The 52985-nt window shown below is 46.4% G+C and carries 42 protein-coding genes and 1 pseudogene; 25 read left to right on the top strand and 18 right to left on the bottom strand.

Features of this window, described 5'->3' with window-relative positions; translation table 11 throughout:
• Positions 1-458 precede the first annotated feature (458 nt).
• Positions 459-842 (bottom strand): transposase, encoded by a 384-nt coding sequence (locus GGR07_RS12420; RefSeq protein WP_021646228.1) that lies wholly within the window; start codon positions 840-842, stop codon positions 459-461.
• A 79-nt stretch (positions 843-921) separates the two neighbouring features.
• A complete protein-coding gene (locus tag GGR07_RS13955) occupies positions 922-1155 on the bottom strand; it encodes a transposase (protein WP_021646227.1) in 234 nt (77 codons plus the stop codon).
• 654 nt (positions 1156-1809) lie between these two features.
• Here GGR07_RS13955 and GGR07_RS12410 point away from each other — a divergent pair.
• From GGR07_RS12410 to der, 5 genes are all read left to right on the top strand, one after another.
• Positions 1810-2388 carry a YceD family protein gene (locus GGR07_RS12410; RefSeq protein WP_021646225.1) on the top strand — a complete coding sequence of 193 codons (579 nt, stop codon included), beginning with the start codon at positions 1810-1812 and terminating at the stop codon, positions 2386-2388.
• 13 nt (positions 2389-2401) lie between these two features.
• Positions 2402-2587 carry a 50S ribosomal protein L32 gene (rpmF, locus tag GGR07_RS12405; protein WP_021646224.1) on the top strand — a complete coding sequence of 62 codons (186 nt, stop codon included), beginning with the start codon at positions 2402-2404 and terminating at the stop codon, positions 2585-2587.
• Positions 2588-2676: 89 nt separating this feature from the next.
• Positions 2677-3681, top strand: coding sequence for a beta-ketoacyl-ACP synthase III (locus GGR07_RS12400; protein ID WP_021646223.1), 1005 nt, complete (start codon positions 2677-2679; stop codon positions 3679-3681).
• 92 nt (positions 3682-3773) lie between these two features.
• Complete coding sequence (gene era, locus GGR07_RS12395; protein ID WP_034543561.1) at positions 3774-4655, top strand: GTPase Era; 882 nt, start codon at positions 3774-3776, stop codon at positions 4653-4655.
• 51 nt (positions 4656-4706) lie between these two features.
• Positions 4707-6020, top strand: a complete 1314-nt coding sequence (der, locus tag GGR07_RS12390; protein ID WP_027324177.1) for a ribosome biogenesis GTPase Der — start codon at positions 4707-4709, stop codon at positions 6018-6020.
• Positions 6021-6350: 330 nt separating this feature from the next.
• On the opposite strand, the gene lptB is transcribed toward der, so the two are convergent.
• A complete protein-coding gene (lptB, locus tag GGR07_RS12385; protein ID WP_034543560.1) occupies positions 6351-7130 on the bottom strand; it encodes an LPS export ABC transporter ATP-binding protein in 780 nt (259 codons plus the stop codon).
• Between the two features lie 76 nt (positions 7131-7206).
• Between lptB and GGR07_RS12380 the strand changes: the two genes are divergently transcribed.
• Complete coding sequence (locus GGR07_RS12380) at positions 7207-7950, top strand: MlaE family ABC transporter permease (protein WP_027324179.1); 744 nt, start codon at positions 7207-7209, stop codon at positions 7948-7950.
• Positions 7947-8717, top strand: a complete 771-nt coding sequence (locus GGR07_RS12375; RefSeq protein ID WP_034543559.1) for an ABC transporter ATP-binding protein — start codon at positions 7947-7949, stop codon at positions 8715-8717. Before GGR07_RS12380 ends, GGR07_RS12375 begins: the two co-directional genes overlap by 4 nt.
• A 342-nt stretch (positions 8718-9059) precedes the next feature.
• On the opposite strand, the gene GGR07_RS12370 is transcribed toward GGR07_RS12375, so the two are convergent.
• Positions 9060-9305, bottom strand: coding sequence for an RNA recognition motif domain-containing protein (locus GGR07_RS12370; protein WP_021646217.1), 246 nt, complete (start codon positions 9303-9305; stop codon positions 9060-9062).
• 492 nt (positions 9306-9797) lie between these two features.
• Positions 9798-10262: a DUF6078 family protein gene (locus GGR07_RS12365; protein WP_051322511.1), complete on the bottom strand. Its 465-nt coding sequence runs from the start codon at positions 10260-10262 to the stop codon at positions 9798-9800.
• 157 nt (positions 10263-10419) lie between these two features.
• On the opposite strand from GGR07_RS12365, the gene cobJ reads away from it, so the two are divergent.
• The 7 genes from cobJ (at position 10420) to cbiB (ending at position 19532) form a co-directional block, all read left to right on the top strand.
• A complete protein-coding gene (cobJ, locus tag GGR07_RS12360; RefSeq protein ID WP_034543572.1) occupies positions 10420-11826 on the top strand; it encodes a precorrin-3B C(17)-methyltransferase in 1407 nt (468 codons plus the stop codon).
• Positions 11827-11864: 38 nt separating this feature from the next.
• Positions 11865-13052, top strand: coding sequence for a bifunctional cobalt-precorrin-7 (C(5))-methyltransferase/cobalt-precorrin-6B (C(15))-methyltransferase (locus GGR07_RS12355; RefSeq protein ID WP_034543558.1), 1188 nt, complete (start codon positions 11865-11867; stop codon positions 13050-13052).
• Entirely contained in the window at positions 13049-14704 is a 1656-nt protein-coding gene (locus GGR07_RS12350) for a cobyrinate a,c-diamide synthase (protein WP_122056382.1), read from the top strand. Before GGR07_RS12355 ends, GGR07_RS12350 begins: the two co-directional genes overlap by 4 nt.
• Positions 14701-15309 (top strand): cob(I)yrinic acid a,c-diamide adenosyltransferase, encoded by a 609-nt coding sequence (locus GGR07_RS12345; RefSeq protein ID WP_034543568.1) that lies wholly within the window; start codon positions 14701-14703, stop codon positions 15307-15309. The genes GGR07_RS12350 and GGR07_RS12345 overlap by 4 nt, the downstream gene beginning before the upstream one ends.
• A 553-nt stretch (positions 15310-15862) precedes the next feature.
• Positions 15863-17350 (top strand): cobyric acid synthase, encoded by a 1488-nt coding sequence (locus GGR07_RS12340; RefSeq protein WP_034537057.1) that lies wholly within the window; start codon positions 15863-15865, stop codon positions 17348-17350.
• Positions 17347-18360, top strand: coding sequence for a threonine-phosphate decarboxylase (locus GGR07_RS12335; RefSeq protein WP_034543557.1), 1014 nt, complete (start codon positions 17347-17349; stop codon positions 18358-18360). The genes GGR07_RS12340 and GGR07_RS12335 overlap by 4 nt, the downstream gene beginning before the upstream one ends.
• Before the next feature lie 218 nt (positions 18361-18578).
• The gene (gene cbiB, locus GGR07_RS12330; RefSeq protein ID WP_034543556.1) at positions 18579-19532 is read left to right on the top strand and encodes an adenosylcobinamide-phosphate synthase CbiB; all 954 of its coding nucleotides are present in this window, start codon (positions 18579-18581) and stop codon (positions 19530-19532) included.
• A 140-nt stretch (positions 19533-19672) separates the two neighbouring features.
• Here the strand turns inward: cbiB and cobC are convergent, their stop codons facing one another.
• The 7 genes from cobC to rsmA all read right to left on the bottom strand — a co-directional run bounded on the left by cobC (position 19673) and on the right by rsmA (position 26915).
• A complete protein-coding gene (cobC, locus tag GGR07_RS12325; RefSeq protein WP_021646201.1) occupies positions 19673-20200 on the bottom strand; it encodes an alpha-ribazole phosphatase in 528 nt (175 codons plus the stop codon).
• Between the two features lie 3 nt (positions 20201-20203).
• Complete coding sequence (locus GGR07_RS12320; protein ID WP_021646200.1) at positions 20204-20953, bottom strand: adenosylcobinamide-GDP ribazoletransferase; 750 nt, start codon at positions 20951-20953, stop codon at positions 20204-20206.
• 23 nt (positions 20954-20976) lie between these two features.
• Positions 20977-22014, bottom strand: a complete 1038-nt coding sequence (gene cobT / locus GGR07_RS12315) for a nicotinate-nucleotide--dimethylbenzimidazole phosphoribosyltransferase (RefSeq protein ID WP_021646199.1) — start codon at positions 22012-22014, stop codon at positions 20977-20979.
• A gap of 37 nt (positions 22015-22051) precedes the next feature.
• Positions 22052-22570, bottom strand: a complete 519-nt coding sequence (gene cobU, locus GGR07_RS12310; RefSeq protein WP_021646198.1) for a bifunctional adenosylcobinamide kinase/adenosylcobinamide-phosphate guanylyltransferase — start codon at positions 22568-22570, stop codon at positions 22052-22054.
• Between the two features lie 274 nt (positions 22571-22844).
• Entirely contained in the window at positions 22845-24695 is a 1851-nt protein-coding gene (locus tag GGR07_RS12305) for a DUF349 domain-containing protein (protein WP_021646197.1), read from the bottom strand.
• Between the two features lie 84 nt (positions 24696-24779).
• Positions 24780-26123: a magnesium transporter gene (gene mgtE / locus GGR07_RS12300; RefSeq protein WP_021646196.1), complete on the bottom strand. Its 1344-nt coding sequence runs from the start codon at positions 26121-26123 to the stop codon at positions 24780-24782.
• A gap of 6 nt (positions 26124-26129) precedes the next feature.
• The gene (gene rsmA, locus GGR07_RS12295; protein WP_021646195.1) at positions 26130-26915 is read right to left on the bottom strand and encodes a 16S rRNA (adenine(1518)-N(6)/adenine(1519)-N(6))-dimethyltransferase RsmA; all 786 of its coding nucleotides are present in this window, start codon (positions 26913-26915) and stop codon (positions 26130-26132) included.
• 70 nt (positions 26916-26985) lie between these two features.
• On the opposite strand from rsmA, the gene GGR07_RS12290 reads away from it, so the two are divergent.
• Positions 26986-27963: a lysylphosphatidylglycerol synthase transmembrane domain-containing protein gene (locus GGR07_RS12290; RefSeq protein ID WP_021646194.1), complete on the top strand. Its 978-nt coding sequence runs from the start codon at positions 26986-26988 to the stop codon at positions 27961-27963.
• 6 nt (positions 27964-27969) lie between these two features.
• Positions 27970-29427: an aminoacyl-histidine dipeptidase gene (locus GGR07_RS12285; protein ID WP_021646193.1), complete on the top strand. Its 1458-nt coding sequence runs from the start codon at positions 27970-27972 to the stop codon at positions 29425-29427.
• Positions 29428-29676: 249 nt separating this feature from the next.
• On the opposite strand, the gene GGR07_RS12280 is transcribed toward GGR07_RS12285, so the two are convergent.
• The 4 genes from GGR07_RS12280 to GGR07_RS12265 form a co-directional block, all read right to left on the bottom strand.
• Positions 29677-30801 (bottom strand): LOG family protein, encoded by a 1125-nt coding sequence (locus GGR07_RS12280; protein WP_021646192.1) that lies wholly within the window; start codon positions 30799-30801, stop codon positions 29677-29679.
• Positions 30802-31041: 240 nt separating this feature from the next.
• Positions 31042-33369 (bottom strand): TonB-dependent receptor plug domain-containing protein, encoded by a 2328-nt coding sequence (locus GGR07_RS12275; RefSeq protein WP_034543555.1) that lies wholly within the window; start codon positions 33367-33369, stop codon positions 31042-31044.
• Position 33370: 1 nt separating this feature from the next.
• Positions 33371-34240 carry a DUF4249 family protein gene (locus GGR07_RS12270; RefSeq protein ID WP_021646190.1) on the bottom strand — a complete coding sequence of 290 codons (870 nt, stop codon included), beginning with the start codon at positions 34238-34240 and terminating at the stop codon, positions 33371-33373.
• Positions 34241-34270: 30 nt separating this feature from the next.
• On the bottom strand, positions 34271-35092 hold the full coding sequence (locus GGR07_RS12265; RefSeq protein WP_021646189.1) for a hypothetical protein: 822 nt from the start codon (positions 35090-35092) through the stop codon (positions 34271-34273).
• A 368-nt stretch (positions 35093-35460) separates the two neighbouring features.
• Here GGR07_RS12265 and GGR07_RS12260 point away from each other — a divergent pair, with 368 nt between their 5' ends.
• The 3 genes from GGR07_RS12260 to GGR07_RS12250 all read left to right on the top strand — a co-directional run bounded on the left by GGR07_RS12260 (position 35461) and on the right by GGR07_RS12250 (position 37934).
• Positions 35461-35778 carry a helix-turn-helix domain-containing protein gene (locus GGR07_RS12260; RefSeq protein ID WP_021646188.1) on the top strand — a complete coding sequence of 106 codons (318 nt, stop codon included), beginning with the start codon at positions 35461-35463 and terminating at the stop codon, positions 35776-35778.
• Positions 35771-36850, top strand: coding sequence for a type II toxin-antitoxin system HipA family toxin (locus GGR07_RS12255; RefSeq protein WP_021646187.1), 1080 nt, complete (start codon positions 35771-35773; stop codon positions 36848-36850). Before GGR07_RS12260 ends, GGR07_RS12255 begins: the two co-directional genes overlap by 8 nt.
• Before the next feature lie 313 nt (positions 36851-37163).
• Positions 37164-37934 carry a HesA/MoeB/ThiF family protein gene (locus tag GGR07_RS12250; RefSeq protein WP_021646185.1) on the top strand — a complete coding sequence of 257 codons (771 nt, stop codon included), beginning with the start codon at positions 37164-37166 and terminating at the stop codon, positions 37932-37934.
• 35 nt (positions 37935-37969) lie between these two features.
• Here the strand turns inward: GGR07_RS12250 and GGR07_RS12245 are convergent, their stop codons facing one another.
• Positions 37970-38731 carry a response regulator transcription factor gene (locus tag GGR07_RS12245; protein ID WP_021646184.1) on the bottom strand — a complete coding sequence of 254 codons (762 nt, stop codon included), beginning with the start codon at positions 38729-38731 and terminating at the stop codon, positions 37970-37972.
• A 627-nt stretch (positions 38732-39358) separates the two neighbouring features.
• Between GGR07_RS12245 and GGR07_RS12240 the strand changes: the two genes are divergently transcribed.
• Together GGR07_RS12240 and GGR07_RS12235 are read left to right on the top strand one after the other, a co-directional pair.
• The gene (locus GGR07_RS12240) at positions 39359-41650 is read left to right on the top strand and encodes a TonB-dependent receptor (protein ID WP_021646182.1); all 2292 of its coding nucleotides are present in this window, start codon (positions 39359-39361) and stop codon (positions 41648-41650) included.
• Positions 41651-41787: 137 nt separating this feature from the next.
• A pseudogene (locus GGR07_RS12235) lies at positions 41788-42683 on the top strand (IS5 family transposase).
• A gap of 237 nt (positions 42684-42920) precedes the next feature.
• On the opposite strand, the gene GGR07_RS12230 reads toward GGR07_RS12235, so the two are convergent.
• Complete coding sequence (locus tag GGR07_RS12230) at positions 42921-43673, bottom strand: retropepsin-like aspartic protease (protein ID WP_231381874.1); 753 nt, start codon at positions 43671-43673, stop codon at positions 42921-42923.
• Between the two features lie 268 nt (positions 43674-43941).
• On the opposite strand from GGR07_RS12230, the gene GGR07_RS12225 reads away from it, so the two are divergent.
• The 4 genes from GGR07_RS12225 to GGR07_RS12210 all read left to right on the top strand — a co-directional run bounded on the left by GGR07_RS12225 (position 43942) and on the right by GGR07_RS12210 (position 52857).
• Positions 43942-44220: a transposase gene (locus tag GGR07_RS12225; RefSeq protein ID WP_021645908.1), complete on the top strand. Its 279-nt coding sequence runs from the start codon at positions 43942-43944 to the stop codon at positions 44218-44220.
• Between the two features lie 131 nt (positions 44221-44351).
• A complete protein-coding gene (locus GGR07_RS12220) occupies positions 44352-45059 on the top strand; it encodes an IS3 family transposase (RefSeq protein ID WP_122056379.1) in 708 nt (235 codons plus the stop codon).
• A gap of 46 nt (positions 45060-45105) precedes the next feature.
• On the top strand, positions 45106-45510 hold the full coding sequence (locus GGR07_RS12215) for a hypothetical protein (RefSeq protein ID WP_147298107.1): 405 nt from the start codon (positions 45106-45108) through the stop codon (positions 45508-45510).
• 1635 nt (positions 45511-47145) lie between these two features.
• Positions 47146-52857 (top strand): alpha-2-macroglobulin family protein, encoded by a 5712-nt coding sequence (locus GGR07_RS12210; protein ID WP_122056378.1) that lies wholly within the window; start codon positions 47146-47148, stop codon positions 52855-52857.
• Positions 52858-52985: the final 128 nt, after the last annotated feature.

The following is a 52985-nucleotide window of genomic DNA, read 5'->3' as shown; positions in this document are numbered from 1 at the left end:
GTACTGCGTCACAGTGGGAGAGTAGGTCGCCGCCTTTTTTTGCTTGTATTCCCCTCTTTTCCCTTCAAAAGGAAGAGAGGGGAATCTTGTTTTTTGGGGGGTACCTTTTTCTTTTGGGACCTTTTTGGAACCTTTCCTTTCTGCTTTGTTCAAGTACGGATTCTTTGGAAGGCTGCGCTCTTTTCCTTTTCCGGGAACTCCTGTATGTATTGAGTGCCTTTGAGTTAAGAGCGATAGGGATTTAGGACACTATCGAATTTTACTGGAGATGGACATATGTCTTCTTCTGAATTTCGGATAGAAAGGATCTCTTGTTAGCTATTCCTCAATTGGGCCTCTCAATAACGGCGAGTTACCGGGTCACCAGTAAACTCAAGTGTGCTATGCGTATAATTAAGTCAGCCTGTACAATAAGAATGGTATATCCACGGCTCCTCTCAGTTGTGCCCTGAATTGTTCTATTTTGACATTAAAAGACTCTGCAGGTGCATTGATGCCCTATTGGTATAGAAGTTTAAAGTTTCATCGTTTCGGTCGTACAAAGTAACCGCTATTGTATTGAAAGAGTCAAATCCTGATTCCTCGACAGCCTGATACCACTTAGCCAAGTTGGTTTCGGCCCCGGCTTTTGTGGAGTATTTATTAAACATTATTTGCAGAGAATGGCTTAGTGAATACGCCCGTTTGATATCCGGATACTCCCTGAATAATATTCTGGCTCTGAGTTTCTGTGATTCAGTCGATTTCTCAGCCGATTTGAAAAGCAGATATCGGTTTCCGGCTAATAATTCCCTGCGTGTATCATCATTTTCAAAGATAGAACGAGTGTATTTCCTTTTCAATCCTTTATCTTAGTCATGTACTGTTCGCCGAAGATGTCGCCGAATGTTGGTTTATTTACTTTTCAATTCTTTATCTTAGTCATGGCGCCGCATAGTGTATCGTAGGGAATATTGTAGAAGAGATGTATTTCCTTTTCAATCCTATAGTTTTCTCTCCGGTATTTGTTTCTTGCTGTATCGCTTCCCAACAGTGTCGGATTCTAATTTTCTGCACGGCGTCACCAGCCGGCATCTGTATATGGAAACAGTCGATTACTCGCTTGGCGTTAGATAAATTTTCTTTATGGAATTTGTTCGGGAGGGGGGGATCCATTGATAAATATTTTTGTTTTTTCAACTATTAGAAATGAAGAAATGAGAAAAACCATAATTTTCTATTCATTTTAGAGCCTATTTACTGATAGCTCTAGAGTTTTTTTAAAATTTTCCTTGTGATATGCAAAAAGTTTAAATAGAAAAATGCTGCTGTCTCGATTTAGGCATAATCATTAAAATAGATTTTTATACGGAGTAGGAACAGGAGCGGGTAATGCGAGTTTTGTGAGAGATAAACAGGTAAAACAATTTGTAATTCAACACCTTAAGAATGGTGGTATTTCAGTTGGTGTGTCCGGAGTAAGTCTTCAGATTTCTTAGTTTTGTAAATATATTAATTATTCTTTATGTATATGAGGCATTGATATTCCGTTTTAATTGCATTGCCCCTTGTGAATAGCGTTAAGGATGGCTTTTATCATTGAGTCCTATGTGCTTTTTGGGGGGTATGAACCTCTTTACCTTTCATTTCAATTATATTTAAAAAATATTCCATTCTCCACTTTTTTTATTTCTATATTACGTAATGAAGATATTTATTTGTATCTTTGTCGCCCGAATTATGTCTATTCGTTTTGAACGCCATGTTTTTTATAGGAAGAATGAGGGACATGTGTTCGGTCTTTTGCAATGATTAAAAAGAAAAGATACTTTGGGGAAGTTTGATATATACAAAATAGATTTAAGAGGTATGCAGGCAGACTCTATGAAATATGAGTTTGTGTTGGATAATCTTTATTTTGCTCACATTGATGGTCCTGAAGTGCAAAAAGGAAAAGTCAATGTGGTGTTGACAGTAAAGCGAACTGCTCGGGCTTTCGAGTTGCACTTTCAGACAGAAGGTGTGGTGAGCGTTTCATGCGATCGTTGTTTGGATGACATGGATATTTCGATAGCCTCGTCCGATAAACTGTTGGTTAAGTTCGGGCAAGAATACGCCGAAGAAGGGGATAACTTGATTGTAATTCCTGAGTCTGAAGGTGGGATTAACGTTGCGTGGTTTATGTATGAGTTTATTGCACTTGCCTTGCCAATGAAGCATGTACATGCTCCGGGAAAGTGTAATAAGGCTGTGACCAGCAAACTGAGCAAGCATCTGAAGACGGATGGTGACGATCATGGCAGTGATGATGAAACCTTTGATGTGGAAGACGATATTGCTATAGAAGAAACAGGAGACTCAATCGATCCCCGTTGGAATGAATTAAAAAAAATATTAGATAATAATTAAAGTTTAAAGAAAAATGGCACATCCTAAGAGAAGACAATCAAAAACAAGAACAGCGAAGAGAAGAACTCACGATAAGGCAGTAGCTCCTACATTGGCAATCTGCCCGAATTGTGGCGAGTGGCATGTTTATCATACTGTATGCAACGCTTGCGGTTATTACAGAGGTAAACTTGCTATTGCGAAAGAAGCAGCTGTATGATAATTAGTACAGTTATACTCAAAACAGCCTGAGAGCATACCTCTCCGGCTGCTTTCGGTATTTAATATTACTAATTTAAATTAGGTTTGATGGATAAAATTAATGCAGTAATCACAGGAGTCGGCGGGTATGTACCGGATTATATTCTGAGCAATGATGAACTATCTAAGATGGTGGATACTACCGATGAATGGATTATGACCCGTATCGGAGTAAAAGAAAGGCATATTCTGAATGAAGAAGGATTAGGTTGTTCGTACATGGCGCGTAAGGCGGCTAAGGATTTATTAAGAAAAACCGGTGCGCATCCCGATGATATAGATTTGGTTGTTGTTGCTACTACTACTCCTGATTATCACTTTCCTTCTACGGCTTCTATCCTTTGTGACAAGCTCGGTTTGAAAAACGCTTTTGCATTCGATCTGCAAGCGGCCTGTTCCGGCTTCTTGTACCTGATGGAAGTTGCCGCTAACTTTATTCGTTCAGGGAGATATAAGAAAGTTATCATTGTCGGCGCAGATAAAATGTCGTCGATGGTCGATTATACCGATCGTGCCACTTGCCCGATTTTCGGCGACGGAGCTGCTGCTTTTATGGTAGAACCCACTACGGAAGACTATGGCATCATGGATGCGATACTGAGAACCGATGGTAAAGGTTTGCCATTTCTGCATATGAAAGCAGGCGGTTCGGTTTGTCCTGCCTCTTATTTCACGGTAGACAATAAAATGCATTATCTGCATCAGGAAGGAAGGACTGTTTTTAAATATGCAGTTTCAAGCATGTCCGACGTGACGGCTGCTATTGCTGAGAGAAACAATCTGGATAAAGATTGCATCGACTGGATTGTCCCTCATCAGGCTAATATACGTATTCTCGAGGCTGTGGCTCATCGCATGGAAGTTTCGATGGATAAAGTGCTGGTAAACATTCAGCATTACGGGAATACCAGTGCGGGCACACTTCCATTGTGTATATGGGATTATGAGCACAAGCTGAGGAAAGGCGACAATATCATCTTCACAGCATTCGGCGCCGGGTTTACATGGGGTGCTGTTTATGTGAAATGGGGATATGACGGAAAGAAAGAGTAACACTTGATTTGATGAATAAATAATTAGAAAGAAACGCATCCTATTTCGATTCGATGCGTTTTTTTGTCTCAACCCATAAAAAAGAGAAGAAAATGCATAAAGCCGGTTTTGTTAATATTGTAGGTAATCCGAATGTCGGGAAGTCGACACTGATGAATGCGCTGGTAGGCGAACGTATTTCGATTGCCACTTTTAAGGCGCAGACTACGCGTCACCGTATTATGGGAATTTATAATACGGACGAGATACAAATCGTTTTTTCGGATACTCCCGGAGTGTTGAAGCCTAATTATAAGCTTCAGGAGTCGATGTTGAACTTTTCGACTTCGGCATTGACGGATGCCGACATATTGCTTTATGTGACCGATGTGGTGGAGACACCCGACAAGAATGACGAGTTTATAGAGAAAGTGCGCCGGATGGAAGTTCCTATCTTATTGCTTATCAATAAAATCGACCTTACCGATCAGGAGAAGTTGGTTCGGTTGGTAGAATCGTGGAAGGAATTTCTTCCTCAGGCGGAAATTATTCCGATTTCCGCAGCATCGAAGTTTAATGTGGATTATGTGATGAAGCGTATTAAAGAGCTTCTTCCGGATTCGCCTCCGTATTTCGGCAAAGACCAGTGGACGGATAAGCCTGCCCGTTTCTTTGTGAATGAGATTATCCGCGAGAAAATATTGTTGTATTATGACAAAGAGATTCCCTATTCGGTGGAAGTGGTGGTAGAGGAATTTAAAGAAGAAGCCAAGAAGATCCACATTCATGCTGTGATTTATGTAGAACGTGATTCGCAGAAGGGAATTATCATCGGCAAGCAGGGAAAGGCTTTGAAAAAAGTAGCTACCGAAGCGCGCCGGGAGTTGGAACGTTTTTTCGGAAAAACGATATTTCTGGAGACGTATGTGAAGGTTGACAAGGATTGGCGCAGCTCAGACAAGGAACTGCGCAACTTTGGTTATCAATTGGATTAAGAAAAGTATTCATGCGACTGTGACAGTCGTGCAAAAACAAGGAATGGAACTATGGGAAATTTGGTTGCAATTGTAGGGCGCCCCAATGTGGGCAAGTCTACCTTATTTAACCGTCTGACCAAAACACGTCAGGCTATTGTGAACGAAGAAGCGGGAACGACTCGCGACAGGCAGTATGGCAAGTCTGAATGGTTGGGCCGTGAGTTCTCTGTGGTAGATACAGGAGGATGGGTGGTCAACTCCGACGATATCTTTGAAGAAGAGATTCGTAAGCAGGTCTTATTGGCTGTAGAAGAAGCCGATGTGATTCTGTTTGTTGTGGATGTAATGAATGGGCTGACAGATCTGGATATGCAGGTAGCCGCTATTCTGCGTCGTTCCAATCGTCCGGTAATTGTGGTAGCCAATAAAACAGACAATCATGAGTTGCGATACAATGCTCCTGAATTTTATAAACTGGGATTGGGCGATCCGCATTGCATCTCTGCCGTGTCCGGAAGCGGCACGGGCGACTTGATGGATGTGATTGTCGGTGAGTTCAAAAAAGAAACTTCAGAAATTCTGGACGACGATATTCCCCGCTTTGCGGTAGTGGGTCGTCCGAACGCGGGTAAGTCTTCTCTCATCAACGCTTTTATAGGCGAAGACCGCAACATTGTGACCGAAATAGCCGGAACTACCCGCGATTCTATCTATACCCGTTACACGAAGTTCGGATTCGATTTTTATCTGGTCGATACGGCGGGAATCCGTAAAAAGAGTAAAGTGAGCGAAGACCTCGAATACTATTCGGTAGTCCGCTCCATCCGCTCCATCGAAGGGTCGGATGTTTGTATTCTGATGCTGGATGCTACCCGCGGGATTGAAAGTCAGGATTTGAATATTTTCTCTCTGATACAGAGAAATCAGAAAGGACTGGTTGTGGTGATCAACAAGTGGGATTTGGTGGAGGACAAGACCGTAAAGGTGATGAAAACATTCGAAGATGCTGTCCGCTCTCGTCTGGCGCCTTTTGTCGATTTTCCCATTATCTTTGCTTCGGCGCTGACCAAACAGCGCATCTTGCGGGTGCTGGAAGAAGCACGTAATGTGTACGAAAATCGCATGACTCGCATACCGACCGCTCGTCTGAATGAAGAGATGCTGCCGTTGATCGAAGCATATCCGCCCCCTTCCAACAAAGGAAAGTACATAAAGATTAAGTATGTGACGCAGCTGCCCAATACGCAAGTGCCTTCGTTTGTGTTTTTTGCCAACTTGCCTCAGTATGTGAAAGAACCGTACAGGCGATTCCTCGAAAATAAAATGCGAGAGAAATGGAACTTGACGGGTACACCGATCAATATTTTCATCCGCCAGAAGTAGGCGTTCGCATAATTCGGTAAACCATCGGAGTCTTACCAAGCAAATGTTTTTTCCCGATTTCAGAATATTTGCTTGGTAAGGCTCCGATGGTTTGCTACATTCGGGATTTTCGCTATTTCATTTTTTAGGATTCACTGCTTTTGAATGCAGATTGGAAAAGAATGAATAAAAAACGCGTTTGCCGAAAAAAACTCGCTTAGGCAAACGCGAAAACCTTCTCAGGCAGAGGAGATGTCCCTCTGTCATTTTTGTATCGTATATTTTATCGGGTCGTTGTCCTTACGCAGGGATGTCGATGTCTTCCCTGTAATTTTTGTATGGTATAATATTTCATTGATTACTGCCGGGTTGGTTGTCCAACTGGAAATCTTTGCGGCGTAGCACAAAGCTGTTGCTCAGATACTTTTCGCGTACAATTTTGTTCTCGGCCAGCTCCTCCGGTGTGCCTTGAAACAGAATTTTTCCTTCGAACAGCAGGTACGCGCGGTCGGTGATGCTCAGCGTTTCCTGCACGTTGTGGTCGGTAATGAGGATGCCGATGTTTTTATCTTTCAGCTTCCATACAATCTGTTGGATATCTTCTACGGCGATGGGGTCTACTCCCGCAAAAGGTTCGTCAAGCATGATGAACTTCGGGTCGATAGCCAGACAGCGGGCTATTTCCGTACGGCGGCGTTCGCCTCCCGATAGCTGGTTCCCTTTGTTCTTGCGTACCTTCTGCAGGCGGAACTCCGCAATCAGACTTTCAAGCTTTTCTTTCTGATATTCTTTCGGCTTGTTGGTCATTTCAAGCACGGAAGCAATATTATCTTCCACGCTCATCTGGCGAAATACGGAAGCCTCTTGCGCAAGATAACCGATTCCCGTTTGCGCGCGTTTGTATACGGGAAAGTTGGTGATCTCCAGATCATCGAGAAAGATGCGCCCTTCGTTGGGAGTAATCAGTCCTACGGTCATGTAGAACGAGGTCGTCTTGCCGGCTCCGTTCGGTCCCAGCAATCCGACAATTTCTCCTTGCTTCACGTCGATAGACACATGGCTTACCACCGTCCGCTTACCATACTTTTTGACCAGATTTTCCGTGCGAAGCACCATTTTGCCTTCTTCCATATTCGCTTTATTTTGCGGCAAATGTAGTAAAAATAAGCTGAAATGATGTACATTTGCAGGCAAATAGTTGTGAGATATGATAAAAGCTTTAAGAACTGTCGGGCGGTATATCATGCTGATGGGGCGCGTCTTTTCGCGTCCTGAGCGTATGCGTGTGTTTTTCCGGCAGTACCTTCACGAAATGGAGCAACTGGGGGTGAACTCTATTGGTATCGTGTTGCTGATTTCGTTCTTTATAGGCGCTGTTATTACCATCCAAATCAAACTGAACATCGAGAGCGCGTGGATGCCGCGTTGGACGGTGGGCTATGTGACGCGCGAAATCATGTTGCTGGAGTTCTCTTCTTCCATCATGTGTTTGATATTGGCCGGGAAAGTGGGGTCGAACATTGCTTCCGAGCTTGGTACGATGCGGGTTACGCAACAGATCGACGCGCTCGAAATCATGGGAGTCAACTCTGCAAGCTTTCTGATTCTGCCGAAAATAGCGGCCATGGTCACCGTCATTCCCGTGTTGGTCACATTCAGCATATTCGCCGGTATTATCGGAGCCTTCTGTACTTGTTGGTTTATCGGCATCATGAATGCCGTAGATCTGGAATACGGATTGCAATATATGTTTGTAGAGTGGTTTGTCTGGGCGGGAGTCATCAAATCGCTTTTCTTCGCGTTTATCATTGCCAGCGTGTCCGCTTTTTTCGGATATACGGTAGAAGGAGGCTCAATTGCCGTAGGGAAGGCTTCGACCGACGCTGTGGTATCCAGCAGTGTGTTGGTGTTGTTTGCCGATTTGATATTAACTAAGCTTTTGATGGGATGATTGAGGTTAAAGGACTATATAAATCTTTTGAAGATAAGAGCGTGTTGGAAGCGATCGACGCTACTTTCGAGAACGGGAAAACCAATTTGATTATCGGTCAAAGCGGGTCGGGAAAAACGGTTTTGATGAAATGTATTGTCGGTTTGCTGGTCCCTGAAAAAGGGCAGGTTTTGTATGACGGACGCGACCTTGTGCTGATGGGCAAAAAAGAGAAGAAAATACTTCGACGCGAAATGGGTATGATTTTTCAGAGTGCGGCCCTGTTCGACTCTATGTCTGTGTTGGAGAACGTGATGTTTCCGCTCAATGTGTTCAGCAACGACACGCTTCGCGAACGTACGAAGCGCGCGATGTTTTGTCTCGATCGCGTGAACCTGAGGGACGCCAAAAGTAAATTCCCCGGCGAGATAAGCGGCGGAATGCAGAAGCGCGTGGCCATTGCCCGGGCTATCGCGCTGAATCCTCAATATCTGTTTTGCGATGAGCCCAATTCGGGCTTGGATCCGAAGACTTCGCTGGTGATAGACGCTTTGATTCGCGACATTACCCAAGAATACAACATGACTACCATTATCAACACCCACGACATGAACTCCGTGATGGGCATAGGCGACAAAGTGGTTTATATCTATGAGGGACGGAAGGAGTGGGAAGGAACAAAAGATGACGTCTTCACGTCGAGCAACGAGCGATTGAACAATTTTATTTTCGCATCCGACCTGCTGCGCAAAGTGAAAGATGTGGAAATACAGGGATTGGAAGGCTGAAGGAAAAGATAAATAAAAAAACAGTTTTGACAGCTTGCGATTAACGGTCCCGTTCCGGTCCGAAGCCTCTCGCCCGCGTTTCCGTCTGCCCTGCAAGCTTGTGGTGGAGGATCTGTGCCGAACTGAAGTGAATCCGCCCTTTCAGGCAGTCGGTTTGAATCTGCAATACATAAAACCTCACGTCGGTGCAAACACGACAGGCGTGGCTGTCATGCTCCGTTTGAATCTGTAATAAATAAAATTTCACCCCTACTGCAAACTGCTGCGGCAGGGGTGAAGTTTATTTTCGGGCGGGGAACTCATCGAGGCATCCCCGCTGTTTGCTATATCGGTATCTTGAGATTATTCTCTCGGTCTGGCTTCTTTAACTACCATGGTACGTCCCATGTATTCTGCTCCGTTCAACTCTGAGATAGCTTTAGAAGCTGCTGCCTCATCTTCCATTTCAACGAATGCAAATCCTTTCGATTTGCCGGTTTCGCGGTCCATAATAACTTTAACGGAGGATACTGCTCCGTAATCTTCCATAACTTGTTGCAGATCTCCCTCCTTAACACGGTAGTTAAGGTTTCCAACATAAATGTTCATAATGAAAATGATAAAAAAATAAATAAATGAATAAAACTCTCCGGATTGGCGGCTACTAATAAGAAGATTAAAACAACAGAGAGTTTACAAATCCATATTGAAACAGAAGTAAAAACTTGTAATCGCAATCGAAAAACTAATGTTCCGTCAATCCGCGACAAAGAAAAGCATAATTTTTGGATTCACCGCCTTTTTGCAGATTTAATTTGCAGAAAATGAGGGAAAAATATGCTTTTCTGCTATCCCGCCCGTAAAAACCTCCCGTGATCCGGAGGCTGCATGCCTTTATCTCGAACGATGCCCATACTTGCACCGGCTGTGGTATATACAGCGTTCGTTTAGTTTCCCACCGTTGAAACAAAAGTTTCCCACTGGGGAAACTTTATTTTCCCAAGCGGGAAACTTTTGTTTCCCCAGTGGGAAACTACCGTAGGTATATATAGACCCTTCTCCGGCTGTTCATCGACCGGCTTTACGGTGTCGACCGCCCGGTCATTCGTACTTGTTCCTTATGCGGGGCGGACACAGATAATCTTCGTGGTAGCTCTCGTAACAGGGCTCTTCGGCGATGCCGCAGGCCTCGAACAGCTCTTTGATGTATCGTTGCTCTTCGGGAGAAATGAACTGGTCGCCGCGGTAGAAGCGGTAGTAACGTGTCTTTCCGAAGCGGCGTAGCATGCCGTTTTTGATTTGCTCGGCTTGCTTGGTGGGCAGATTGTCGTAGATGTGCCGCATCCCTTTGGCAAAGCGTTGCTTCTCGTAAGGGATGAAATAATTGCACGCGCTTCCGTATGCGGAGGCGATGTGTCGGGGGTTCAGCACCGAGAGGAAAGGCTTTTGCCCATCGGTCAGGAGCCATGCCTGATGCCGCAGGCAACGGTTGCTGCGTTCGCAGTCGCCGGTCATGCAAAAGCCGAAATCATGGGGCAATTGCAGGGAGGTCATGTTTTGTTCCATACTATCAAGAATTTCTAAGGTTGTTTTTTAAAAGTCGGGCAAAAGTAGCCAAACTGTGTTTCCCTTCCAAAAGTTTAGGCAGAAAAAATAAGCCGTATCGGCGAAATATCCGTATCTTTGGGACGCTATACAATGAACGGATATGACAGAAAACAATATGAATAAGGCTCATATCATCGTGGCGGGCATCGGACCGGGCGGTGAAGAAGATATTACGCCGGCGGTGGTGCAGGCGTTGAAGGCGTCGGACGTGGTGATCGGCTACAAATATTATTTCCGGTTCATCACTCCACTGCTCGCCGAGGGAACGGAATGTGTGGACACGGGCATGAAGCGTGAGAAAGCGCGTGCCCAACTGGCATTCGAATATGCGGAGAAGGGACGGCGCGTCTGCGTCATCAGTTCGGGCGACGCCGGGATTTACGGAATGGCTCCGCTGATTTACGAGATGAAGCGCGAGCGGGGCAGTGAGGTCGGGGTGACGGTGCTTCCCGGCATCAGCGCGTTTCAGAAGGCGGCGGCTTTGCTTGGCGCGCCCATCGGTCACGACTTCTGCGTCGTTTCATTGTCCGACCTGATGACTTCGTGGGAAATTATAGAGAAAAGGATTGAAGCGGCGGCAGCGGCGGACTTCGTGACGGCGGTGTACAATCCCAAGAGCGAGGGACGCTACTGGCAGTTGCACCGGCTGAAAGAGATCTTTCTCCGGTCGCGTTCTGCCGAAACTCCGGTGGGCTATGTCCGTCAGGCAGGACGGGAAGAAGAACGGGTGACGGTGACTACGCTGGAAGCGTTCGACCCCGAAGAGGTGGATATGTTTACGGTGATTCTCATCGGCAATTCGCAGACGTACCGTTTCGACACGAAGATGGTTACTCCGCGCGGTTACTATCGCGAGCAGTCGCAGGCGGGAGTGGGGAAAGGGCAGGAGATCATGACGGACTCCTTCCGCCGCATCGAGTCGGAAATGCGGAACAAAGCGATCGACCTCGACCGTAAGTGGGCCTTGTTTCACGCCATTCACACCACGGCGGACTTTGCGATGGAGGATTTGCTCTACACCGACAAGGGAGTGGTGGAGCGTCTGCACGAAGAGATTGCGGCAGGAAAGATACGCACCATCGTGACGGATGTGACGATGGCGGCGGCAGGCATACGCAAGGGAGCGTTGCAACGGCTCGGCGTGGAGGTGAAATGCTATCTTTCGGACGAGCGTGTGGCGGAACTCTCGCGCAAGCACGGCACTACCCGCACGCAAGAGGCGATTCGGCTGGCGGTGGAAGAGCATCCCGACGCGCTGTACGTTTTCGGAAACGCACCTACGGCTCTGATGGAGCTTTGCGACCGGATACGTAAAGGAAAAGCGCGTCCGGCAGGAGTGATTGCCGCTCCGGTGGGATTCGTGCATGTGAAGGAGTCGAAATACATGATCAAGACGTTTGCCGATGTACCTAAAATCATTGTCGAAGGCAGGAGGGGAGGAAGCAATCTGGCGGCTACGCTGGTCAACGCGATACTTTGTTTCGACGATGCCCGTTCGCTTCGTCCGGGCAGAGACGTGTAAGGAATAGAAAATCCCCAAAGTGACAGGAAGAACCATCGATGCAGAAATTTCATATCATAGGAATAACGGACAGCCGGGAGGTTTTCTTCGGCAAAGAGATAGAAAGGCTGATTGCCCGCTCGCGTGTGTTTTCGGGCGGCAAGCGGCATTATGAGATAGTGGGCGGATTGTTGCCCGAAGGGGCGGTGTGGATAGACATAACCGTTCCGCTCGACGATGTGTTTCGCCGCTATGCGGGCTACGAAGAGGTGGTGGTGTTCGCTTCGGGCGACCCGTTGTTTTTCGGATTTGCCAATACGGTGATGCGTAAACTTCCCGAAGCGGAGGTGAAAGTGTATCCTGCTTTCAACTCATTGCAACTCTTGGCTCACCGTTCGCTGCTGGCTTATCACGATATGCGCGCCATCTCGCTTACGGGACGGCCGTGGAAGGCTTTGGACGAAGCGTTGATTTCGGGCGAAGCGCTTATCGGTTCGCTTACCGACCGGGAGAAGACGCCCGCCGCTATCGCTTCGCGGATGAAGGAGTACGGATACGATAATTACCGGATCATCGTGGGCGAATGCTTGGGCAACGAGAACGAGCGGGTGGCGGAGTATTCCGTAGAGGAGGCTGCGGCAGGTTCGTTTGCGATGCCCAATTGCGTGATTCTGCGTCGCACGTCGGTTCGCGAGCGTCCTTTCGGCATTCCCGAAGAACGCTTCGAACTGCTCGACAGGCGGTCGAAGATGATTACCAAGATGCCCGTCCGTCTGCTGTCGTTGAGCCTGTTGGACTTGCGGGAGAAGCGCGTGATGTGGGACGTGGGTTTCTGTACCGGTTCGGTTTCGATTGAAGCGAAATTGCAATTCCCCCGTCTGGAAGTGGTTTCTTTCGAGAAGCGCGAGGCGGGGAAGCGGTTGATGGAGATAAACAGCCGTCGGTTCGGCTGTCCCGGTATCGGTGTCGTAATCGGCGACTTCATGGAAATGCCGCTGACGGAGTATCCTGTTCCCGATGCCGTCTTCATCGGAGGGCATGGCGGAAGGCTCGAAGAGATGATGGAAAAGATAGATACGGTATTGCCTGCGGGAGGAACCATTGTGTTCAACTCCGTCTCGGCGGAGAGCCGCGCGGCTTTCGAACGGGGAGCGTCGGCTTGCCGCATGCGGTTGGCCGAATTGGTTCGGCTGACGGTGGACGACCATAACCCCATCGATACATTGAAAGCGATAAAGGAAAGATGAGACGGATTCCTCAAATACTGATAGGCGCCTCAGCTTCGGGAGGAGGCAAGACGACCTTTACGACGGGACTGCTGCGTCTGCTGCGCGACAGGGGGCTGACCGTGCAGCCTTATAAATGCGGCCCCGATTACATCGATACGAAATATCACGAGATGGCTTCGGGCAGAGTGTCGGTCAATCTCGACAGCTGGCTGGCTTCCGAAGAACATCTGAAGCAAATCTACGCGAAGTATGCGTCGGATGCGGATGTGTGTGTGACGGAGGGCGTCATGGGCCTGTTCGACGGGTTCGAAGGCATGCGCGGAAGCAGCGCGTCCATCGCGGCTTTGCTCGGCATCCCTGTGGTGCTGATGGTCGACGCCCGCTCCACAGCTTACACCGTAGCCGCCATTCTGTACGGATTCAAGCATTTCTATCCGGCTATACGCATTGCCGGAGCCGTGTTCAACCAAGTGGCTTCCGAGCGTCACTTCTCTTTCCTTTGCCAAGCGTGCGAGGATGTGGGAGTGGAATGCTTCGGTTATCTCCCCCGCCTGAAAGAGTTGGAAGTACCTTCCCGCCATTTGGGGCTGACGCTGGACGCGACATACCGGTTCGACGAGTTTGCCGGGAAGGTGGCGGCGGCCATTGGGCAGAGCGTGGATGTAGACCGGCTGTTGCGGTCGTGTTCTTCGTTTGCAGATTCTGTGACGGAACGGCTAAAGGCGGAAACTATCTCCTCGACCTCTGTGGAGGAAGGGCAAAAGGTGGAAGCTATCGCCTCGGCTTCTGTGTGGGAACAGTCAAAGTCGGGAAGTATGGCAGTGCCCTCTGTGGCGAAACAATCAAATTCGGAAACTATCTCAGCGACTTCTGTGGTGGAACGGCAAAAGGTGGGAAGTATGACAGTACCCTCTGTGGGGGAACAATCAAAGTCGGAAACTATCGCCTTGGCTTCTGTGGAGGAACAGCTAAAGGCGGGAAGTATGGCAGTGCTGCCCTCTGTGGGAGAACTGTCAAATTTGGAAACTATCGCCTCGGCTTCTGTGAAGGAAGTTCCAAACGAAGAAGCCCATTGCCCGAAAGCGGGGAGAATGCGTATTGCCGTAGCCCGCGACGCGGCGTTTAACTTCATCTATCGCGAGAATCTGGCGCGTCTGGAAGAGTGGGGAACGGTGACTTTCTTCAGTCCCATGGCAGACGAGGCGTCGCCTGAAGCCGACTTTGTCTACTTGCCGGGCGGCTATCCCGAATTCTTTCTGGAGAGTCTGGCAAACAACGAATCGCTGAAGAGGGGGCTGCGGGCGTATGTGGAAGCGGGCGGGCGCATGCTAGCGGAGTGCGGCGGGATGATGTATCTTTGCGACAGCATTCGCGGCATGGACGGAAAAGATTACCCGATGGTCGGCTTGCTGCATCAGCAGGCCACGATGGAGAATATGAAGCTGCGGCTGGGATACCGTACCATTCGCGCAGGCGGACAGATATGGAAAGGACATGAGTTTCATTACTCTTCCGTATCGCCCGGACAACCGCCCGCTTCGATTGCCGTGGCGACCGACGCGAGGGGAAATACGGTGGACACGCCGCTTTACCGGTATAAGAACCTGATTGCCGGTTATACGCATCTTTATTGGGGAGAGTCGGACTTAATGAAACTTTGGGAAGTATGAAAAAGATATATACCCGGACGGGAGATGCCGGGAAAACAGGAATCTTCGGTGGCGAACGGGTGGATAAAGACGATGTACGGATTGAAGCCAACGGTACGCTGGATGAGTTGAATACGGAGATCGGGGTGGTTCGCTCGCTCCTTCCCGCAGAACACGAATGGCACGAGCTGCTTTATGAAATACAGATGGAGCTCATGGCGATGATGAGCCTCGTGGCTACGCCTTCCGCCGAAAGGGGCCGGAACCCGAACACGCTCCGTCCCGGTCTGGTGACGGACTTCGAACGAGCGATGGACGGGATGAACGCGAGCATGGAAGACAACGGTTATTTTATTCTGCCCGGAGGAACACAGGTTTCCGCACACTTGCAGGTGGCGCGTGTCACGGCTCGGCGTGCCGAACGGCGGCTCTGCACTCTCCATCGGAACGATCCGTTGCCGCCGTTGGTGTTGAGCTTTGTCAACCGCCTTTCCGATCTGTTTTTCGTTATGGCGCGTTACGAAATGTATAGCCGCCAATGGCCGGAAGAGAAATGGCGGCGTTTCGGCTATAAGCGGAAAGGGCTGTCGGACAAATCGGGTTGTGCCGGAAAAGAAGAGGGTTGATGGGAAACTCTTTTCGCAGAGGGTTCGAAAGGTAGCCGGGGCTTGGCGGAGAAAGAAACAGATTGAAGGGAAGCACTACACGCTATGACGAGCGATGCTTCTTTCGATGGGCGGAAAAAGAAACAGGTTGCCCCGAAACTCTTCTTGCAGAAGGTTCGAAGGGTAGTCGGCTCTTGGCGAAGAAAGCGGAAAGCTGACCGAAAACTCTTTCCGCAGAAGGTTCGAAAGGTAGTCGCGTCTTGGTAGGGAAAGAAGCAGGCTCCCCCGAACCGAATGCCGGAAAGCGGGAGCGGAGAAGCTGAAGTTCGCCGATCATACGGAAACGCCGTAAACCGGATGAGGCGTCGGCGACTGAGAATGCAACTTATGAACCTTTAATGAAAGGCCGCAGTTGATCGCTTGCTGCACGGTCGGCGACTGAGAATGCAGCTTATGAACCTTTAATGAAAGGCCGCAGTTGATCGCTTGCTGCACGGCTGACGATTGAGAATGCAACTTATGAATCGGGGAATGTATTTCGTTGCCTCCCCGCATGATAAAAGGAAAAGATAAAATGAAGAATAAAAAACTCAGGCCCGTGATGCTGGCAGGAACGGGAAGCGATGTGGGAAAAAGCGTTTTGGCGACGGCTCTCTGCCGAATCTTCAAGCAAGACGGCTATCATCCCGCACCTTTCAAGGCACAGAACATGGCGCTCAATTCATACGCCACGCCCGAAGGACTGGAGATCGGCAGGGCGCAGGCGGTACAGGCCGAAGCGGCGGGCATTCCTTGCCATACGGACATGAATCCGTTGCTGCTGAAGCCCAGTTCGGAACATACGTCGCAGGTGGTGCTGTGCGGAAAACCCATCGGCGACCGCAACGCTTACGAGTATTTCCGCCGCGAAGGGCGCGAAGAGTTGAGGAAAACAGTGCATCAGGCTTACGATCGGTTGGCGGCACGCTATAATCCCATTGTGATGGAAGGGGCGGGAAGCGTTTCCGAAATCAATCTTCGCGAGAGCGATCTGGTGAATCTGCCTATGGCACGGTATGCCGGCGCCGATGTGATTCTGGTGGCGGACATCGACCGTGGAGGGGTTTTCGCCAGCGTTTACGGCTCCGTCATGCTTCAGACGCCCGAAGACAGGAAGCTCATCAAGGGAATAATCATCAACAAATTCAGGGGGGACATCCGTCTGTTCGAGTCGGGCGTACGGATGATGGAGGAGCTTTGCGGAGTGCCGGTGCTGGGCGTGATACCTTATTATAAAGGAATCAGCATCGAAGACGAAGACTCGGTGGTGCTGGAGCAGAAGAACAGGGAAGCGCTGGCAGGAAAGATCAACGTGGCGGTGGTGCTGCTGAGGCATGTTTCCAACTTTACCGATTTCAACGTGCTGGAGCGCGACGAGCGGGTGCATCTGTACTATACCAACAATGTGAGCGAGCTCTCCAAAGCCGACATCATCATTCTGCCGGGAAGCAAGAATACGCTCGACGACCTGTACGAACTGCGGCGTAACGGTGTGGCTCAGGCTGTTTTGAAAGCTCATCGCGAAGGAGTGACGGTGTTGGGGATTTGCGGAGGCTATCAGATGATGGGATTGGAAGTCGCCGATCCCGACGGAGTGGAGGGGAGTTTCGCCCGGCTTCCGGGTTTGGGGTTGCTGCCCGTAGTCACCGTCATGCACGGAGAAAAGGTCACTCGTCAGGTAGAGTTCGGTTTCGACGGCCGTTCAGCGGTTTGCCGGGGGTACGAAATACATATGGGACGGACGGAACCTGCCGCAGGATTTCCCGCATCGCCGCTCAATATCCTTTCCGACGGACGGGAAGACGGCTATCGTGCCGGCCGGAAATGTATGGGAACCTATATTCACGGCATCCTCGATAACAGGGAGTTTATCGACTTTCTGCTCGAACCTTATGCCGGAAAGCTCGATCGTCCGGCATTCGACTACCGGACATTCAAGGAAGAACAGTATGATAAACTGGCGGAGCACGTGCGCAGTCACCTCGATTTGCGCCGGCTTTACGAAATATTGCAGCAACCATGATTCAGGGACACGGAGACGATTTGTATAAATATGCCGGGCGGATTGTAAGCAACTTCAGTTCTAATGTGTACAACCGGGTAGATCATTCGGGGCTTTACCGCCGCCTGTCGGAGCGGTTGGAGGTGACGACCGCTTATCCCGAACCGGAACCGTACTCGCTCGAAGAGAAGATTGCCCGGAAGTACGGGCTTTCGGCTGCGGAGGTTTGCGTCACCAACGGGGCGACGGAAGCCATTTACCTGATTGCCCAGACTTTCCGTTCGCAGACGTCGGCAGTGCTTATGCCCACATTCAGCGAATACGCCGATGCCTGCCGCCTGCACGGACACAGGGTGAAACCTTTCTTTTCGCCGGAGGCTTTGCCCGATGAGGCGGGGCTGGTATGGATTTGCAATCCCAACAATCCCACCGGCGAGGTTCGCAGGAAAAGGCTACTGGAAGAGCTCATCCTGTCGCGTCCCGACTGCTTGTTCGTTATCGACCAGTCGTACGAATACTTCACCCTCGAACCGTTGTTTACCATGAAAGAGGCGGCGACAATGCCGAATGTGGTGTTGATTCATTCGATGACGAAGAAGTTTGCCGTTCCGGGACTGCGGATAGGATACTTCACCACCAGCGAATCGCTTGTCGTTCGGATACGCAGCCATCGCATGCCTTGGTCGGTCAATGCTCTGGCAATTGAGGCGGGGCATTTCCTGCTCGACGAAGGAGACCGGATCGCTGCCGACGTCCCGGCTCTGCTGGACGAAAGCAAACGTCTGGCGGAACGGCTCGCCGCCACCGGGCTGGTGGAAGTATGGCCCACCGACACGCATTACATGTTGCTGCGGTTGCGTATCGGGAAGGCGTCCGCCTTGAAAGAGTATCTTGCCGGAGAACACGGCATGCTCATCCGCGACGCGTCGAACTTCGAAGGGCTCGACGAACGTTTCTTCCGGATAGCGGCGCAGACGCCCAAAGAGAACGACCGTCTGGTGGAGGCCGTCGGGCAATGGGGAAGGATGTGAGGCGGACGGAGCGGACGAATAAATAGAGGAGTATGAATATTGTCCGGCAAGCTTGCGGGGGTGCGGGGCGAACGGATGCTGAGGAGTGTAAGAACAGAGGCTCTGTTCGGGTAAAACAAAGGCTCTGTTCGGGTGGAACAAAAGCTCTGTTTGAGTAAAGTAGAGCCTCTGTTTGAATGAAACAGAACCTCTTTGGGGATTGAAAAACAGTTCAAAAAATGATACATATAACGGCTTTATATAGCGTGGCAGGCACTCTTTTGCCTGCGTGGTTGCTCGACCGCCTGCTGGGAGACCCGTCTTCTTTGCCTCATCCGGTGGTTGGGTTCGGCAAGATGATCGCTGCGGGAGAGAAACTTCTGAATAAGGGGCGCCACCGGATGCTGAAGGGTGGACTGATGGCTGCAACGTTTATCCTTTTGGTCTACTTCGCCGTTTGGGGAGCGGAGCGACTGCTTTTCTCCTCTTCGCTTGCTCCTTTGGGGTATTTGTTCGATATCTTTTGTTTGTTCTTCTGTCTGGCAGGGACTACGCTGGCAAAGGAAGTGCGGATGGTTTTCGAGGCAGTCGACCGTTCGCCGGAGGAGGGACGCGTACAGGTTGCGCGTATCGTGGGGCGCGATACATCCCGACTTTCGGCGCAGGAAGTGCGTGCCGCCGCTCTTGAAACGTTGGCGGAGAACCTGAGCGACGGTGTCATCGCTCCGCTGTTCTGGTTTCTGCTTTTGGGAGTTCCCGGTGCGATGGCATACAAGATGGTCAACACGCTCGACTCTATGATAGGCTATCACAGCGAACGCTATCTGCTGTTCGGGCGGATTGCCGCGCGCATCGACGATGCCGCCAATTACATTCCCGCCCGCCTCACCGCTTTTCTGATGATTCTTTCCGTCGGAAGGCTCTCGTTGCTGCCGTTTGTAAAAAGGTACGGAAAGGAACATGCAAGTCCGAATTCGGGTTATCCCGAAGCGGCTTTGGCGGGCATACTCGACTGTCGCTTCGGCGGACCTCACCATTATTTCGGCGAATTGTTTGAGAAACCTTATATCGGAACGAACGACCGCCTGCTTACGACCGCCGATATGCGCACGGGCATTGCCGTCAACTTCCGTTCGGAAGTGTTGATGGTGGTGTTGACGCTTTTTCTCAGAACACTCATAACGGCGATATGATGGTGGGGCAAGCATAAAGGACGGGCATCGGGAAAGGGCTGCCTGTGGCTTTGCTGTGTATGTAGACAAGAAGTAGCGGATGTCGGGTGAAGGAGCGCGCGAACCTTGCCTTCACCTTTAATTTTGCAGGATGTCGTTTCTTAAAATTCCAACCTGACCATTCCTCCATACGGGGTAATCTCGTTGAAGGCTTCTTCCGGACGCACCATTCCGGCATAAATCTGGGCGCATTTCAGCACTCCCCCGTGGGCGAAGACAACGGTATTCCTTTCTTCCCGATGGCGGACTTCCTGCAAAAAAGCCGATACGCGCCTGTATTGGTCGGCAAACGATTCGCCGTTGGTCGCCCTCACGTTCACATAATCGCCGTACCACCGCTGAAGATTCGGGTCGTCGATTTCGTCGAAAAGCTTCATCTCCCAGTCTCCGAAGTCGATTTCCATGGCGCGCGGTTCGCGGATGGCATCGGCGAAACCGCAATATTCGGCAAGTCTCGTGCATCGGGAGAGCGGACTGGTGTACGCGCGGTCGAAAGCGATGGAGGCGATACCGGCTTTCACCGCCGCCGCTTCTTCCTCAAACGTGGAGCGCAGCGGTACGTCGGACTGTCCGTAACACATTCCTTTCGGCACATCTACCGAAGTATGTCTGATGAGATAGATATTCATAAGCTATATTTGTGAGTAATAAATGAAAACGATTCCCAGCCAGAAGCTGAGTTCGCAGAGCAGAAACGTCGCTCCGCAGCAGTCGCCGGTATACCCTTGCAGCTTTTTCCGGAACAACGTCACAAGAAACGAGAAGGTGAGAACCGGAAGCAGGCACGCCACCCAATAAAGCGGCGGGAGAAGCAACAAAGGCAAGACTCCGCCGGCGGCGGACAAAGCAATCTCCCGGACACTCATCCGCGTATATACGGTTTTGTTTTTGCTCTCTTCTTCTTTGCGAGCGTAAGGCAGGAAGTTGATCAGCTGCGAAGCGGTGAACTTGCTCCAGGCGTCGCCGCCGAGCAATATCCACGGCGTCATGCTTGCGGGTAAGGTCGTCAGCAGATTGCAGGCAAGCAGGAAGTAAACGATGAGGCCCAGCACGCCGTAGCTGCCTGTGTGCGAGTCTTTCATAATCCGGAGAATGCTCTCACGGTCTCTTCCCCCGCCGAATCCGTCGAAGAAATCCGCCAGCCCGTCTTCGTGTAAAGCCCCGGTAACCAACAATCGCGAAATGAAGGCGAGCATGATGGCGGCTCCTACGGGCAAAGCATGCACCGAAAGCCAAAATACCAACCCCATGATACCTCCGGTGAGCCATCCGCTGATGCTCCAGTAGCTTACCAGATGCTTGAAGCTCTCCTGCGGAACTTGCTTGATTTTCCAGAAGGGCAACCGGGTGAAGAACGTCAGTGCGGCAAGGATGTTGTTCATTGTTTTCGCTTGTCTTAAAGAGGTTAGAAGTATTTGCTGATGGACGCTCCGTCGAATGAGTCCATCTCATTGATCATTTTTACCGCCGATTCTACGATGGGGTAGGAGCAAACGGCGCCGCTTCCTTCTCCCAAACGCAAACCGAGATTCAGCAGAGGATGTGCGCCCAGATAGTCCAACAGAAGCTTATGTCCGGCCTCATCTCCCTGATGTCCGAAGAGGGCGTACTCCTTCACTTCCGGGTAGATGCGGGATGCCGCAAGCATGCAACTGGTCATGATAAACCCGTCTACAAGGACAACCATCTTCAGTTCGGCGGCTCTGAGCATGGCGCCTACAGCCATCACCATCTCGTATCCGCCGAACCTGCAAAGAATTTCTTCGGTGCTGTGGGGGCTCGGATAGTTTTCCATCGACTTCCTCAGAATCTCGTATTTGCGGCTGATGCCCCGCTCGTCCAGTCCGCTTCCGGCGCCCACGCATCGCTCCAAAGGTATTCCGGTGAAAGAGGCCATCCACAACGAAGAGGCGGAAGTGTTGCCTATTCCCATCTCTCCGAAGCTCACCACGTTGCATCCTTCGCTATGCACGGAGTCTACGCACGTCGCTCCCCGTTCGATGCAAAGTTCCATCTCTTCGGGAGTCATTGCCGCTTCGTGCAGGAAGTTGCGTGTTCCTTTTCTGACTTTCATGTCGACTATCCCCTTCTCGTACGGCAGGTCGTAGTCTACTCCGGCGTCCACGACCTTGAGCTTAAAGCCGTTCTGCCGGCATAAGAAGTTGATTCCCGCTCCTCCGCGAAGGAAGTTGCAGGTCTGTTGCCAAGTCACTTCCTTGGGCGACAGGCTTACTCCTTCGTCCGCAATTCCGTGATCGGCGGCGAAGAGAATGTTGTATGGCCGGTTTAGTCGGGGCGAAAGCGTCTGCTGAATCAATCCGATCCGGAAAGCTATCTCTTCGAGGCGTCCGAGAGCTCCTTTGGGTTTGGCAAGATAGTCGATTTTATGCTTCAGCGCTTCTTTGATCGAATTGTCCGGTTTGCGGATTTGAAAAGTTCTCATAAAGTTTTCTTTTTTATTGTCGGTTTACGCCGTCGGTTTAAGGCGTCTGTTTTATTTTCAGGGGAATGCCGCTCACCATCAGGTACACTTCATCCGCTTGCGCGGCTATATACTGGTTTGCCCAGCCTTGCAAGTCGGTGAACTTTCGTTGCAGGCGATTGGTCGAAACACCTCCGAGTCCTATTTCGTTGGTCACGAAGATGAATGTAGCTTCCTGCCGGGTGAATCGGTCGAATTCGTTTTTTACGGCTTCCAACGCTTCCGATACGTGCGCGTCGGAGTCGGTGAAGAAGTTTGTGCACCACAGCGTGACGCAGTCTATCACAACCACTCTGCCCGTTACATCGTGGCGGCTCAGCTCTTTCTCTTCCTCGATGTTGGTCCATTCGCCGCCCCGCCTTTCTCTGTGACGCCGCACTCTCTCCCTGAATTCATCGTCCCATACTTTGGCTGTGGCCATGTACACGGGCGATGAGGTAAGCTCGTGAGCCATATTCTCGGCAAAAGAGCTTTTGCCCGAACGCTGTCCGCCTGTGATCAATATGATTCGTTTCATGTTTCCCTTTTGTATGATGGAGACACAAAGGTAAAAATAATAGGTATATAAACGAAATGATAACGGGAAGAACAGTTTTGAAAAAATACCGGAACCGATGATGAGCGGGGCAGGGAGGTTCTTGGTATAAGTATGTAAAAACGGCTTTGTACCGACTTGCGCGATTGACAATTATCGGATGGCTCTGATACTTTCACCCCTGCGCGAATCCGTACAAATCCGTTTACTCCGTCGATACCGCTCCTTTCTTCCGAAGAGAAAGGACGGAAGAACGCTATTCTTCTTTCAGCGAATCGTCGATAACTTTGATTTTCTGCAATACAAGTTCCAAATCGGCTTTCAGCTTGTCCACCTTCCGATTCAGCTCCGTGAGCAGGCTGCTTCCTTTTTTGGAAGTGGAAGTCAGGAAGCCCAGATTGTTTTCATACGTTTGAAGTTCGCTTTTCATGTTTTCATACGTACGCACCAACTTCTCGCGTTCCCGATACAACGATTGCGAACCGCCTTCTTGCATAGTGCTGATATTGGAGCGGAAATGGCTCAGCTTTTTGTTGGAACTGCTGATGTTGAATCTTCTGAAAAGTTCGTCGATCACGGCATGATACTGCTTGTAGAGCTTGTCCTTCTCTTTGAAAGGAACATGTCCGATGGAGTTCCATTCCTTCATAAGCTCCCGTACAAGTGTTGTTGCCTCATCCGTATCCATATTCTCGTCGATGGCGTTCAGCTTTTCTATCAGCGTTTTCTTCTTCTCCAGATTTTCCGTTTCGATGGAGCGTTGCGACGATGTAGCCTTGTTTTTCTGCTCGAAGAAGTAATCGCATGCAGTAATAAATCGCTTCCATACGGCATCCGAATGTTTTTTGGCAACCGGTCCGATCGTTTTCCACTCTTTTTGAAGTTTGGCAAGTATCTCGGCTGTGGCTTTCCAGTCGGTGCTGTCTTTTAATGCTTCGGCCTTTTCGCAAAGTTCTTTCTTCTTTTCCAGATTTTCGCTCATGCTTTCTTTCAGGCTCTTGAAGAACTCTCCCTTCTTCTTGAAGAATTCGTCGCAGGCATGGCGGAAACGCTCGAAAATCTTCACGTTCATCTTTTGAGGTGCAAACCCGATGGTTTTCCATTTGTTTTGCAACGCGATGATTTCCTGTGTCTTGTTGTCCCAAGCCGAGAATGTCTTCAACTCGTCGTATTCGATGGCCTCTATAATCTCGCAAATTACCGTTTTTTGGTCGAGATTGTGCTGCTCTGCTTCCTTCAACGCTTCGAAATGCTGTTGATGGCGGCGGTTGACTATGGTGGAAGCCGTCTTGAACCGACTCCATATTTCGTCGCGAAGCTCTTTGGCCACAGGCCCGGTCTCACGGAATTCCTGATGAAGTTTCTGAAGTTGGTGGAATGCGGACACCACGTCTTCTTCCGCTCCCAGCTTTTCTGCCGCTTCGCACAGATGAGTCTTTATCTCGAGGTTCTTTTTGAAGTCATATTCACGGAACTCATTGTTCAGCTTGAGCAGGTCATAGAATTTCTCTACATACAGATGATAGCTTTTCCAAAGCTCATTTACCTTTCCTTGCGGGACAGGGTTCGTCTCGTTCCATTGCTGTTGAAGCTTTTTGAATTCCGTATAAGATTTGTTGGGGTCGTCTGCCGATTCTACGAGCTCTTTCAGTTCCTCGAGAATGGAGAGTTTGATTTGCAGGTTCTCTTCTTTCCGGTGTTCCAACTCGGCAGCCTGCAAGCTTCTTTTCTCTTTGACAACTACCATCAGGCGCTTGAACTCTTTCTCTATGGGGTCCTCTTGGGGGACAAAGTCCTCAATGGCTTCGCCATTGTCTGTAAACTGTTTCTTGGCAGTTTCCAGCTCGGTGTTATGTAGTTTGTAGAATGCTTGTTTCAGACTGTCGATAGCATGTCTGCCGGCATTCTCCGTATCTTCCACAAGAGCCTTCAGCCGGTCGAGAATCTCTTCTTTTCCGGTAGTAGCCTGAGCGGTTGCGGGTTGTGTTTCGGCGAAATCTTCTTCAGCCGGAGTTTCCGTATTTGTTTCAGAAACCGCGACTTTTTTCTTTTCTTCTTCTAATTCCCCTGAATGCAAGGGCAGATTAGTGTCTTGGGCGTCCATCATCTCGTATTGGTTTTGGTTACAAATTAATAAAAAAAAACGGTTACTTCATACTTTTTTGCTTCTTTTTTTCGATTCTCTGATTTTTTAAGATAACAGGACGGTAATTCCCATGTACATCATCATGCCGATAATATCGTTGGTAATCGCAATAAACGGTCCCGTGGCTATGGCGGGATCTACTTTGAACTTCTCGAGAGTCATCGGTACGAGCGTGCCGAATATGGAAGCGAACATGACTACGGCAAACAGGCTGATAGACACGGAATAGGTAACCGTAGCCGTTGCGCCGAAGCGGATGAAGTTGTAAGTATAGACAAGTAATGAGATGATAGTGGCATTGATAAGCGCTACCACCGACTCTTTGCCTATTTGTTTGACGGTGTTTTTAGCGTCCAACGAACTGTTTGCCAGTCCTTGCACAATGATGGCGGACGACTGCGTCCCTACGTTTCCGCCCGTGCCGCCGATAAGCGGAATGTACAGAGCCATTTCGGGATGGGCGGCAAACGTAGCGTCGAAGTTGCCCAATATCATGGAGTTTCCGATTCCGCCAATCATCCCGATGAGCAACCAAGGCAGGCGGGCTGTCGTCTGGCGGAAAACGTTGTCGGCCGTTTCCACGCCTTGCGAAAGTCCGGAAGCCAACTGGTAATCGCGTTCGGACTGTTCGCGAACTTCGTCCATCACGTCGTCTACGGTAATCTGTCCCACGAGCCGTCCGATGCTGTCGACTACGGGAATGGCAACCAAGTCGTACTTTTCAATGGCCTGTACCACTTCGTCCACCGGCGTGTCCACATGTACCGAGATGGGATCTTTCTGCATCACATGCTTCACTTTCGATACCGAAGGTGAAGTGATCATTTTCTTTAAGGGGAAGATGCCTTTCAGCCGTTCATCGTCATCGATTACATATACATAGTAAATCTCGTCGAGCTCTTCCGCCTGCTGGCGCATCTCTTTCAGGCATTCGGGCATACTCCAGTTCTCGTTCACCACCACCATCTCCGTGCCCATCAAACCTCCGGCGGTATTTTCGTCGTACTTCAACAAGTCGACGATATCGCCCGCTTGTTCGATGTCTTCGATGTGCGAAAGAATCTCCTCCTGCTTCTCCTCATCCAATTCGCGTATCAGGTCTACGGCATCGTCCGTATCCATGTAATCCACGAAACGCTTCGCGATGGTTTCCGAAGGGAGTATCTCGAGAAACTCTTTCCGGACGTCCTCGTCCATTTCGACAAGAACGTCGGCTGCGGTTTCGTTGTCGAGCAATCGATAAACGAACCGCGCTTCTTCCGGACTCAGGTCGTTGCACAATTCTGCGATGTCGGCCGGGTGAAGGTCGATAAGAAGCTCTTTTACCTGTTCGCCCTCTTTTTGTTCGATCAGGCGCTTCACATTATCAATGTATTCTTCGTCTACCATACTCTCTTACAATTTTACGAATTCGGAAACTCTGTTTGTCAGTTCGATGAACTCCCGCACCGATAATTGTTCGGGACGTTTGTTGAACAATGGGTCGTCGGTCAAGGGGCAGTCTTTCCCTAAAATAGGCTTTATGGAGTTGCGCAAGGTTTTTCTCCGCTGGTTGAAAGTAGTCTTTACCACTTGCTTGAACAGCTTTTCATCGCATCCCAAATCTTCCACTCCGTTCCGGGTCATCCGGATTACCGCGCTCTTTACTTTGGGCGGCGGATTGAACACTTGCTCGCTGACGGTAAACAGATACTCCACGTTGTACCATGCCTGAATCAGGATGCTCAGAATACCGTATGTCTTGCTTCCCGGTCCGGCGGCAATACGTTCTGCCACTTCCTTCTGTATCATCCCTGTGCAGCAGGGAATCAGTTCTTTGTTTTCCAGCATTTTAAAAAAGATCTGGCTGGAGATGTTGTACGGGTAATTACCTGTCAGTACAAAAGGTTTCCCGTCGAACAGCCTGTGCAGGTTCATCTTCAGAAAATCGTCTTCGATGATATGATCTTCCAGCGACGGGTATTCTTTGCGAAGGTATGCCACCGACTCGTAGTCTACCTCCACCACTTTCACCGGCCTCTCCTTTTTTATCAGGAATTGAGTCAATACTCCCATGCCCGGCCCTACCTCCAATACGGGAAGTTCGGGAAACGCATCGACCGTGTCGGCAATATCCTGCGCTACTTTCAAGTCTTTCAGAAAGTGCTGTCCGAGAAACTTTTTAGGTTTTACTAATTTCATTTACCAACTAAATAATTACTTTTGCAACGGACAAAGGTAATTCTTTTAAATGAAGAATGAATAAACTGCAATGAATAAACTGCTAAAAAAGACGCTGAATGTGATGTCGCCGCTCGTTTTGGGTGGCTTTATTTTGTTTTGGGTCTACCGCGATTTCGATTTTGCGAAAGCCCGTGAGGTGCTGTTGCATGAAATGAACTGGTGGTGGATGCTTTTTTCTCTTATCTTCGGAGTGCTTGCTCAGGTGTTCCGCGGTTGGCGCTGGCGGCAGACATTGGAGCCACTGGATGCTTTTCCAAAACGCGCTCATTGTGTCGACGCCATTTTTATATCCTATGCCGCCAGTCTCGTCGTGCCTCGAATCGGTGAAGTGAGCCGGTGCGGAGTGCTGGCGAAGTACGACGATGTGTCGTTCGCCAAGTCTCTGGGTACGGTAGTTACCGAACGTCTGGTAGATACGTTGACCATTCTGTTGATAACGGGAATTACCGTTTTGCTTCAGATGCCCGTGTTCGCCACTTTTCTGCATCAGACCGGCACGAAGATTCCTTCTTTGCTGCATCTGCTCACTTCCGTCTGGTTTTATATCGTCTTGTTCTGCCTCATCGGCGTGGTGATTCTGCTTTACCGGTTGAGGAAAACGATGTTCTTCTACGAGAAGGTCAAAGGGTTTGTGTTCAACATATGGGAAGGAGTGATGTCGCTCAGGGGTGTTCGTAACATTCCTCTTTTCGTCTTTTATACGTTCGCCATTTGGGCATGCTACTTCTTTCATTTCTTTTTTACCTTCTATTGCTTTGAATTCACCTATTCTTTAGGCATGATGCCCGCACTGGTCATGTTCGTGGGCGGAACGTTTGCGGTCATCGTCCCTACTCCCAACGGTGCGGGTCCCTGGCATTTCGCCGTTATCTCGATGTTGATGCTTTATGGTGTAAATGTGACCGACGCCGGAATTTTCGCGCTGATTGTGCACGGAATCCAAACCTTTTTAGTAGTTTTGTTGGGCATATATGGTATGCTAAACTTAAAAACACTCAAAAAATAACATCTTATGAGCACAATTCTTTCTTTGGCTCCACAGAACGTGTGGAAGCATTTCTACTCTTTGACGCAGATTCCCCGTCCGTCGGGACATTTGGAAAAAGTGACGGAATTTCTTGTAAACTTTGGCAAGGAGCTGGGCTTGGAAACATTCGTAGACGAAGTGGGCAACGTGATTATCCGCAAGCCGGCCACTCCGGGAATGGAAAACCGGAAAGGGGTGATTTTGCAGGCACATAGCGATATGGTTCCGCAGAAAAATAACGATACGGTGCACGATTTCGAAAAAGATCCGATCGAAACACTTATCGACGGCGACTGGCTAAAGGCGAAAGGAACTACTCTGGGAGCCGACAACGGACTCGGAGTGGCGGCAATTCTGGCGGTGCTCGAAGCGAAAGACTTGAAGCACGGTCCGTTGGAAGCATTAATTACAGCCGATGAGGAAACCGGCATGTACGGCGCTTTCGGACTGAAGCCGGGAGTGGTAAACGGAGAAATATTGCTCAATCTGGACTCCGAAGATGAAGGCGAACTTTATATCGGCTGTGCCGGAGGGATGGATGTGACGGCTTCACTGAAATATAAGGAGGTAGCTCCCGAAACGGACGATATTGCTTTGAAAGTAACGTTGAAAGGATTGCGTGGCGGACACTCCGGCCTGCAAATCAACGAAGGACGTGCCAATGCCAATAAACTGCTGGTTCGTTTCGTTCGTGAGGTGGTGGCAAGCTACGAAGCCCGTCTGGCAAGCTGGGAAGGCGGCAATATGCGAAACGCTATTCCGCGCGAGGCTCATGCGGTTGTCACTATTCCTGCCGAAAACGAAGAGGAAGTACTGGAGCTGGTGAAGTATTGCGAGAACCTCTTTAATGAAGAGTACGGAGCCATCGAAACTCCCATCACGTTCAAGGCGGAACGAGTGGAGCTCCCCGCAGGTATTGTACCCGAAGAGATACAGGATAATCTGATCGATGCGATCTTTGCCTGTCAAAACGGGGTGATGCGCATGATTCCCACCGTGCCCGATACGGTAGAGACCTCTTCCAATCTGGCTATTATTGTAATTCGTGACGGAGAAGCCACGATTAAGATTCTGGCACGCAGCTCAAGCGACAGTATGAAGGAATTCCTTACCACGAGCCTCGAATCCTGTTTCTCGATGGCGGGCATGAAGGTGGAAATGACCGGCGGCTATTCCGGCTGGCAGCCCAATGTGGAATCTCCGATTCTACATGCGATGAAACTGTCGTACAAACAGCAATTCGGAGTGGAACCGGCAGTTAAAGTAATCCATGCCGGACTCGAATGCGGTATCATTGGCGCTATCCTTCCGGGCCTCGATATGATTTCGTTCGGTCCGACTTTGCGTTCTCCGCACTCTCCGGACGAACGGGTGTTGATTCCTACCGTACAGAAGTTTTACGATTTTCTGGTTGCCACGCTGGAACAAACACCGGTAAAATAACTTTCGCCGCAGTTTTACGGTACAAACGAGTTGTCTTCGGCATCATTCGCTTGGGGATATAGAAGGCTCGGATGCCGATAAAATAGAAAAAGAATGAAATCTTGGGGGAGCTGTGTCATTATTCTGGCACAGCTCCTGATTTTTAAGAAGAAAAGTTTAGCGGAGGACACTGATAATAGGAAAAGCAATTACTCACTAATGTTTTTCTCATGGAACTGACAAGTCTCCGGACTGCGGGCAAACCGTCTTTTAGACGTCCTCTTGCCCTTGTTCTCTTGCGCGTGTGAATGCGCGGATATATTCAATGGCCTCTTCGTTGGTGTCTGTCACAGTAAGGAGGATATTGTTCAGCTTGCCGGAGTCCGACATGTCTTTTAGGAGAGGGTAGACAGGCCTTTCTTCGGTCCAGTACCTTTTGTCCAGAAATATCATGGGGCTCGACATTTCGTAACTCACGTAGTGATTCTGCGCCAGATCTTGGAATATTTCCTGCATCGTTCCTGCGCTTCCGGGAGAGTAAATTATACCGCCTTTGGCAAGTGCCAACAGCCCTTCCTCACGGATGCTGTTCGCGAAATATTTCGCTATGTACGTGGCAAACGGTGTAGCGAGTTCGTGCCCATAGTGCCATGTGGGAATGCCGAGACTGTCATACTTCGGAGACGGAAATCTTTCCATGACTTCGAATGCCGTTTCAAGCCACCCTTTGTCGTTGAATAAAGGCGCTGCCGAAAGTATTTGCAACGCTTCGTCCATTTCCTCATCCGGCCTGCCTGCCATCCATGCGCCGAGGTGTGTCGCCTCCATTGCGCCCGGTCCGCCCCCCGAAAGCATTAGATAACCCATTGTGGTCAGGCTGCGCGAGAGAACAGCTACTTGTCTGTACATCTTATCTGTCCGGCTAAGCGCATGTCCGCCCATTATGGCGACGATACGGTGTCCGGAATAAGGAAGAAGGAATGCGTTGAGGTTTTCGGTAATCGAATGGTCGTGAAGGACCTGAGCCAAAGAGTCCTTGATGGACATCTGTCTGCCGGACTCGATATAGTAGTCATAGACGCGCTTGTCATAACAGTTGCCGTATGATTCGGGATTTTTTTTGTCGTATCCTTCATAAAGCAGGGCACCCGAATAGAGAGTGCGAGGATAAGTTTTGAAAGGAACATTTAAGTGAGGGAAGACATAGTTGCCGTTTTGCAGGTAGCAAGTCAGTTTGCCCGACATCTCACACCCCAGGAACAGACAGTCCTTCCACTTTATTTCCATGATTTCTGTCTCAAAAGGGCGCAGGTTGATACCTTGTACCGCAACGGAGTCTATTCGCTCTCTTTGCATAAGCGCCAAGAGGTCTTCAGTGGTTTCTAACAGTTCCATATTTTTTATGCTTCGTTCGACATTTCGAGTGATACGACAATCATGCACTGGATACAATCTTTGTTCGAAGTACCGTTCGTCTCTGAATCCATATTCAGCTCTTTTCAGGCCTTAAAATAAGCATCCATAAGCAACAACAACTCTTGCTCGCAAAAGTACGCTTTTTCTATCAACATAACGTGACGTAAACACATAAAAATCATAAGGGAACGGTGGCTTTAACAAATTCTTCGGTTTTATCTACCAACTCACCGCCCACCTCACCGACGGCATTATCGGAACAATGCTCAGCTGTTTCCATTCGTTATTCTCGCGAAAATAAGTGTATGGATTGTGTCGGTTGAGAATGTTGAAAACGGAAAACGAAAACTCGTTCGTTGTTTTTGCACCTACTCGTTTCAATGTGTAAGCCAAATCAATACGGAAGTAAGCCTTCATTGTAAAGCCGTTTTTGGAGGACATAAGCTGACGGTCGTAAATGTTGTTATAAAAATCCGCCGGAAAGTTTTGTCCGGCCATCAACTGCCCCCAGTACGGCGGAGCTTCGCCCGGATAACTGCCAATTGCCAACGTGGTTCTGTTGCCCGACGAATATGCCAGGACGCTGTTTATAAAGTGTTCAATATCTTTTCCTTTGCTGTTTTTGCATTTCGAAACAGTAAATTTTGTTTGTAAATTCAAAATGTGTCGGCGGTCGAATTTGAACGGAAACGAAACACCGTTATTCACGTTTGGAAATGTTCTGTCTGTTTTCGATAGCGTGTAAGCCAACGTAGAACCAAAACGCCCGCCTTGTAAAGAACCCGACATTTCAAGACCGTAAGACTTCCCTTTTCCCAAATCAATTTCCTCTTTCCACGATTTGCTGTTAAAACCAAAAGCGTTGATGGCGTTTTTGTAGGTCACAATATTCTGCATATTCCGATAATATCCGCCTAAGGAAAGATTCAACTTCGTTTTATTTAAATCCTTCTTCCAAAAAAAACCGAAATAATATTGATGAGTGAGTTCTGCTGGAAACTCTTTCGAGCCGGGTGTCATTATATTCATCGACCAGCCTGTGGGCAAGCCCTCCAAAATGTGGTAGTACTGATTTAGCCGGTCGAACGTCAACTCAACGCCCCAATTATCCGTAAGGAACAGATGGTTCAAAAAATGTACGTCGAAATTGGAATAATTGTCCGTTTCGGTTTTCTGAAACGTGTGCCTGTAACCCAATCGCAGATTAATAAATTTATTGGGATTGTAAACCGTTTCACCGAAAAACGACAGTAAATTATTGGGTAAAGTTTCGGTATGATTAATATCGCTTTGCGAAACAACATACTTTTCGTTTCCGGGCTTGAAGGTCTGTTTTTGGAGTGTAGCACCGCCATTTATCAATAATTTATCGTTCACGGAATAGTTCAGTTTGGCGTTCAACGCCCATTCGTCCAACTCAGAACTTACGCCTAATTGCGATTTACGGTTTTTGTTGTTGTCATCGAAATTTATATCTCTTTGTGCGGAATATACACTTGTGTAGTACGTCCAAACATAGAGATTTAGTCGTTCGTTCCAAACCGAACGCCAACCCAATTTCCCAATCACAGAACGCCAGTTTTGCGCACTTTTCAAACCGTCTTGCGTATAATCGAAAAAGTCGTTGGTAGCGAAAAACATTCCGTCAAAACAATGTTTGTCCGATACTTTGTAATCAACGGTTGAGGTAATGTCATAGACTTGAATGCCCATTTTTTCATCCGTTTTATTAAACAGATTTACGATGTATGGAGCAAATGAAGTTCTACCCGAGAACTGTACCGAAAGTTTGTCTTTGATAAGTGGAACGGATGTGTGAAGTCCACTTAAATAGGGGGATAGCGTGAATTTTCCGTTGAATTTGTTGCCGTACTGCCGTTTTACCGAAACATCAAGTAAAGACGATGACTGATTACCTTTCAACGCCGGAAGTCCGCCCATATAAAATGTAGCTTCATTGACCATATCTGCCGGAAATACCGAAAACATCCCCATCAGATGCGATGAAACGTACATCGGCACATCATTGAAATAAAGTCCGTTGCTACCGTTGTTCCCACCTCGGACAAACAAACCCAGCGAACTCTCAATACCTTGCGATACACCGGGCAAGCTTGAAATATGCCGTAAAATATTCGGTTCGCCTATTACAGAGATACTCGACCCGGCTTGCAGTGCGTTATACTTGTACGAACTCCCTTTGTTCGTGGGACTATAAGCCGAATAAACGGTTACACCGCCCAGTTGAACGTATTTGGCTGTCAAGTAAATGGTGTTGTTTTTTATTTCCCGAAGCTGTACTGCTTTGGTTTCATAACCGATATGCGAAAGGCTGACAACTACGTTTTTATCGCCGGAAATCATAAACTTCCCATCCCCGGAAGTAACCAAGTATTTATTCTGACTGCCGTCGAAATATGAAACGGCGCAATCGCTTACCGGTTCCGATGTGCTTGCATCTTTTACCGTATAGGTTGATTGTCTGTCTTGTGCTGTTACTGTCAATGAAAACAGCGCCAATAGAAGCGTTGTTTTGAGTGTTTTCATATTAATCGGGCAATGAAAGGTTACAATTAAATACCATATCAGAATATGCTCCGAAAATTCCCACACCGTTTTTAATATTGCTAAAAATTTCGCTCTCATCGAGCCATTGCGTTGGATCGTCAAAAGATTCGTAAACCAACATCTTAGCCAAACTTGTTTTCAAATATCGGTCGTATTCGTCTGATGCCGCACGAAAAACTACAACGCAACTGTACAGTTCTTCCAGATAAAAACGACTTGTTGTTTCATCCGCCAACATCCGCAGATAGGCAAAATGTTTTTGGCTTGTTCCGCTCGCTTCATCTATTTGATGATGGTTGAATTTGTCGATTTTGGGGTAATTTGAGCCAATTTTTGAAAGTAGCTGGTATTTGGGGTCGATCACTACCGGACGCATTATTACGTCTTCCGGCTTTTCAAATGCAAAAGCCCAAAACACACCTGCACTGTCTTTTTCAAAATGCCGTTTCCCTTCTCCGTCCAATTCTTTCAGCCGGCGAACAGGCAATCTGTTTGGGAATACGGTTGTTGCGGTAAGCTCTTTTTGTCCCGGAATTTGCGCCACAAGTTTATAGGTCAATCCTGCTTTGGGCCTGTAATGCAGTTCCCATTCCGCATAAGCCGATTTTTGAAATTTACCCACGGCTTTATTACCCTCAAAAAGCATTATCGTGGCGTTGGGAATTTCTTCGTAGTGGTTCTGTCCGTGCTTACTTGTGTAGTTTAGCGTTAGTTTTTGCACTGCATCCGTCGTTAAAATGCAGTTTACCACCGCTTTTCTTTCGCCCGGCGGATTAAAGTCTATCGGCTCTACACATCCGTGTAGAAACAACAATGGAACTGCAGCTGCAAGTAAGATGTATTTCTTCATAAGTGAGTAGGGGATTTTCAGCCGTTACCTTTATGGAATAAGGCATATCGGTTTTGTTGTTGCAGAAATGGTTTTGTTACCCTCCAATTCCAACTGTACAGTAAATTCTGCCGTAACTGATGCCGGAATGCTAACGCCTTTTTTGAACCGCATATACATTCCTGCCGGAGCCATCGGCTGATAAGACAGGTATTGCGAAAGGCTGATATCGGTGGTTTTTCCCGAAACAAGCTGTTTGTTTGACGATATAATGAAATCGTGGTATTTCGGATAGCCTTCCACAATAAAATATTCGTTCAATACTTCTCCTGCTTTTACGCCGAACAGGTCTTGTGAACAGGTTATTTTGATATTTTTTAAGGAGGTAGTGCGGTAGTCGACTTGTTCCAATATTGCTTTCGGCAAAAACGACACGACATCACTTCCCGTATATGTAGTTGTTAGATACTGTTTAATTTTATTCTCTATTGTTGGGTCAGCGGCATCTGTCATAGGAGTTGGAGATTTGCTCAAAGCCATATACGGAGAATTCGAAAGAGGATTGAAACCTTCCGATAAAAATGCTTGTTGATAATTGGGGATAGTTATTTCATCAACATCAACATTACAAGTGGTTATACCTAAAATGTATTCTCCATATCTTACATTACTGTTACCTTTTAAAGGGCTTCTATAAACTGCCGAAACATCGTTTGCTTTAATCATTTCACCTCTTATATTATCTGCCCATACAAAATGGGTTTGACGTGGAAAAAGAAAAAAATTAATTTTTTCTTTTGGCTCAATAGACTCTTTTTTACAGCTTGCAAGTGTAATAGCCATTAAAAGAAATAGTACGATTTTTAGTTTCATAATATGATGTGTTTTATATTTTTAGAATTATCCCAATAGACATGTACCTATTGGGATAAACAAAGATACTATTTAATTTAATTGATTTTTCTAATGTTATGATATATTTCTCTTATGTATCTTCAGAAATAGTAGTTTCTGTTTTTTAAGTACGATATATTCTTTTTCACGTAGCTCAGGGGTGGAATCAGGATATATGTACTCATAAACGTCACAAATAAAAGGTACAAAAACCGGGCAATTTTAAGCTGACAGAGATATTATTCGTATAAGCTAAAAAAAGAACTTTCAAGAAGCATTGTATTGAGATATAATTTATATCTTTGTAGAAACAATATTTTGTTTGTTATCCGTGTAATAATAGATTTATGAATAATATAATATCGTTTAATGTATCGACTCCCAATGATGTGGCAAAACAAATTGCAGCAAGAGTAAAAGCACGGAGGTTGGAGTTAAACCTAACCCAAGAAGGCATAGCCACAAGAGCCGGCCTTAAGTTCGCTACTTACCGTAGGTTTGAGCAGACAGGAGAAATATCCTTGAAGGGATTGCTTCAAATTGGATTTGCCTTAAATGCGCTATCCGAGTTTGATGCTCTTTTTGCACAAAAGCAATATCAATCGTTAGATGATGTATTAAACGAACAAAGTATTATCCGCAAACGAGGAAAGAAAAATGAATAGTATCAAGCAAATAGAAGTAATATACAACAATCGGCCGGTCGGTCGTCTGGCTTTGACCAAAGAGGGATTATGCGCCTTCGAGTATTCAGCCGAATGGCTTGGCTCCGGTTTTTCTATATCACCGTTCGAATTGCCCTTGCGAAGCGGTGTCTTTATAGCCAAACCCCGTCCGTTTGAAGGAGGATTCGGCGTTTTCGATGATTGTCTGCCTGATGGATGGGGCCTGCTTATTTTGGACAGATACTTGCAACAAAAGGGTATCAATCCACGGACTTTAACTTTATTGGATCGCCTTGCATTGGTAGGCTCAACAGGACGCGGAGCATTGGAGTTCCGTCCGGACAATAGTGTTGTGGCAAGATGGGATTGTGTCGATTTTGAGAAGTTGGCATTGGAAGCAGAACAGATATTAGATAGCGAAGATTATACGGGCGAAGGTATTGAGGAGTTTCAAGACCGTGGCGGTTCACCCGGAGGCGCACGACCTAAAATCTTCGTTCGCTATAATGACAAGGAGTGGCTGGTAAAGTTCCGTGCCAAACAAGATCCGCAAAGTATAGGCATAGATGAATACCGTTACTCGCTTCTTGCCAAGCAATGTGGAATTGAAATGACAGAAACACGTCTCTTTGAGGACAAGTATTTTGGAGTAGAACGATTCGACCGGACATCAAACGGCAAATTGCATGTGGTTAGCGTGGCCGGCCTTATCGGTGCCGATTATCGTTTGCCCGGCATTGATTACACGCATATCTTTCAAGTTTGCGCTATGCTGACACATAGCGTAGCCGAGCTTTGGAAAGTCTACCGTCTGATGATATTCAACTACCTGATAGCTAACAAAGATGACCATGCCAAGAACTTTGCCTTCATTTATCGTGATGGCGATTGGCATTTTGCTCCGGCTTATGACTTGCTGCCAAGCGATGGAATCAATGGATTTCGTACTACTTCGATTAATGATAAGATTGAGCCAACCAAGGATGATCTTTTCGCAGTCGCAGTGAAAGCGGGGTTGAATGAGAAAGATATTGTATCTGATTTTGAAAATATTAGGAATTTTATAGCGTAGTAAATATTGAAATAATATTGAGAAAACACCACCGCCAAGGATTTTGCGGAATTAGACACTTTATTTCACTTCAACCGAAACAGCAAGAAAGCCAAAGCACTTCACAGGCAGGTAGAAGTATTTGAGAAAAACGTAAAGCAGGAAGCAAGTATCTTGGAACAGGAGGAGAGGTCGAAAAAAAGACAAAGAAATGTTGGAGAAGAAAATCAGGAAATCGTAAAAATTACCCATTTGGGTATTGTGTGCCTTTTCGGTATTCTCGATCTTTGTATTTTAATTATTCAAACGAAAAAACTTACTTTTAACAACAGGTATGGAAGCGAACTTAGAAGAAAGGTATAGCAGAAATCGGATTTATGTGCGTCCTGACGAGCAGCAACTCATTAAAAACTATCGTGTCTTGCTGGGCGGTGCGGGTATTGGCAGTATCATTGCCGAATGTGCGTTGCGTTTTGGTTTTGAAAACATTACCATCGCTGACGGCGATGTAGTGGAAGAATCGAACTTAAACCGGCAGAACTATCGGATGGAGGACATCGGAAGGTCTAAAGCCGAAGCGTTGAAAGAACGACTATTAAGTATCAATCCCAATGCCCATATCACAGCAATAAACACTTTTATTGATGAAAATAATGTAGAAAACTTGATAAAAGAGCAAGACATTGCTATCAATGCTTTGGACTTCAAATCAGACATCCCGTTTGTGTTTGACGAATGGTGTCAGAAATACAACGTTCCGGTTATTCATCCGTATAACATCGGTTGGGGCGGATTGGTGTTTGTGGTTGAACCTACGGGCTTTCCGCTTTCACAATTTTCGCGTGATCCAAAAGATTTCGAGCTTCGTTTGGTGGAACATGTAACCAACTATTTTAAATTTTGGGCGCAACCTAAACCGTGGATAGAGAAGATAGTAATGCAGTATAAAAACGAGAAGTCTGTATTACCGCCCCCACAACTTTCCATTGCTTCGTGGATTGCAGGTGGATTGGTTACCAATATTCTGTTTTGGATTGCCACGGGACAGAAAGTGAAAACATATCCCAAATTTTATCTGTCATCCATAATCGACGATAGAAATTAAGCGGAAATACGCCACGAAAGTAAAATGTGCACCGACTAAATTATTTTACGATTTTTGGCATAATTGATCGCTTCAACAATGTTTTCCACACCCAATTTTTCCAAAAGACTTTTCCTGTAAACCTTTACCGAATCAAATGAGCGGTTTACTTCATCAGCAATCTCCTGCATTGTGTATCCCATTGCCGAAAGTTTGAGAACATCCATTTCCACCTCTTTCAGTTCTGGGTGTTTTTTTTGTTTCCATTTTTTGGTACCGCGATTGTAAACCCATAAATCTTTTGTTTTGTTTTTTGACATTTCGATATTGCCGCTTTTAGCCGCGGATGAGATAGACGCCGCACACAAAGCCAGCCATACCTGTCCTTTTTCCGTTAAGCGAAGCGGGGTTATCTGGTGGTGGATGAGCCACTTCTTTTTCGACTGCCTGTTGATGATGTGAAAATCGTATGATATGGTATAGTCGCGTAATTCTCCTGTAGGAATATCCTGCAAAAACTGAAACCCTGCGGTGTTTATTTCGAGCAACAAATCCAGATCTTCCGGGGGCACTTGGCTGATGTAAAAATTGTACCCCATTACCCGCACTTCATCCGGTGTCATTCCGCACAAAAAGAGCGGATTGTCGGAAACATATAAAAAATCTTGTCGGAAATAATCTATCACATACATGCTTTTGTAGGTAGTGTGCGAAAAGGCTTCGATATCTTCAATGATATGATTGATGTTGTCATATGCCTCATCGGGAATGTAATCAATAGTATTCTCCCCAATAAAAAAGTGTTTTATTTCAGTCATAAAGAAAGTGTTTATAAAATTGCAACAAAGATACAAAAAAAGAGAGCATACCCAATTGGGTAATTCTTTATACTGCAAAGCACAATTACCCAATTGGGTATTGTTGGACGAAACTAGGTGGACTAATTTTGTATTATCAAACTTTTAAATACACAAAAAGGAATATGGACAGATTTATTACTTTTTACGGTGATTATTCAATTTGGCAACTGAAATAAACGCGACGAGCTGCCTATTGCCAGACTGTTCGGAATAGATCGTATAAACAACACTTCATTTAAAGATGACGGGATTGATATATGGCACGTGGGAAGATTTGCTGTAAGTTCCGGTTTGGGGCGTGGCGCTCTTTCTCTCTTTCGCGTACTGATGATGTTTGCCATGGCGCCCATTTGCAAGAAAGAAAAAGCAAACGATGACACTCCCTACTTAATAAGTAAAGGATTGGCATATTGGTATCTATACAAATATAAATTAGAAGGAGCTGCTCTAAAAAACAGAATCTTTCTTTCTCAGAGCATTACATAAAAACACCGAAGACCCTTGTTTATTATACAACATGGCAACTATATATTATCTGATTCCTTTTGATTAAGTTAATAATTAAATAAAGAAAAATCTACACTCATGAAAAAAATGAATCTTATTATCGTTCTTTTGTTCGCACTTATTACGAATAATTATTCTCAATCCATTGTTAAGGGGCGTGTAGTAGATAAAGATGGTGCACCTATTCCATACACATCTGTAAGGCTCTTGGATACGGACTCGACATTTGTAAAAGGAACGGCTACAGATACTTTGGGGGCTTTCCAATTCGAAAATGTCTCCCAAAACCGCGATTTAAAGTTGGCTTTCACCAACATTGGTTATGAGCCTGCACTTCTTTCCATACATACATCCAAAGATGTACTTGAAGTACCTCTTGTAATGTTAAACCCTGGTTCTATTCTACTCAAGGAGGTTGAAATCAAGGCGCAAAGTATTATACGCTCAGGGGAGAAAGTTCTTATTATTCCTGAAAAAAAAATAACACAGCATTCTAAAACCGGTTATGACTTACTGTATAATTTGATGATACCCGGCATTCAGGTAGACAGACATGAAGGAACAGTAAAAACTATCGGAGGAAACGTTACTTTGTATATCAATGGCAGAAAAGTAGATTATCGCGAAATACAAAATCTCAATCCGAATAGTGTGGTAAAAGTTGAATATTTTGATAACCCTACAGGTAACTATTTAGGAGATGTTGCATCCATAAACTATGTAATTAAAGAAGCAACATCAGGAGGATATTTAGCTTTTGATGCCAAGCAAATAATTGGTTTTTTGGGAGGAGACTATAATTTTGTAACAAAAATAGCCGATAAACAAATCGTTTATACTGTTTTTGGTGGACACTCAATGGAGAGATACAACGGAATTGAAGCTAATGTGAAAGAGACATTTATTTTCCCCGGTTATACCGTAAATAGGAACGGAATTACTAAGGATGCTTTGTCCAACAACAATCATCAATATCTGCAATTTATGGTGCAAAATCAGAATGAAAAAAGAGCATTATCAGGCAAAGTTACATTCGTCAGAAATGAATCACCCAATAATATTCAAAATAATGAACTGGAATACAGCGGATATTACAATAAAAAAATTAGTTCACATTCCAACAGAAATCAATTGGGTTGGATGCCTTCTATTGAATTGTATAGCGGGTTTAATCTACCTAACAATCAGCACTTAAACGTATCTTTATATGGCTCTTTGGCAGACAATAAATATGAAAGAATGTATTCCGAACCAAATTTTATCTCGCAAAGTACAACGAAAGAGAAGTTTTATAACATAAATACTTCTGCAAATTACAACATTCAGTTAAAAAACAACAATTCGTTTGCGGCTCAATTTCATCACTTCCACAAAATAAGCATTGCAGATTACAGCGGGGATTATGACATATCCCAACGATTGTGGTCTGGCGAGACACTCCTATTTCTTGGCTATAACCAGCAAATTGGACAAAGACTCCATTATTCTATTCAGCCCGGAACTTCCTTGTTGCAATATGCCTTAAAAGGAGATACCCCTAATAGACAATACTCTGCACGTTTAAACATGTCTTTGATGTACATGTTATCTCGACAACAGCAAATTCGCCTTGTAGCAAATATAGGTAATAGTTTTCCTCAAATTGCGACTCTAAATAGAGTAGATCAAGTAATCGACTTTTTGCAAATAAAGCGAGGTAATCCTAATTTAAAAAATATGACATTGTATAATAATGGGATAATATATAGTTTATTTTCAGAAAAATTCAACCTGCAATGTATGGCAATCTACAACTATTTCAAAAATGCCTATTCCATGAATTATTTTGCAGAAGGCGACAAAATGGTTGCAAGTTTCGGAAGTGAAGATAAATATCAGCAAATTATTGGTGTATTGTCCGGCACATGGAAACTCACGAATAGCGTTCATCTAAAAGGTGAATTAGCAGGTATTAGAACTGTAAATACGGGTTCTGTTAATGTGTCTCAAAACAGTCTTAAAGCTAACCTGGATATCAACTATTATTTGAGAAACTTTATTTTTAATATATACGTAAAATCCTCCGTTCGAGAGTTAGAAATGGGACCAATCAGCACCTATAATGCCCCCAAATACGGAGCATCTGTACAATGGAGCCGTAACAGGTGGCATATTGAAGGTGGTGTTAATACGCCCTTTGTCAAAAAATACAAAATAGTGAATGAGGTAAACCATCCATCTTATAAATCAGAGAACACTCTTTATAGTCGTAATAATCAGAATTTCGGATATATCAAGGTTAGTTATTCTTTGAATTTTGGAAAAAATGTAGATAAAGAGCAAAGACAAATAAATACAAATATTGATACTGGTATCTTAAAAGTAGAATAAGCAGTATGTTTTATAAATGAAATTAAGTATGCGTAGATATTTTAAAAAGTCATTATTGGCGATTGCTGTACTATTTTTATCGTCTTGTAATCAAGAACGTGAAATTAATAATGAAGTGATTTAAACTAATTGATCCAATGAGAAACAGCGTACTAATAGCTAAAATTGTTATATTATGGGTGACCAAACTCATTCATAACAATATCCCTATGTACGCTGTGTTGGACAAAGATACAATAAAAAGTGAAATATTGCCTCATTTATGTGTGGCCAAACGTGGTTTCGTAACTCAAAGTAGTCTTGTTGAAATCGTAAATGCCATTCTTTATAAACTGAAAACGGGGTGTCAGTGGAAATATTTACCTGTAGATTCCCTGTTCAGTGACAAGGTTCTGACCTATGGTTCGGTATTCTATCATTATAACAAATGGAGTAAAAAAGGTGAATGGAAGTCTCTTTGGCTTCATTTTTTGGATAAGCACCGTACGAAGTTTGATATGTCAAGTGTAGACCTTGACGGAAGTCATACGGTAGCTATGCGTGGTGGAGAGGAGGTTGGTTATCAGGGTAGAAAAAAGCGCAAGACAACCAACGCTCTTTATATTACAGACCGGCAAGGCATACCGGTTATCATGTCTTCACCTAAAAGCGGCGAACATCATGATACTCATGACATAAAAAACGTAATCCGGTCTATGATGCATGACCTTGGGATGCAAATGTCAGAACGGATGGTCTTTTCTTGAATGCGGATGCCGGATTTGACTGTACAGCTCTCCGAAGTGTACTTGGCTGTCATAGAGTAGTCTCCAATATCTGCATCAATAAAAGAGACGGGACTCCCAATAATACCATTGTGGACGAACTGTTGTATGCTGAACGTTATGCCATTGAGAGGACCGATGCATGGATGGACAGTTACAGGACTATTTTAAATCGATTTGAAACAACGGTTAGGAATTGGGAATCATGGAACTATATTGCGTTTATGGTAATTCTGCTAAGGAAATGTTTGAGAAAAAGAAAAGTTTAAATCACTTCTATTAAATAGCCTGTTTTAAAACCATTATTAACTAAATCCACAAAAAAATGGAAAACAAACACATGCGCTCACTTACTGAGCAAGAACTTCAAACCATCTACGGTGGGAACATCTTTAAGAGTATCTGGAATTGGATTAAAGAACACATCTTTTTAGAAACGTCTGGTGACCCAAATGCAAGAATAAGGGGAGGAATTAGATTCTAATTACGTTATTTATAATGATTTTTTATAGTATATATATGCGTTTGCTTTTGTAATCTAAAACGAAAGATTTTCCCCATAGAAATTCGGCATTTATGGTAGGATATTTCTCTTCACTTAATATAAAATTCAGTTTGAAATTATTTTCGCCAATTTTAAGTTCAACGTCCTCGCATACATTTGTCTTTTCACGAATCAAGGCTTGAGCAATGTCTCCACGTTCTAATTCGATTGTTTTGGTTGGAGAAACTCCAAAGTGTTTTGGTAAAAAATTTCTTCTACTACCTGAATCAAATAGTATACGGGTATTTTTCCCTGCAACTTTTCCCTTCAAAAAGATACTATTCAAAAACGCATCGGAATAGTCCTCGTGGTTTTTCCATTTAAGCGTGCCTTGTATTTTCTTCATAGAACTTTCGCACCGAGTCATAATCATTTCTTTTAAATTAAAACACCAAAGCTCTTTTTTTAGAATATCCCCTCCAATAATGAATTTAGGAGCATGATGTTTCAATTTATTTACCAAATCCACAACAAAGCATCTTGTCATGGGATACGAAACACCACCAATTGAAAGGCTATCTAAGTTCAAACTAATAGACTTTAGCGATTTTCCTAATGCACTTTCGATTATTGCATTACTTTCTTTTAATAAAATATTACACGAGTCAACTGCAAAAGTAGAATCAATCATACAAACAGATGCGCCTGTATCTATTAAGGCTGAAACATTCCGAGAAACGCCTTTGTGTGATAATGTTACATTTGTGTACATCATATCTCCTTTTATAGTTAATGTACTTTGGGCATAGAAATTAAGCGTGAACGACACGAGCATACTGCAAATAAACAGTAAACGATATTTCATAACTATAAAGTAATTAAATTTATGACATTATTGTGATGATTATTTCGAGAATATAAGTCTCAGTTGCAAAATTAGTAATTTCTACCCTAAAGTCGATATTATAATACTCCCCAAAAACCGGACAACAAGTTAAGATATGACGATGAAAGAAAAACATTATCTTTAACAAAAAAAACTTATGTCTACAACAAGAAGAAAATTCAGCAAAGAGTTCAAAGCGAAAGTCGTTTTAGAATCTTTAAAAGAGCGCGAAACATTAGAAAGTTTAGCCAAGAAGTATGAACTGTTGCCAACGCAGATTTCGGCATGGAAAGCCCGGGCACTTCAAAATTTCGGTCAAGTATTCAGTTCCGACAAACAGCAGGCAAAAGAAAAACCGGTTGATATTGAAAAGTTTTATTGGCAAATCGGTCAATTGAAAGTTGAGAACGACTTTCTAAAGAAAAAGTTGCAATGAGAAGTGCTGACGAAAGAAAAAAGATGGTCGATACCAATCACGAGATACTGTCTGTTAGCAGGCAGCTAAACTTGGTTTCCATTGCCGGCAGCAGTTTTTACTAAGTCCCCAAAGGCGAAAGCGAAGAAAACCTGGCAATTCTTCGTTTACTCGACGAGCAGTATTTCAAAACACCCTTTTATGGAGTTTTACGGCTCACGGCGCTGCTCGTCGGCTTTGGCTGTAAAGTCAGCCACAAACGCGTACGCCGATTGATGCAAATACTCGATTGGAAAACCATCTACAGGGAACCCAAAACAACAATAGGAAACAAAGCACACAAAAAGTATCCCTACTTGCTTCGAAACCTGAAGATAGAGCGATGCAATCAAGTTTGGGCAACCGACATCACCTTCATCCCGATGAAAACGGGTTTTATGTATCTGATGGCGGTAATAGACTTGCATAGTCGCTACGTGCTTCATTGGTCGCTTTCCAACTCAATGAGTGCAGAATGGTGTGCAGGAGTTTTGAAAGAAGCAATAAGCAAACATGGTAAGCCTGAAATTTTCAACACCGGCCAAGGCAGCCAATTTACGAGCGATGCATTCATCAAAGTGCTAACCGACAACGAAATAAAGATTTCAATGGACGGCAAAGGGCGCGCTCCGGACAATGTTTTCATAGAATGTCTCCGGCGCAGCGTAAAATATGAGCACATCTATTTGAATGTTTACGAAGATGGTGTATCTTTGTGGAAAGGGTTGAACGGATATTTTCGGTTTTATAACCAAGAGCGTCCACACCAATCCTTATCATACAAAACTCCTGCTAATTGCTATTATGCCAATGCGGCTTGAAAAATGAGAAAAAACTATCTTAACTTAAAGAGAAGCCTGTCCAATTTTGACTTTGCTTGCCTTTGTAGCAGCGTGGGTTAGAGATAGACCATTACTGGCTGTATTTGATGATGGGACGAATGGGATATCCACTTCAGTTTTTTTAGTGATTTGGTCACTCATTTGGTACGGCATTGGATATTCCTCCAGAAAAAAATATAAAATTGAGAAAAAATACTATCGAGAAAAAGCTTCCAACCTAAATGATGAGCAGTTTAATAGATTTTTTAAGGACTATTATATATCCAAGAATGCCAAAATGCTATTCATCGTGTTTCTAACAGCAATCCCGTGGTATATACTGGGTTATGTTAGCGGACATTTGACTACAAAAGATTGGTGTGTTATTGCCATACTTATCTTCTTGACTCTCTTGGCTTTCGGGTTATATAAAATCAAGCAGGTTCGCTAAATATTTCCCAAAGAAAGATTTCAAACCGTCCCGCGTGTCTTTTAAAATATGCAGGGCGGTTTATTATATTAGCTGGATCCGAGCTCCATTCAATATCGTTTGAGTTTAAAATAGAAAAATGGGGGATGGAGAGGTTCAGGTTGGGAGTGTGAAGGGTATAAGAAAAACCTGACCGATATATCCCATATAGTGCCTATAGCAAGAAAATTACAACTGAATCCTGTTTCCATTTACACAAAATTTTGGACAGTGTCGATTTCCCCTTGAATCAAATTCTGCAAAACGGTTGTATGAAAAAGCTTTGGGGAAATAGGATTTTTGCGTAGTATGAAAAGAAGAAAAAGTAAAATGTTTTCATAATCAAAAATAACGAAAAAGACTCTCGATCCTACCTCTTAAACGCCTTTTTCGAGGCTTGCCGGAGACGCTATCCCGAAAAAGGCGTTTATGCGAACTTTTTCCTCGATTTAGCAGTTCGGACTTGCTCGTAAAGGAGTTTTATGAGTTTTTTGTTTCTGTATATCAATGAGTTGCCAAATGTGAAAGCGAGCAAAACGTCTTCGAAAGAGGTTTTTTGAAAACGCCAAAACGTCAAAACGTCATTATGACTGTTTTACAAACGGTGAAAACGAATGGGATCGTTATGAGGAAGGAAAATAGCTTTGGAAAACAGCTCCTCGCTTTTGGAACTAATTGTTTAAAAATATTATCAATTTAATAGGCGAATGTATCATGAAAGATTGATGGTAGTTTAGAGTAAATATGAGGGCAACCTCGAACACGTAATACAACTCGTGCTCTGTTACTGCAAACACGGCGGGTTGTTACTCAGCTCTTATCGATGAGTATGTGGCGATACATCTTCTCCTGCTACAAACACGGCCGCTTGTTACCTCTGTCGTGAGCTGAAAAAAACAATTTCTTTGAATATTCCTGACAAAAATGGAGTCTTTTCCGGCCATTTCCCATCCGTTTCTTCCATGGAAGAGACATGCGAAGTCGCGGAAGCAGCCAACTGAAAAATAATATACCGGAAAGATGAGAAAATGTAATAAATGATTTGATAATCAGAAGTATAAAGCATGATATTCATGAAAAGTGGTAAAAAAAAGGGGATATAGAGGCGTTTTGGCATTTTGGCGTTTTCAAAAACCTTAAAAAATCTCCGGAATGCTCCTTCAATCAGTCTGAAACAAAATATCGGGAAATGGTAATTTATAATTACGATTTTGTTTGGAATAGGGCTAGACTTTCGATGAAAGCCTGCGGAGCCTGTTTTCGAACCCCAAATCAATAAAGGTCAATGACGGTGAAGGTCTCGAAAAACACGGCGGGCTTTGAAAAAAAGGCGGCGGGCTTTGCACTCAAACACGCTGATGTTTGAAAAAAAGGCGGCGGGCTTTCAACTCAAACATGCTGATGTTTAAAGAAACACCAAAGAGCGAAGATGTGCTGAAAGACGAATAACTTTGTACTCAAACACGCTGATGTTTGAAACCAAAGGCGGTGGGTTTTATCAGATTTCAGTTATTTTATTGATACATAAAGTTTTTTTGTTCCTCGACACTCTGTTTTCTGCAGAAAAATTCGTTACTTCGTGAATACTTAGTTCGAAACACTCAATCTGTTGACAATATGCGAATCAAGAATTTTGTTCTTTTACTGATGTTAGGAATCATGGGAAAACCGGTGTTGCAGGCACAAACCTTCGACGGATTGTGGAAGCAGGTGCAAGAGGCGGAAGAGAAAAGTCTGCCGAAAACAGTGATCAGGCTTACCGACGAAATTTTTCGGAAAGGTGAAAGGGAGAAGAATACTCCTCAAATGCTGAAAGCCTATATGTGGCGGATGAAGTATAAGGAAGAGCTGTCCCCCGATAGCTTTTATGTCGGCTTGAAAGGTCTGGAGGCTTGGGCGGAGAATGCCGGAAGCCCGGCAGATCGCTCGGTTCTGCATTCGCTCATTGCCGATATATACTCGCACTATGCCGGGAGAAATGCCTGGCAACTCGGTCAGCGGCAGGAAATTGCGGTGGAAAGACCGGCTACGGATGATATACGCGAATGGCCGGCAAATATCTTTGTGCAGAAAGTTCGGGAGCATGTGCAGGCTGCCATCGGCGATTCTTTGTCGTTGCTCCAGACGTCCACCGGTTCGTATCTTCCTTTCGTTGTGCAGGGAGAAACGAGCGAATATTTTCATCACGACCTTTATCATCTGCTGGCTTCGCGGGGTATCCGCTCCTTGCGGGAGATAAAGGAGGTGGACCGTTCGGGGAACGTGAAACGGGATATAGCTTCTATTTATGAAAAGGTGACGAACACTTATCATAAGCGCGGCGATAAAGAGGGATATGTGCTGGTGAAGCTCGAACGGTTGAAGTGGGAGAACGGTGAGGCCGGCGGTTTCCGTCCTTTATACGCCAAGAAAGGGCGGGCGGATAAGGCGGCAGATGCCTACGATGGAGCTTTGGAGCTGTTGAAAACGGAATATGGATCGGTAGACGTCTGTGCGGAGGTGTATTTGGCCCAAGCGCTTTATGCCGTCGATAGAGACAAGGCTGTCAGGGCTTTGCAGCTTTGCGACGAAGCGATACGCCGCTATCCGAAATACCGCCGTATCAATGCGCTGAAGAATTTGAGAAACAATATTTTATCTCCTTCTCTGACGGTCAGTACCGAGCAGGTTGCTTATCCCGGAGGCGATATCCAAGTGAAAGTCAACCATAAAAACGTGGATGCTTTTACACTGTTGCTTTACTGCAACGGGAAAATAGTGATGCGCGAGCGGTATGCCTTGAAGCGTCCGGATGATTATCTGCCTCAGGACACGGTTTTTACCTGTAAGGCGCCGGAGGCGGGGAAATATGAGCTTCGCGTCGTATCCGATCCGCGTTCTAAGGATAACGAGGCAAGGGGATTCCATGTCACCCGATTCAAAGTATTGGTCGGTACAATGCCGGACGGCGGATACGAAGTGCTTACACTGGATGCAAAGACCGGTCATCCGATACCGAAAGCATGGGTGGCTTTCTACGATTCTTCGGAAAGAGAGTTGCTGAGAGTGGAAACCGGTTCGGACGGTAAGGCGAATGTTGTTCGGAAAAAGGGCTTCCGGTATTTGAAGGCCGGCAAAGGCGGGGATGTTGCCATGCCTCCGCAATGGCTGTACAACAATGGCAGATATGGGAGGTATAGCGATGAGGTGCGAACGGTGGAAATGCTTACTTTGCTGACCGACCGATCCGTTTATCGTCCCGGTCAAACGGTCTATGTAAAGGGGGTGGCTTATACCCGGCAGCAGGAGAATGCCCGGGTGATGAGCGGACGCGAATACACGTTGACATTGAGAGACGCGAATAATCAGGAGGTGACGAAAGAAGAAGTGCGAACCAATGAGTTCGGATCGTTTACGGCAAGTTTTACGCTTCCTTCTTCGGGGCTGAACGGGATGTATGCTCTGAATGCCGCCGGGACGGTAGTCAGCTTCCGTGTGGAAGAATACAAACGCCCTACGTTCGATGTGGCATTGGAAAAGCCAGCGGAAGGTTATTGCTTGGGCGATCGGGTAATGGTGAAAGGAAAGGCGTGTGCGTTTAGCGGCGCTCCATTGTCCGACGTGCCGGTGAAATATACCGTCAAACGCCATGCTTTCTTTTTCTGGCGTTCTATGGGCGCGGAACAGATTGCTTCGGGCGAGGTGACTGCCGATGCGAACGGAGAGTTTTCGATTCCGGTCTCTTTGGATCGGAAAGAAGAGGATAGAGACAGGGATGAGGACGATGTGTTCCACCACCGTTATTACCGTTATGTGGTAGAGGCTGTAGTGACAAATCAGGCCGGTGAGACACAGTCGGGTACACAGGTGTTGGTAGCGGGCGACCGGTCGTTGCTCGTATGGGCGGCGTTGCAAGAGAGAACCTGCAAGGATGTGCCCATCCGTCTCACCTGCAAAGTGGAAAATCTGAACGGTGTGCCGGTGGCGGTGGAAGGCACGTATGCTTTGTTCCGTGCGAAAGATGCCGAAGCGAAAAGCGTAGAAGAGAAGCCGGTGCTTTCGGGTGTATTTACTTCCAACAAGGAAATGGAATTTGACTGGAAACGAATCCCTTCGGGGCAGTACGTGTTCCGGATGTCGGTGAAAGATAAAGATGGAAAAGAGGTGACAGCCGAAGAAAAAACGGTTCTTTTTTCTGCTTCCGATAAACGTCCGCCGGTAAAAACTTCCGTTTGGCTGTATGAGGACAATACGAAGTTCGACGCCTCCCATCCTGCGGTGTTCTGTTTCGGAACGTCGGAGCACGACGCTTATGTGCTGATGAATGTGTTCGGGGGTAATGAGCGGTTGGAAAGCAAGGTGTTGAAACTTTCCGATGAGATCGTACGGTTCGAATATCCGTATAAAAAGGAGTATGGAGACGGGATTCTCGTTCATTTCTGCATGGTGCGCGACGGAAAACTTTATCAGCAGGAAGTGAGGCTCGAAAAGCGGAGGCCTGAAAAGACGCTTGCCATGAAATGGGAAGTATTCCGCGATAAGTTGCGTCCCGGACAGCAGGAAGAGTGGAGGCTTACGGTGCGCACGCCGCAGGGCAAGCCTGCCGTTGCCGAAATGCTGGCAACCATGTACGACGCTTCGCTGGATAGAATCTGGAAACAGACGCAGGGTTTTGACCTGTATTACGATCTTCGCATGCCTCGCTTCGGATGGAATGCCGGATATTTGGGAACGAATGCTTTTTACGGCAGGTGGGAACGGAATCTGCTGAAGGTGGATGGCTTGGTATACGATGCTTTCTCGTTCCCTCGCGGCTATGGTTATTGGGAGAAAATAGTTATTACCGGATACGGTGGGAAGACTCGTGGCGGAAAGTCGAAGAATCTGATGATTCGGGGTGTGGGAGTCGTGGAGGAAGCAGCCCCGATGATGCTGGAATCTGCCCAAGTGGCAAGAGACGGTTTTGCGGCGGATGCTGAGGTGAAGACGGAGACGGATGATGCCGGAGAAGAACTTCTTTCCGAGAGCCCTGCTTACCTTCGTACCAACCTTGCCGAAACCGCATTCTTCTATCCGCAGCTTCGCACCAATGAACAGGGCGAGGTGGTGATTTCTTTCACCATGCCCGAAAGCCTTACGCGGTGGAACTTCCGTGCCTATGCCCATACCAAAGAGATGATGACGGGCGTGTTGAACGCGGAAGCCGTGACAAGCAAAGAGTTTATGATTACTCCGAATCTTCCCCGATTTGTAAGGGTAGGGGATGAAACATCGATTGCGGCTTCCATTGCCAATATGACGGAAACGCAGCAGAGTGGAACGGTGAAACTGACGCTTTTCGACCCGTTGACCGAGAAAGTAATCAGTACTCAGGAGCAGGATTTTGTGGCGGATGCAGGGAAAAATGCGGGTGTGAACTTCCGGTTTACGGCGACCGACCGTTACCGATTCATCGGCTGCCGGCTGACTGCCGAAAGCGGTGCGTTCAGCGATGGAGAGCAGCAGTTGCTTCCGGTGCTCAGCAATAAAGAACATCTCACAGAAACGCTTGCCATGCCCGTTCGTGGCGAACAGAAGCGTGTATTCTCATTGGATAAACTGTTCAATGAACGTAGCGAAACGGCTACAGACCGCAGGCTGACGGTGGAATTTACCGGAAATCCGGCCTGGTATGCCGTGCAGGCGCTTCCGTCGTTGGGAATTCCCGAAAGCGACAATGCCATTGCGTGGGCTACGGCTCTATATGCCAATACGCTGGCTTCTCACATTATGAACAGTCAGCCGAGGGTGAAGAGCGTATTCGAAAGTTGGAAACTGCAAGGGGGGACGAGAGAGACCTTCCTGAGCAATCTGCAAAAAAACCGGGAACTGAAGAATATCCTGCTGGCAGAATCGCCTTGGGTACTCGAAGCGCAGACGGAGCAACAGCAAAAAGAGCGCGTATCTGCTTTGTTCGATTTGAACAATCTCCGCGACGGCAGCCGGGCGATATTGGCTAAATTGGAGGAGTTGCAGGAAGCCGACGGATCTTGGGTATGGTATCCCGGTATGAGGGGCAGCCGGTATGTAACGACTTATATCGCAGTGCTGAACGCCAGACTGGCGCTGCTCACCGACAAGCGCCCGGAAGGAAAGGTTGCCGGTATGCAACGGAAAGCATTGGATTACTTGCATCGTGAAGCATTGGAGGAGTACAGGGAGCTGCTTAAATTAAAGAAAAAAGGCATGAAACTTCAGGGTATTTCGGGAATGGCCTTGCAATACCTTTATCTGATGGCGGTTTCGGAAGAAGCGGTTCCCGCTGCCAACAAAACGGCATACGCTTATTTCCTTGCTCAGACGGAGAAATTGCTTTCTTCGCCTGATATGCCGACTAAAGCGATTGCGGCGATTGTGCTCGATAAAGCGGGACGTAAAAAAGAGTCGCAGGCATTCGTAGCTTCGATAAAGGAGCACCTTACGAAAACGGATGAGTTGGGAATGTTTTTCGACTTTAACGAGAATCCGTATTCATGGGGCGGAATGAAATTGCAGGCGCATGTCGGTGTGATGGAGGCCCTCATGCTGACAGGAGGGAACGACGCGACGGTGGAAGAAATGAAGTTCTGGTTGCTGAAACAGAAGCAGACTCAGCAGTGGAGCTCTCCGGTGGCTACGGCGGATGCTGTGTATGCGCTGCTGATGAAAGGAGCGAACTTGCTCGACAATCCGGGCGACGTGCGCGTAGTTATCGGCAATGAGGTAATCGAGACCTATTCGCCGGCTAAGACTACCGTACCGGTGTTGGGCTATGTGAAACGTTCGTTTACAGAGCCCGGAGTGCTGGACGCGCGCACCGTAGAGGTTGAAAAACGCGATCCGGGCATTGCGTGGGGAGCGGTCTATGCACAATACGAATCGCCGATTGGCGACGTGAAGCAGCATGGCGGTGAGCTGAACGTGCAGAAGCAACTGTATGTGGAACGTACGATGGAAGGCAGGCCGCAGCTGCAACCCGTGACCGAAAAGACGGTGTTGCAGGTAGGCGATAAAGTAACTTCCCGCCTGACAATACGTTTGGACCGTACGATGGACTTCGTGCAGTTGAAAGACCAACGTGCCGCCTGCTTCGAACCGGTCGGTAATCTGTCCGGTTATCGTTGGGACAATGGTTTCGGATATTATGTGGACGTGAAAGACGCTTCCTCCAATTTCTTCTTCGACCACTTGGGCAAGGGAGTTTATGTGTTGGAATATACCTGTCGTGTCAGTCGCCGGGGAGTTTACGAATCGGGCATGGCCACCATGCAGTGCGCTTATGCTCCTGAATATGCTTCACATTCCGGATCGGAAAGGGTGGAAGTGAAGTAGGCATATCGGGCCGATGCGCGAATATATGGAGATTGAATTCTAAGTCCTCTCCAAACAATATCTATAAAATCTTACCCAGGTTTACGAATATTAACGTATCCTTGGGTAAGTTCTTATATAGACATAAC

The sequence above is a fragment of the Bacteroides pyogenes genome (assembly GCF_014196225.1).
GTDB lineage: Bacteria > Bacteroidota > Bacteroidia > Bacteroidales > Bacteroidaceae > Bacteroides > Bacteroides pyogenes_A.
The sequence above is the reverse complement of the archived record's forward strand: the minus strand, read 5'-3'. Positions and strand labels throughout refer to the sequence as shown.

What these genes read in the sequence shown, in the direction of transcription:
- GGR07_RS12225 (WP_021645908.1), top strand. Translation starts at nt 43,942, where the DNA reads ATGTCTACAACAAGAAGAAAATTCAGCAAAGAGTTCAAAGCGAAAGTC.
- GGR07_RS12280 (WP_021646192.1), bottom strand. Translation starts at nt 30,801, where the DNA reads ATGGAACTGTTAGAAACCACTGAAGACCTCTTGGCGCTTATGCAAAGA.
- cobT (WP_021646199.1), bottom strand. Translation starts at nt 22,014, where the DNA reads ATGAGAACTTTTCAAATCCGCAAACCGGACAATTCGATCAAAGAAGCG.
- GGR07_RS12290 (WP_021646194.1), top strand. Translation starts at nt 26,986, where the DNA reads ATGAATAAACTGCTAAAAAAGACGCTGAATGTGATGTCGCCGCTCGTT.
- der (WP_027324177.1), top strand. Translation starts at nt 4,707, where the DNA reads ATGGGAAATTTGGTTGCAATTGTAGGGCGCCCCAATGTGGGCAAGTCT.
- cbiB (WP_034543556.1), top strand. Translation starts at nt 18,579, where the DNA reads ATGATACATATAACGGCTTTATATAGCGTGGCAGGCACTCTTTTGCCT.
- rpmF (WP_021646224.1), top strand. Translation starts at nt 2,402, where the DNA reads ATGGCACATCCTAAGAGAAGACAATCAAAAACAAGAACAGCGAAGAGA.
- cobC (WP_021646201.1), bottom strand. Translation starts at nt 20,200, where the DNA reads ATGAATATCTATCTCATCAGACATACTTCGGTAGATGTGCCGAAAGGA.
- GGR07_RS12270 (WP_021646190.1), bottom strand. Translation starts at nt 34,240, where the DNA reads ATGAAGAAATACATCTTACTTGCAGCTGCAGTTCCATTGTTGTTTCTA.
- GGR07_RS12335 (WP_034543557.1), top strand. Translation starts at nt 17,347, where the DNA reads ATGATTCAGGGACACGGAGACGATTTGTATAAATATGCCGGGCGGATT.
- GGR07_RS12305 (WP_021646197.1), bottom strand. Translation starts at nt 24,695, where the DNA reads ATGATGGACGCCCAAGACACTAATCTGCCCTTGCATTCAGGGGAATTA.
- GGR07_RS12400 (WP_021646223.1), top strand. Translation starts at nt 2,677, where the DNA reads ATGGATAAAATTAATGCAGTAATCACAGGAGTCGGCGGGTATGTACCG.
- mgtE (WP_021646196.1), bottom strand. Translation starts at nt 26,123, where the DNA reads ATGGTAGACGAAGAATACATTGATAATGTGAAGCGCCTGATCGAACAA.
- GGR07_RS12320 (WP_021646200.1), bottom strand. Translation starts at nt 20,953, where the DNA reads ATGAACAACATCCTTGCCGCACTGACGTTCTTCACCCGGTTGCCCTTC.
- GGR07_RS12240 (WP_021646182.1), top strand. Translation starts at nt 39,359, where the DNA reads ATGAAAAAAATGAATCTTATTATCGTTCTTTTGTTCGCACTTATTACG.
- cobU (WP_021646198.1), bottom strand. Translation starts at nt 22,570, where the DNA reads ATGAAACGAATCATATTGATCACAGGCGGACAGCGTTCGGGCAAAAGC.
- GGR07_RS12285 (WP_021646193.1), top strand. Translation starts at nt 27,970, where the DNA reads ATGAGCACAATTCTTTCTTTGGCTCCACAGAACGTGTGGAAGCATTTC.
- GGR07_RS12380 (WP_027324179.1), top strand. Translation starts at nt 7,207, where the DNA reads ATGATAAAAGCTTTAAGAACTGTCGGGCGGTATATCATGCTGATGGGG.
- GGR07_RS12255 (WP_021646187.1), top strand. Translation starts at nt 35,771, where the DNA reads ATGAATAGTATCAAGCAAATAGAAGTAATATACAACAATCGGCCGGTC.
- era (WP_034543561.1), top strand. Translation starts at nt 3,774, where the DNA reads ATGCATAAAGCCGGTTTTGTTAATATTGTAGGTAATCCGAATGTCGGG.
- GGR07_RS13955 (WP_021646227.1), bottom strand. Translation starts at nt 1,155, where the DNA reads ATGGATCCCCCCCTCCCGAACAAATTCCATAAAGAAAATTTATCTAAC.
- GGR07_RS12275 (WP_034543555.1), bottom strand. Translation starts at nt 33,369, where the DNA reads ATGAAAACACTCAAAACAACGCTTCTATTGGCGCTGTTTTCATTGACA.
- GGR07_RS12355 (WP_034543558.1), top strand. Translation starts at nt 11,865, where the DNA reads ATGCAGAAATTTCATATCATAGGAATAACGGACAGCCGGGAGGTTTTC.
- GGR07_RS12365 (WP_051322511.1), bottom strand. Translation starts at nt 10,262, where the DNA reads ATGGAACAAAACATGACCTCCCTGCAATTGCCCCATGATTTCGGCTTT.
- GGR07_RS12230 (WP_231381874.1), bottom strand. Translation starts at nt 43,673, where the DNA reads ATGATGTACACAAATGTAACATTATCACACAAAGGCGTTTCTCGGAAT.
- GGR07_RS12345 (WP_034543568.1), top strand. Translation starts at nt 14,701, where the DNA reads ATGAAAAAGATATATACCCGGACGGGAGATGCCGGGAAAACAGGAATC.
- GGR07_RS12340 (WP_034537057.1), top strand. Translation starts at nt 15,863, where the DNA reads ATGAAGAATAAAAAACTCAGGCCCGTGATGCTGGCAGGAACGGGAAGC.
- cobJ (WP_034543572.1), top strand. Translation starts at nt 10,420, where the DNA reads ATGAATAAGGCTCATATCATCGTGGCGGGCATCGGACCGGGCGGTGAA.
- GGR07_RS12245 (WP_021646184.1), bottom strand. Translation starts at nt 38,731, where the DNA reads ATGACTGAAATAAAACACTTTTTTATTGGGGAGAATACTATTGATTAC.
- GGR07_RS12250 (WP_021646185.1), top strand. Translation starts at nt 37,164, where the DNA reads ATGGAAGCGAACTTAGAAGAAAGGTATAGCAGAAATCGGATTTATGTG.
- lptB (WP_034543560.1), bottom strand. Translation starts at nt 7,130, where the DNA reads ATGGAAGAAGGCAAAATGGTGCTTCGCACGGAAAATCTGGTCAAAAAG.
- GGR07_RS12210 (WP_122056378.1), top strand. Translation starts at nt 47,146, where the DNA reads ATGCGAATCAAGAATTTTGTTCTTTTACTGATGTTAGGAATCATGGGA.
- GGR07_RS12350 (WP_122056382.1), top strand. Translation starts at nt 13,049, where the DNA reads ATGAGACGGATTCCTCAAATACTGATAGGCGCCTCAGCTTCGGGAGGA.
- GGR07_RS12265 (WP_021646189.1), bottom strand. Translation starts at nt 35,092, where the DNA reads ATGAAACTAAAAATCGTACTATTTCTTTTAATGGCTATTACACTTGCA.
- GGR07_RS12260 (WP_021646188.1), top strand. Translation starts at nt 35,461, where the DNA reads ATGAATAATATAATATCGTTTAATGTATCGACTCCCAATGATGTGGCA.
- GGR07_RS12370 (WP_021646217.1), bottom strand. Translation starts at nt 9,305, where the DNA reads ATGAACATTTATGTTGGAAACCTTAACTACCGTGTTAAGGAGGGAGAT.
- rsmA (WP_021646195.1), bottom strand. Translation starts at nt 26,915, where the DNA reads ATGAAATTAGTAAAACCTAAAAAGTTTCTCGGACAGCACTTTCTGAAA.
- GGR07_RS12375 (WP_034543559.1), top strand. Translation starts at nt 7,947, where the DNA reads ATGATTGAGGTTAAAGGACTATATAAATCTTTTGAAGATAAGAGCGTG.